Raw genomic sequence first — 54,638 nt, 5'->3', positions numbered from 1 at the left:
GCTTCGACCCCTTTGGCGATCCGGTCAAGCGTGGCGAGCCGCTGCAACCACGCCCGGCACACTTCTGGGTCGAGCGCTGCTCCTTGGGCAAGCGCCGCCTTCTCTTCCCGGGCAAAGAGCCGCTCTTCCCGGGCGATCGGGTCAATCCGCCGCGGGTCGCCGCTTTCCGCCGCGCGCGCGAGCGCCCGCACCGCGGAAGAGAGCGCCCAGAGGATGAGGGGTTCAGCGACCCCTTCGTCGTGCAGCGCCGCGATGAGGCGCGCGGCGCGGTGGCCGTTACGGGCAAGCACCGCGCGGCGGAGTTCAAAGGGGTCGAAGCGGGCCACTTCAGTGACGGCTGCGCGCGCATCGGCTTCGGGCAGGGGGCCAGGGGGAAAGAGGAGGGCAAGGAGCGCGAGCTGTTGTTTGGCCGCAAGGAGGTTCCCTTCGCTCATTTCCGCGAAGTAGGCCAGCAGTTCCGGCGAGGCCTCTTGCTGCTGTTGCCGCAGCCGCTCCGCCCACCATTGCGGGAGCTGTGCCCGCGTGGGGGCATGGGTTTCCACGAGGATCGCCCCTTGCTCGAGTTGCGCGTACCACGGGGCGCGTTTCGCGCTCCAGTCGAGTGGTGGCAAGATGATGAGGGTGGTGGTTTCGACGGGGGGGCGGGCGCAGAGGGCAGCGAACCACTCCGCTGCCTCTTTGCCGCTCGGGGGGTCGAGGAAGCGGAGTTCCAGGAGACGCGCCGCGCTAAAGAGGGAGAGGGTTTCGGTGGTGACGAGGAGCGACGCGAGCGGGCGGCCCTTTTCGATCACCTCCCGATCGCAGGCGGCGAAACCCGCTTGCCGCGCTGCGGTGCGGATCGCGTCGGCCGCCTCTTCGATGAGGAGCGGCTCGTCCCCCGTCACCGCCCAGAGGGGAGGGAAGGGGGAGCGGCGGAGCTCCGCGGCGAGGCGATGGGCTGGGCACTTCATGGGGCGGCAAGGCGGCGGTCGACCATGAGGAGCGCACGGCGCAGCAGCTCACGGCGCATCTCCTCGAGGAGCACCTGCTCCTCTTGCGCCCGCGCTGTGATCTTGGCGTCGTCGTAGCTGTAGTCCCGTTCGGTGGTGAGCCGAGTCGGCGGGATCCGTTCGTTACCGTCGCGATCGACGAGCCGGATCGTGAGGGCACTTTTGAGCGCGTATTCGCGCACCGTCCCCTGGGCAGAGAGCGCGATGATCTCGCGGCGCTCCTCGAGCGGCCCAAGATGGAGCGTCGCGTCGGCCGCCTTGGGGTCGGCAGTGACCGTCGCGCCGCTACCTGCGACCATTTCGCGCAGGAGGGGCTCGAGTTGCGCCGCCCGATCCCAGCGAACCGCGAGCGTTCGCCCCGACAGTCCCACATAGTGGCGGGGACGGAAACCGCACGCGGCAAGCGGCAAAAGCGCTGCTGCGGCAACGAGGAGGCGGCGACGGGTGGGGTCAGACGACGACATTGACGAGTCTTCCAGGAACGACGATCACCCGTCGCGGGGTGTTACCCGCAAGCGCCGTGGCGACGAGCGGGTGGGTGAGGGTCTGCGCGCGGATCGCCGCCTCATTCGCGTCGGCTGGAACCGTCACTTTGCCGCGGGTCTTACCGTTGATCTGCAGCACCAGCTCGATTTCGGCAACCGTCAGCGCGGTGCGGTCGACCTCCGGCCACGGGGCATCGATGACGGTGGTGCCAAAACCGCACTCTTGCCACAGCACCTCGGTGATGTGCGGCGCGATCGGGGCAAGAAGGCGAAGGAGAATCGAGAAGCCTTCGTAGGCAAGGGTCGCGCGTGCTTGGGGATCACCCTCCGGGAGGCGTTCTAGGAGGTTGAGCATCTTCATCGTCGCCGCGGCAACCGTATTGAATTGGAGCTTCGCGAGGTCGCGGTTGGCTTGGTCGAGGATGAGGTGGAGTTCGCGCCGGGTTGCAGCAAGCGGCGCGGGAAGGGTAGAAGCCTCACCCCGAGCGTCTCCTGGCGCGGAGGCAAGGAGTGGGGCAAACTCTTTGCGGTAGCGAACACCAAAGGCCCAGACACGGCGAAGGAAGCGGTGGGCCCCTTCAACGCCAGCGTCGGACCACTCGAGCTGCGCTTCAGGAGGAGCGGCGAAGATGATAAAAAAGCGCGCCGTATCGGCCCCGTACTGGTCGATGAGCGCTTGCGGGTCGACGCCGTTGTTTTTCGACTTCGACATCTTTTCGACGCCGCCGATCGCAACGGGCTTGCCATCGACGCGGTGAACAGCGGAGACCGGCCGCCCTTTGGCGTCGCGCTCGAGGATCACGTCAGCGGGGTTGATCCAGACCTTTTTCCCCGTTGCTGTATCTTCGCGGTAGAAGGTCTCGGCGACGACCATTCCCTGGGTCAGCAGGTTGGTAAAGGGCTCGGAGAAGGGGATGAGTCCGAGGTCGCGCATCGCCCGGGTAAAGAAGCGCGAGTAGAGGAGGTGGAGGATTGCGTGTTCGATGCCGCCGATGTACTGGTCGACGGGCATCCAGTAGCGGACCCGGTCGTCGACCATCGCCTGGTCGTTGTCGGGGCAGCAGTAGCGCAGGAAATACCAGCTCGACTCGACGAAGGTGTCCATCGTGTCGGTTTCGCGGCGCGCGGGGCGACCGCACTGCGGGCAGGGGACATTCACCCAGTCGGCGCGGTCGGCAAGGGGCGAACCGCGGCCAGTGATCGCGACATCTTCCGGGAGAATCACGGGCAACTGCTCATCGGGGACGAGGACTTCGCCGCAGTGGTCGCAATGGATCACGGGAATCGGGCAACCCCAGTAGCGCTGCCGCGAGATCCCCCAATCGCGGAGCCGATACTGGGTGCGCTGAGCCCCGAGTCCCTTCTCAGCAAGGGCCGCAGTGATCGCCGTGAAGGCCTCTTCCGAGGTGAGCCCGGTAAAGGGGCCGGAGTGGATAAGGATCCCTTTCTCGGCGAAGAGCTCCTGCCAGGGGGTGCTCCCATCGATCGCGCCGTCGAATCCCTTCGGCTGGATCACTTGCCGGATCGGAAGGCCGTACTTTTGCGCAAAGGCGTAGTCGCGCTCATCGTGCGCCGGTACCGCCATCACTGCCCCTTCGCCGTAGGCCATCAGTACGTAGTTCGCGACCCAGACCGGAAGTTTTTCGCCGGTGAGCGGATGACGGACGAAGTAGGGAGTGGGGACACCCCTTTTTTCCATGGTCGCGAGGTCGGCTTCGGCGACCGAGCCGCGGCGACATTCGGCGATGAACGCCGCGACCCGCTCGTCACAAGCGGCTGCTTGACTCGCGAGCGGATGCTCGGCGGCGACCGCGACGTAGGTCGCGCCCATCAAGGTGTCGGGGCGGGTGGTGAAGACGGTGAGCGCTCCTGCTTCACCAATCGACGACTCGTCGTAGGGGAAGCGCACCTCAGCGCCGATACTCTTGCCGATCCAGTTGGCCTGCATGCGCTTCACCTGCTCCGGCCAGCCGGGGAGCGACTCGAGCCCTGCGAGGAGCTCCTCCGCGTAGGCGGTGATGCGCATGTAGTACATCGGGATTTCCCGTTTCTCGACGAGTGCGCCACTCCTCCAGCCACGGCCGTCGATCACCTGTTCGTTCGCGAGCACCGTGTGGTCGACGGGATCCCAGTTGACCCAGCCCTTTTTGCGGTAGATCAACCCCTTTTGGTAGAGGCGTTTGAAGAGCCACTGTTCCCAGCGGTAGTATTCGGGACGACAGGTGGTGAGTTCGCGGTGCCAGTCGATCGCAAACCCCAGGCGCTTCAACTGCCCCTTCATGTAGGCGATGTTGCTGTAGGTCCATTGCGCAGGCGGGACGCCGTTTTGAATCGCGGCGTTTTCGGCGGGCATCCCAAAGGCGTCCCAACCCATCGGCTGCAGGACGTTGTACCCTTGCATCCGTTTTGCCCGGGCAAGGAGGTCGCCAATGGTGTAGTTGCGCACATGCCCCATGTGGAGCTTCCCGGAGGGGTAAGGGAACATCGAGAGACAGTAAAACTTGGGGCGTGTCGGGTCTTCGGTCACTTCAAAGGGGCGGGTTTCCTGCCACTCTGCCTGGACCTGTTGTTCGACAGCAAAGGGGTCGTACTTCTCTTTCATCGCGGATCCTAGTGATGCGTTGCAACGCGAAGTATAGCGCGAAGGGGAGCGGCAAAAAAAAGCCCGCGGGGAAACCGCGGGCGGAACTCCATGGGTTAGATGGAGAGGGAGGGAGACAAAACCACGCAAAGAAAGGAGAAAATTGTCAGATCAGTGACTAATTGAAAATTATACTTCAAAAGGTCGGAGTGTGCAAGGTGGAGTTGGTACAATCGGGTGCGACGATCGAGGAAGAAAAATGGTGACCGAACTACTCGAACAACTCGACCCGGAACAGCGCGCAGCGGTGACTCTACCCTCTTGCCACGCGTTGGTGCTCGCTGGGGCGGGGTCGGGAAAGACGCGGGTACTCACGCACCGGATCGCTTGGTTGATCGCGCACGAAGGGGTTGCTCCGGGGTCGATTCTCGCGGTGACCTTCACCAACAAGGCGGCCAAGGAGATGCGCGGGCGGCTCGCGCAATTGGTCGACGCCGACGCGGTCGATGTGCAGCGGGGGGTGTGGCTCGGGACCTTTCATGGCATTGCCCATCGGATGCTACGCCGCCATGCAGCGGACGCCGGGTTATCCCCGTCGTTTCAGATTCTCGACGCCTCGGACCAGCTTGCCTTGGCGAAGCGCGTGCTGAAGCAGTGGGCGATTCCCGAGTCGCAAGTGGCCCCGCGCGAACTCGTCTCTTTCATCAACGCCCACAAGGAGCGGGGGGAGCGGCTGAGCGCGATCACCCCCCAAGGGGCACGCGGCGAGCTCCTCGTCAACCTGTGGCAAGCGTACGAAACGCTCTGCGCCCGGGAGGGGGTGGTCGATTTTGCCGAGCTCATCTTGCGGTCGCTTGAGCTCCTGGAGCGCAACGAGCCGCTGCGCTCCGCCTATCGCGCCCGTTTTGCCCACGTGCTGGTCGACGAGTTCCAGGATACCAACCCCTTGCAATACCGCTGGTTGCAGACGCTCGCGTGCGACGTCTCGACGGGTGAGGCGGGGGCGTGGCTCTTCTGCGTCGGTGACGACGACCAATCGATCTACGGCTTTCGCGGGGCGATGAGCGCGCTCCTGGAGCGTTTTCACCGCGACTACCGCGCCGAGCTGGTGCGCTTGGAGCGCAACTACCGCTCCGTCGGCAATATCCTCGCGGCAGCGAACGCGATCATCGCGAACAACCGGGCGCGCTTGGGAAAAACGTTGCGCACCGATCGCGGTGAGGGGGAGCTGATCCGGACTTTTGAGGGGAGCGACGAGGGACACGAGGCTCAGTTTGTCGTCGATGAGATCGCAGCGCTGATGCGCGACGGCTGGAGCGCCGACGAGATCGCAATCCTCTACCGCACCAACGCGATGTCGCGCCTCTTTGAACACCACCTGCTTGCGGCAGGAATTCCTTACCGCGTCTATGGCGGGTTGCGCTTTTTCGACCGTGCTGAGATCAAGCATACGCTGGCCTACCTGCGCTTGTTGGTGCTGCCGGAAGATACCAATGCGCTGCTGCGGGTGGTGAATGTGCCGGCGCGCGGGATCGGCAGCAAAACGGTCGAGCAGCTTCTGGCTGCGGCGAACAGTTGCGGCAGTTGGGAAGAGGGGGCGAAGCGGCTCACTGGCCGGGGGGGTGCGGCGGTGCAGCGTTTTGCTGAACTGATCCAGACGTTACGCGACGAGACGGCCACGCTCGCGCTACCCGACGCGATCGCCCGGGTGATCGACCGCAGCGGCCTGCGCGCCTTCTATGAGGCGGAAGAGAATCGGACGGTCCGCGAGGAGCGGTTGGAGAACCTCGCGGCGCTCGTCGATGCGGGCCACGAATTTGTCACCGAGATGGCACGGGAAGGGGTGGGGCTCACCGGTCACGAGATGATCGCGCTCTTTCTCCAACACGCGGCGCTCGAGTCGGGGGAGATGCAGGCGGACGAACGGGCGCGCGCGGTTCAGCTGATGACGGTGCACGCGGCAAAAGGGCTCGAATTTGACGCGGTCTTTCTCGTCGGGCTTGAGGAGGGGGTCTTCCCCCACGAAAACGCGCTCGCCGATGTCGCGCACCACCACAGTGCGCTCGAGGAGGAGCGGCGGCTGATGTACGTCGCGGTGACCCGCGCCAAAAAGCGACTGACCCTCACTTGGGCAGCAAGCCGCCTCTGGCACGGGGCGACTCGCTACCGGCCGGTTTCACGCTTCGTTGCCGAGATTCCCGAATCGCTCCTCCTTCCCCTCTCCGGGCGAAGAGGAGCGCAGGCGGTGAGTTCCCTAAGACAGGCACCGGTCGAACCGTTTGCCGTGCGCTCGGCAGCGGGGCATGGGACTCCCTCTTCCTGGTGGCCGGGACAGAGTGTGCGCCACCCCAAATTTGGCGAGGGGGTGATCGTTGCGCTCGAAGGGAGCGGCGCTCAGCAACAGGCCACCGTGCGCTTTGGCCCTCAGGTGGGGGTCAAGCGGCTCCTCTTGAGCGTGGCGCGGCTCGAACGGGTGTGAGTCGGGTTGGCAAGCCAGTCACGCGGAACCGATCGTCCGTGAGCGAGTCGGGAGCGTGAGTTGCGCAAAACCTTTCCCGTCATAGGTGTCGAGCCGCTTTTCCGCGTCGAGTAGTACAGCAAGTGCCTCCTGAGTGAAGCGTTGCTTTTCGCGGAGAATCGCTCCGTTTTCTTGATTGCGCGTCTGGCACGCCCGGGCCAACCGGCAAATTTCGTCCCACGCCTCTGCATGGGGCGGCAACTGTTGCCATGCGGCAAGAATCTGGCGTAGCGTCGCCTCTTCTGCGGCGGGGACGGTGCTTGCCACCACGCGCAGCTTTTGCCGCTCAAATCCCTGGAGTTGATCGGCAAGACGGTTCTTTTCGCCGATCACCGCTTCCAAAAGCGCCGCGTCGTTGCCAGAAAGTGCTTCCTTTTCCCGGTCGAGTACCGCCTGGAATTGGGCGAGCGTTGCCGCCTCCTCTTGCAGGATGCGGGCAAGCAGCGTCGACTGGGTCGCTGTGGGCGAGGGGAGCGGCCCGTCACTCATGGTGATTGCGGCTGCAAGAGGTGGTCGACCTCGGCAAGGAGCCGGTCGGCGATGCGCTCGGGATGGACGCGAAATTGGCCACTCTGGATTGCGCTCCGGAGCTCTTCCACCCGCTGCCAGTCGATTTCGGGCACCTCATTCATCTTCGCCTCCGCGCGCGCTAAGAGCGCTGCTTGGCTTGAAAGTTCGACCGAATCGGAAGAAGATGGTGGTGCGGCGGGCACTGAGGCCGTTTTCCCAACCGGAGTTCCTTCTCCTTTGCGGCCAACTGGGAGGTTTTGTTGTACCGAGCTGCCAACGGTTGGTAGCCCAGTGGGATTGAGTTTCATCGCTTTGCTCTCACTTCATTGGAATAAGGGCGTTAACGGTTCGGGGATGAATTTCTTGAGGGGATCACGACACTTCCCGCCCCGTTGGCCACCCCTTCGACCACCTGCCGGTTGGGGAGGCGCACCCGCACCCCTTCGCCCACAGCAGCGCTGTTCATCGCATATCCTTCCGTCTCAATGCGAAACCCTTCCCCTTCCTGAATCACGGTGACCGGCTGACCGTTGCGGATCACCGTCGGGGCCGCAAGCCAGCCTGCTCGGAGCGGCTGTCCCGCTGCGACGCTCACCCGCAGAATCTTGCCGATCGCCTCGTCGGGGGTGCGGATGAGATCGTCGGGTAACGTCGTCAGCTCCCCCTCCGTCACCTGGAGGTCATCTGCCGCGAGGGGGTCGCGGTGGCGGAGCGGCCGTGCGCTCACCACGAAACGCCCAAAGCGGCGCACGACCACCGGAACGTTGATCTGCCACGGGTTCGGGGCAAGGCAGCGAAGAGGGATCGAGATCCGCCCCCAGAGGCGCTGGCCCGCGGGGAGCTCTGGCTGAGCGACGGCGCAAGGGGGGAGCTGGTTGATCTCGGCAGGGAGCGCAATTTCGACCGTCACGCGATCCTGCCAACCGCGGGTTTCACCCCTCACCGTCTCTTCGATGAGTTGGGTGAGGTCGCCCACCGAAAGGGTTGCCGGCTGGGGCGCAGCGGTAACCCAACCGGGCAAGAGGAGCGCGGACAAAAGCAGCGCCACGGCAACCTTTGCCGCGGCAAGATTGGCCAATTGCCGGGGAAAAGTCCCTTTTTTCCGCCAATCGTGCGAAGAAAAACCCGCTATTCTCTCTGGCATGCAACCTGCTTACTGTTTGGGTGGGTGAAGCACCAAGGAGCAGAACGATGAGTGACAAAATGGAAAACGTGTTGGCCTTTCAGCGCCAGGCGCTGCGTGTCCATAACCAACGGCAGCAGCTGATCGCGTCCAACATCGCCAACGCCGATACGCCTCATTATAAAGCGAAAGATCTCGATTTTCGCGCCGCGCTCAACGCCGTGCGCGAGGGGAAAGGGGAGAGAACCTCCCTCAAACGGACCCATCCCGCCCATCGCGAAGGGGGAGGAGGCGTCAGCTCACTCGACCCCTTCACCGGTTACCGGACGGAGCTGCAAAGCAGTGTCGACGGCAACACCGTCGATATGGATCAGGAGCGCGCCGCGTTTGCCGAAACGACCCTCTACTACGAGTCGAGCCTCAACTTCATCAACCGACTGCTGCGCGGGATGCGGACCGCGATCACAGGCCAATAAGGGAGAATAGGCGATGACGCTTCTCAACCTCTTTCAGGTCGCCGGATCGGCACTGAGCGCCCAATCGGTTCGGCTTAATACCACCGCGTCAAACCTCGCCAACGTCGAGAGCGTGGTCGACGAGAACGGCCAACCCTACCGCAGCAAACAGGTAGTCTTCCAAGTAAAACCTGTTGCGGGCGAGAGCGCCAAAGGGGTGCGAGTCAAGGAGATTGTGGAGAGCGCCGTCCCTTTCCGCATGGTCTACGACCCCCACAACCCTGCCGCTGACGCGAACGGCTACGTGCGGATGCCCAACGTCAATGTGGTGGAGGAGATGGTGAACATGATCTCGGCGTCGCGCTCCTATCAGAACAACGTCGAGGTGATGAATACGGCACGAGATTTGCTAAAGAAAACACTGAGCCTGGGTCAGTGACGGCCTAGGGGAACGATCCAACAGTGCGGGTAGGTCTGTTTTGACGAAAGGAGAAGCATCATGGCAGTGATCAACACCAACATTATGAGCCTGAATACGCAGCGCAACCTCTATAAATCGGGGCTTGAACTGCAGACGGCGATGGAGCGGCTGAGCTCAGGGTTGCGGATCAACAGCGCGAAAGACGACGCCGCCGGTTTGGCGATCTCCGAACGGATGACCGCCGGCATTCGCGGCATGACTGTGGCGGTACGCAACGCCAACGACGCGATCTCAATGGCGCAGGTCACCGAAGGGGCGCTTGGCCAGATCGGCGACATTCTCCAGCGGATGCGCGACCTGGCGATCCAGTCTGCGAACGCGACCAACTCGGCTGCTGACCGCGACGCGCTGCAGAAGGAGTTTCGTCAGCTCCAGTTGGAGATCGAGCGGATCGGGCGGGATACGGAATTCAATGGCGTCAAGGTCCTTTCGGCAGCAACCGGTAATGCCGCGTTCATCTTCCAGGTCGGAGCGAACTTCTCTGGGACGACAACCGCTGCCAGCGCGGACTTTAGTAATGGGGTGTATATCTCGGGTGGCGCGAGCGCCATCACGGCGAACGACAAGATCGGGTTTGACGCGTTCAGCATTTTCTCTGGCGGAGTCGGTTCGGCGGTTGCTGGAAGCGCTGGAGCCACCAGCTCGGCGTTCTCGATCAACGGGGTGGCCGAAGCATTGTCGGCGGTGAGCGCGATCGACGCAGCGCTCAAAACAGTGAACGATTTTCGGGCGACGCTGGGCGCGGTGCAGTCGCGCTTCCAGGCGACGATCAATAACCTGCAGAGCGCGATCGAAAATCTCTCGGCGTCGCGCAGCCGCATCCGGGACGCCGATTTCGCCCAGGAGACCGCGGCGCTCTCCCGCGCGCAGATCCTGCAACAGGCGGGTACAGCGATGCTTGCGCAGGCGAATGCGCAACCGCAGCAAGTGCTGCGCCTCCTGCAAGGGTAATGATCAAGGAGCAAGAGAATGGCTGCGATCCCTTCCGCTGCGGCCCAGACTTCCACCCAGGCCGACGCCATCTTGGCGCGCCTCGGGCAAAGGAAAATGGCCACTTCGTCGGGTACCGACGAGATGCAGAACCGCTTCTTGACGCTGCTCACGACCCAACTCAAAAACCAGGATCCGCTCAAGCCGATGGACAACGCCGAGGTGACGTCGCAGTTGGCGCAGATGAGCACGGTGCAGGGGATCGAGAACCTCAACAAACTTTTTCAGCAGTTTCTCGACACCAACAGCGTGTCAGAACTCTCGGCGCTGGTCGGGCGCGGCGTGCTTGTCGAAGGAGAGAAGCTCACCCTCACCCAGGCTGGCGGAATCGGCGGGGTCGAATTGAGCCAACCGGCAGACCAGGTGGTGGTGACGATTTTCGACGCCAACGGGCTACCGGTGCGCAAGCTCGATCTCGGGGCGCACGAGGCGGGGAGCTTCAACTTCCTCTGGGACGGCCGTGCCGACGACGGGCAGCAGGCAGCAACCGGTTCCTACCGCATGGTGGTCGAAGCGAAAGCGGGGAGTGACCGCATTGAGGCCAAGGCACTGCAACTTGCGCAGGTGACCGCAGTGGTGCGCGGCAGCTCGGGGGCAGACCTTCAGTTGGGGGATCTCGGGATCTTCCGCCTCGATGAGATCAAACAGGTACTGAGTTAGGGAGCAGAGCGATGGCATTCCAACAAGGGTTGAGTGGCCTCTCCAGTTCCGCCAAAGCGCTCGACGTGATCAGCCACAACGTCGCCAACGCCAACACGACGGGCTTCAAAGCGAACCAGACAATCTTTGCCGACGTCTACTCGACCACGCTGGGGGCGAACCCCTACATGCAGGTGGGAAGTGGCGTCAGTGTCCCGGCGGTGCGGCAAAACTTCACCCAAGGGAGCATTACCACCACCGGGAACGCACTCGACATGGCGATCAACGGCGACGGCTTTTTCATCACCAAGCGGCCGGTGGCGAACGACCTGCAGATGTTCTACACCCGCGCCGGCGAGTTTCAGCTCGACAAAGACGGCTACGTGATCTCGGCAAACGGCTACCAGCTCCTCGGTTACCCCGGGGCGGCGGGTGCTGGCGACCCCCAACCGATTAAGGTGCCTTTTGACGCCGGAAAACCGGCAGAGACGAGCCAGGTTGAGATGACCTTCAACCTCGACGCCGGGCAGCCGGTGATCACCGCGACCTTCAACGCAACCGATCCCACCACCTACAACTTCAGCACCTCGGTGCAAGTGTATGATTCGCTCGGGATCGCCCACAATCTGACCTACTATTTCCAGAAAACCGCAGCTGGAACCTGGAAAGTGTATGGATCGTTCGATGGCGATCCGGCGAAGGTGACGCCATCACCCGTCACGACGCTGACCTTTGACGGGGCCGGGGCGCTGACGTCGTCCCCCACTTTTACGGCCAATATCACTTCACCTCTGGCGAACGGGGCCGATTTTGGTGGCGGCGGCGACGGGGTGCTCGACGTCACCTTCAATGCGACGCAATATTCGCTTGCCTCCTCGGTGACGACGCTCTCGCAGGACGGTCGCCCAGCGGGCGAGTTGGCGAGTGTCTCGGTGACCAAAGAGGGTCGACTGCAGGCGCGCTACACCAACGGCGACGTGAAAGATATCGCGACGGTGGCGATTGCCACCTTCCGCAACCCCAACGCGCTGATTTCGATGGGGGACAACATGTGGGCCGCGTCGCTCGAATCGGGGCAAGCCGCAGCGGGGATTCCGGGGTCGGGGACACGCGGTTTCATCAGCGGCGGCTCGGTCGAGTCGTCGAACGTCGACCTCACCGCGGAGCTCGTCAATATGATCATCCAGCAGCGTGCCTACCAGGCGAACGCGCAGTCGATCCGTACGCAAGACCAGATCCTCCAGACGGTGATCAACCTGCGCTAAACCCAGTAAGGAGTGAGCAGTGGACCGGATGATCTACCTCGCGATGACCGGGGCGAAATATACCCTCGAGCAGCAGGCGGCGGTGGCGAACAACCTCGCCAACGCCGACACCCCCGGCTTCAAAGAGGCGATGCACCGGTTGCGGGCGGTGAACGTCCACAGCCAGGCGCTCCCCAGCCGCGCCTTTGTCGTCGACGCGACCCTCTCTGCCCGCTTCAGCGACGGCGCACTCGAATTGACGGGTCGGCCGCTCGACGTCGCGATCGCCGGGCGCGGCTGGTTTGCGGTGCAGACACCCGACGGCGGTGAGGCCTACACCCGCAACGGCGCCTTTCAGGTCGACTCCGGGGGGGTGTTGCGGCTGCCGAGCGGTCAGGCGGTTCTCGGCGAAGGGGGCGCGCCGATCGCCCTGCCGCCCGACCGCGAATATCTCATCGGCAACGACGGCACCGTCAATGCCGTCGACCCCGCGACGAGACAGGTCGAAGCAGTTGGGCGGCTGCGGCTCGTCGATCCGCCGCTTGCCCAATTGCAGCGGGGCGACGACGGCCTCTTTCGCCTTCCGCCGGGGACGCCGCAGCCTGCTGAGGCAGCGGGCGTGCAGGTGCGGGGAGGGTATCTCGAAAAGTCGAACGTCGATGTCGTCGACCAGATGGTGCGGATGATTGCGCTCGCGCGCCAATTTGAGATGAACACCAAAGCGATCAAGGTCGCGGAAGAGGACGACCAGCGGGCAACGGCGCTCCTTACACCCCGCTAAGGAAATTGGTGGGTAAAAGGGGCGCTTCTTCGCCCGCGGGCGCATCAGTTGCTCGGCTATCCTCTTCACAGGAACCACAAGGAGAGTGACATGATTCGCTCGCTCTGGATTGCCCGAACGGGGCTCGATGCGCAGCAGACCCAGCTCGACGTGATCTCGCATAACCTGGCGAACGTCAACACCACCGGCTACAAACGGCAGCGGGCGGTCTTTGAGGACCTCCTCTACCAGACACTGCGGCAGCCCGGGGCGCAGAATACGCAACAGAACCAGATCGGTAGCGGCCTACAGATCGGGACCGGCGTGCGGCCCGTTGCGACTGAACGGATCTTTCTTCAGGGGACACTCCAGAAGACCGACAACCCCCTCGACGTCGGGATCCAAGGGCGCGGTTTTTTGCAGATCCAGATGCCCGACGGGACGGTCGCCTACACGCGCGACGGATCGCTGCAGCTCGACAACCAGGGGAACGTCGTCACCGCGTCGGGTTACCCCCTTGCCGATGCGATCAACATCCCTGCTGATGCCCTTTCGATCACGATCGGCAAAGACGGGACGGTGAGCGTGCTGCAACCGGGGGCAGTTGCCCCGGTGCAGGTGGGGCAGATTCAACTGGTCACCTTCGTCAATGAAGGGGGGCTGCAGGCGCTTGGGGAGAACCTCTTTGCTGAAACGGCAGCGAGTGGCCCACCGCAGGTCAACGTCCCAGGGACGAACGGGGCGGGAAACCTCGTGCAGGGGTACGTCGAGAACTCCAACGTCAATGTGGCCGAGGAGCTCGTGAGCATGATCGTCACCCAGCGGGCCTACGAGTTGAACACCAAAGCGATCCAGACGTCGGATCAGATGCTCGCGCGGCTGACGCAACTCTAACGACGCAGGAGGTCAGTCATGGATGCGGCAAAAAGAGGTGCGCATGCAGGGATGAACACCTTACGGGGGATGGTACGGTGCGTGGCGGTTCTTGGCGCGGTGGCGGTCACCGGGTGCGCCGCGCTCGACACGACCCCTCCGGCGATCGTCCATCAACCGATGACCGCCCGCCCCGTGCCGATCGACACCCAACCAGCGGCAACCGGCGCGATCTTTCGCCCCCAAGCGTCACGCCCGCTCTTTGAGGACCGCAAACCGCGCTACGTCGGCGATATTTTGACGATCAACCTGGTGGAGAAGACCTCGGCGAAGAAGAATTCGGATGCCAATGCCAAGCGGAAGACGAACAGTTCCGAAAAGGTCGACGCGCTGGGTCGGCTCCCGCTCAATGGCCTCGCCGGCTTAGGACTCACCGCCAGTTCCGATATGAGCCTCGAAGGGAAGGGGTCAGCCTCAGCAGACAATACCTTCAACGGAACGATCACGGTGACGGTGATCGACACCTTCCCCAACGGCAATCTCCTCGTCTCAGGGGAGAAGCAGCTTGCGATCAACCAGGGGCGGGAGTACATCCGCTTTTCGGGGGTGGTGAACCCCGACACCATTTCGGGGCAGAACACCGTGGAGTCGACGCAGGTGGCCGACGCGCGCATCGAATATGTCGGCAGCGGCTACATCGACGAGGCGCAGCGGATGGGGTGGTTGCAGCGCTTCTTCCTCAACTTCCTCCCCTTCTAAGTGGTGGCCTATGAGCAGGTGGACCAATTGGCTGGTGGCGGTCGTGCTCGCGACGCTGGTGGTGCCGAGCGAAGCGGCGCGGCTCAAGGAGCTGGCGACGATTGCCGGGGTGCGGGAGAACCAACTGGTCGGCTACGGGCTGGTGATCGGCCTCGACGGCTCGGGCGACCAGACGACGCAGACGCCGTTTACGGTGCAGAGCACCCTCAACATGCTGCGTAACCTCGGCGTGACGTTGCCTCCTGGGACCCGGCTGCAGCTCAAAAATGTCGCCGCGGTGATGGTGACCGCCGAACTCCCCCCGTTTGCCCAGCCCGGGCAGCGGATCGACGTTACCGTCTCGTCGATCGGCAACGCGAAGAGTCTGCGCGGCGGGACGTTGGTGATGACACCGCTCAAAGGGGCCGACGGCCAGACCTACGCGATTGCGCAGGGGAATATCCTGGTCGGTGGGGCAGGGGCGCAAGCAGGGGGGGCAGCGCAGACGATCAACCACCTCTCCGCCGGGCGCATTCCCGCCGGAGCGACGGTCGAGCGCGCTGTGCCGGTCGATTTTGCCTCGAGTGGTCCGCTCCAGCTTGAGCTGAAGAACACCGATTTTGCCACCGCGACGCGGGTGGTCAGCGCGATCAACCAGAAATTTGGCTTCGGTACCGCGGAAGCACGCGATGGCCGGACGATCCTGGTGCATGCGCCCGAGGAGCCCACCGCGCGGGTGGCCTTTTTGGGGCAGCTCCAAGAGCTCGCGGTGACTCCAGCCACTGAGGCGGCGAAGGTGGTGGTGAACAGCCGGACCGGGTCGGTGGTGATCAACCAGGAGGTCCGCTTGAAGCCAGTGGCGATCGCCCACGGGAACCTGAAGGTGACGGTGGGCGAGGAGCTTGCAGTCAGCCAACCCACCGCGCCCCTTGCCGGCGGTGCAACCGTCGCGGCACGGCAAGGCAAAGTGGCGATTGAACAGCCACCGGCAATTCTCCACCGTTTCAAAGGGGGGGCAAACCTTGCCGAGGTGGTGCAGGCGTTGAATACCTTGGGGGCGACTCCCACCGATCTCATCAGCATTCTCCAGGCGATGAAAGCGGCCGGGGCGCTTGAGGCCGACCTGGAGGTGATCTAAGATGGCCGTCCCTTCGCTCCCCGCGTTTGACCCCCGCTCAGTGGACGCATTGCGCCGCGCTGCGCGCGGCAGCGACTCCGCAGGTGCCATTCGCGGCGCTGCGCAGCAGTTTGAAGCGTTGATGCTGCAGCAGATGATCAAGGCGATGCGCGCAACCGTTCCGGAAAACACCCTCTTCGATTCGAGCGCGCGCAAGATGTGGCAAGAGCTCTCAGACCAGCAGTTGGCGAACGACCTCGCAAAGAGCGGCGGGGTGGGGCTTGCGCGGATGCTCACCCGGCAATGGTTGCCGCAAAGCGGCGACGCGGCGAACGGTGTCCCGAATAGGGTGGAGCCGCAAACAGCAAAAGGTGTGGAGCAGCCAGCGGCAAACAACACGGAGCAGCAGCTCGCAAACGGGGCGGAAGCGGTGGCGGCGCCCGTGAGCGAACGCTCCTTCGTCGCCGAGCGGACGTGGTGGCGCGATCTGTTGGGTTTGGACCCCGAGCTGCGTCCGGTGGCTGAGTCGGAGACTTCGACGCCGCTTGTTCGGAACGACGAACAGCAAGAGCCCTTGCCGCCGTCGCTCTTTGCCGACCTCTCGGCGCGCGCCCAAACGCTCATCGATCAAGAAGCGATGCGCACCTCTGCTCCCGCCAACGCATCCCCCATCACCTTTCAACCCCCTTCCGAAGGGGCTGCGGTTCCTGAGCGGATCGCCTCATTTGTCCGGCAACTGTTGCCGGCTGCTGAAGAGGCGGCGGCAGCTTTGGGGGTGCCGGCGCAATTCCTTCTTGCCCAAGCGGCATTGGAGACAGGGTGGGGCGCTTCGATCCTCAAGCACCCCGACGGGCGTTCGACCAACAACCTCTTCAACATCAAAGCGGGCGCAGGGTGGGCAGGAGAGAGGGTTCGGGTCCGCACCACCGAATACCTCAACGGACGACCACAGCAGCAGTGGGCGGAATTTCGCTCTTACCCGAGTGCGCAGGAGGCGTTTGCCGACTATGTCCGGTTGGTTCAGGAGAGTGGCCGTTACCAGTCGGTCAAGGGGGTATCTACTCCGGAGGCGTTCGCGCGCGCGTTGGCGGCGGGCGGCTACGCGACCGACCCCCACTACGCGCAGAAGCTCGTGCGGGTGATCAAAAGTGTCCCCTTTCAAAGCGCTATTGCCGAAGTTTCAGGCATGAAATTTGCTTGATTCTGGCTGAAGCGTAGCGAGAAGGAGCGGAACGATGGGGATGTTGCAGATCGGTTTGACCGGCCTGATGGCGGCACGCTATCAGCTCGACACCGCAAGCCACAACATCGCCAACGCCAATACCGAAGGGTACAGCCGGCAGCGGGTCAATCAGAGTACCCAATTTCCGCAGTTTGCCGGGTTTGGCTACATCGGGCGCGGTACGCTTTTGGTGGGGGTTGAACGGCTCTACGACCAGTTTCTTCAGGGTAACCTCCTCGCGGCGACGACCCGCCACGCGCAGGCGCAGCACCAGCAGGAGCTGATCGCGCCGCTCGATAATCTCGTCGCCGACCCCGACGCGGGGCTCTCGCCCGCGTTGCAGAGCTTTTTCGACGCGGCGCAAGAGGTGGCGGATAACCCCGAGAGTATCGCCGCCCGCCAGTCGCTCCTCTCCCATGCCGAAGTGCTCACCGCCCGATTCCGCCTCTTCGACACCCGGATGGACGAGATCCGCCACGACGTCGAACAGCGTCTCAACGGCGTGGTTCAGCAGGTTACCCTGTTGGCGGGGCAAATCGCCGAGATGAACCAGCAGATTCTTCGCGCCTCCGCACGGGGCTCTGAGGCACCGCCCAATGACCTCTTGGATCAGCGCGACCAGCTTGCAAAAAAGCTCGCCGAGCTCGTCGGGATCAAGACGGTTGTCGATGACCAAGGGATGATGTCGGTCTTCATCGGCAGCGGCCAGACGCTCGTTCAAGGGGTCGCGAGTGCGACGCTCGCGACCGCCCCTGACCCGGCCGACAGCAACCACCTGCGGGTCACCTACCAGTTTGGTGGCAGCGGCGCTCCCCAGGTGTTGCCCGAGGGGTTGATCAGTGGCGGTGAATTGGGGGCGCTCTTGGCGTTTCGCCGCGACGGGCTCGACCGCATGCAGGATCAATTGGGCTTTCTCGCGACGACCCTTGCGCTTGCGGTCAATGACCAGCACCGCCAGGGGTATGGGCTCGACGGGGTCAACAACCGTGACCTCTTCGCGGGTGTTCCTGCGTCGCAAAGCTTTACCGGCGATCAAGGGAGTACGCTCACAGTGGGGTGGGCGAGCCCGCTCAATCTCGCCGCGATGCAGCCCGATTCGTTTGAGGTGCGCTATGACGGCGCCAACTACACGATCACCCGGATTCGGGATGGTCAGTCCCTCTACAGCGGCGCAGCGCTTCCGGCGACCTTCCAAGGGTTGACGTTATCCGGGAGTTTAGCGGCGGGTGAGCGGGTTGTCGTGCGCCCGTTCCAGGCGCAAGGGGGGAATTTGGCAGTGGCGATCACCGACCCGCGCGCGGTCGCGGCTGCGGCCAATGATCCGACGACCCCCACCGGTACCGGTCCGGGGGACAACGCCAATATGTTGCTCCTTGCCGCACTTCAGACCCGCAAAATCCTCTTTGCCGACGTGAGCGGCAACCCCACTGCGACTTTTCAGACGGCGTGGGCGAGTGGTGTGGCGGCGTTGGGGACCGTCGCGCGCGCGATCCAGACCGAGGCGAGCGCAAGCAAAGCGCTCGTCGATCAGGTGCAGGGGATGCGCGACAGCTACGCGGGGGTGAACCTCGACGAAGAGGCGGCAAACCTCATCCAGTTTCAACAGGCCTACCAAGCGGCGAGTAAGACGATGCAGATCGCGCAAAAACTCTTCGACGAAGTGTTGGCGATCGCGCGGTAAGGAAGGAGGCAGGCGATGTTACGGATTGCTACGAGCCAGGTCTATGACCGCAACATCTTCGCGATGCAGCGGGCGCAAACGGAGCTCCATCAGACGCAGCAGCAGGTCGCCTCTGGGCGTAAGATGGTGGTGCCGTCGGACGACCCGGTGCGGGCGGCAAGAAGCCTGGAACTGCAGCAGTCGCAAGGGGTGAACCGCCAGTTTCTCGAAAACATCGGCTACGCGAAGGATCTCTTGAGCCTGACCGACAGCCGCTTGACGCAGATGAGCGACACCCTCAACTACCTGCGCGACAAATTCGTCCAAGCGGGAGATGGGACGCTCGCCGCGTCGGACCGGGCGGCGCTTGCGAGCGACCTGCGCAGCCAGCTCGCCCACCTGGTTGGTCTCGCCAACAGCCAGGATGGGCAGGGGAACTACCTCTTCGGCGGCTTCAAAAATGATCGACCGCCGATCGCCTTCGGCGACCACGACAGCGACCCGACGACTCCTAACCGCTACTACTATCAAGGGGATGCCCAGGTCAAACAGATGCAGGTGGGGGCGGCGCGGCTGATCGACGCCAACGTCCCTGGCTCGGCCGCAGGGGCGCCAGGCGGTCTTTTCGACGCCGACCAGAGCACTTTCGTTGCAGGGCCGCCAACCCAATACCCCCTTGCCCGCTTTTTCAACGACCTGCAAGATGCAATCGACGCGCTCGACCCGGCAACGGCAGGGGGGGCAACCGGCCATGCACCCAGCCAGGGGATTGCAGCGGTCGATCGCTTCCTGGCGCGGGTACAGCAGTACACCGCAAAGGTGGGGGCGCAGCTCGCCGAGCTCGACGCGCTCACCGACATGGGCAAAGCGCTCGACGTCGATTACGCTCAGGCGCGGTCGCGCATCGAGGATCTCGACTACACCGAAGCGCTCTCGCGCCTGGCCCAGCAGCAGATGGTCCTTTCAGCGGCGCAGCAGTCGTTCGTGAAGGTGTCGAACTTGAGCCTCTTCCAATATCTGTGAGGGCGAACGATGGGTAACCAACCGTTGGGTTCGCGTCTCTACTCCTGTGTGGTTTGGGTGGCTGCGCTCCTCGCGCTCGCGGGGTGTGCCGCAGAGCGGCCTGTTGCCGAATATGGCGCGTGGGGGGCAGGTGCTGCGGGCGGGGCGCTGCTGCTCTCCTCGAGCTCCCTCGGGCTCACATCGACCTCCGCAGCTGGTGCAGCGGGGGGTACAGCGGCAGGAGGGGGAGCGACGGGGGCGACCGGGACTCAAGCGACGGCGGGAGGAGCGACGATCTCCCACCTCGGTCTTTTGCGCCAGCTGGGTGGCGCGGCACTCGTTGCCTATGCCCTGTATGACCCCCTTGCCCCCAACTGGGAGATCGCCGTTCAGCCCGAGTCGGAGCGGGTGGTGCGGATCGTGCTCACAATGCGGCCGCTGGCAACCGGGGGCAACGGCGAGTCGTGGCGCATTTTTCAACGCGCCGCGCAGAGGGTGACCGAACAGAGCGAGGCGAAGGGGTACCGACTGCTTGCCTATGAGGAGGGGGTCCACTCCACCAGACCCTTTGCCGAACGGTACGCGGTGGGGGTGGTGGAGCTCAACCGCTAGGGGAGAGGGTTGCAACCAGAGGGGGAAGAGGGGCGGTGAAGCGCTCCAAGGGGTGGGAGACGCTTTCCTGCCACTCCTGGAGGTGTTGCAACGCCCGTCGTACCGTCGCAAACGCCAACTCCTCCCAAGGGATTGCCGAGAGAGGGAAGAGGCGGATCTCGAGTGTCTCGAAGCCTGGGTGCCAGTGGCGGTCGAGCAGCTGGGCGCGGTAAAAGAGATGGACCTGGTGGATGTGGGGAACGTCGATGAGGGCATGGAGCGCGTCGATGGCTACGCGTGCGCCGGCCTCTTCCCACGTCTCCCGCACAGCCGCCTGCTGCGTACTCTCGTTGCACTCGAGAAAGCCTGCTGGCAGGGTCCAAAAACCGACGCGGGGGGCGATCGCGCGGCGGCAAAGGAGAACCTGATCGCCCCATAACGGAAGCGTGCCCGCGACGACGCGCGGGTTTTCGTAGTGGATCGTCTGACAGTTGGGGCAGACGAAGCGCGGTAGATGGTCCATTGGCGGGACCTTGCGTTCGACGGGATGGCCGCAGACTGAACAGAACTTCATGGGGGCGCAACCAGGGGCACATTGCCGCCAGTGTAGCAAAAAAACCACAAAGGTAAATTGCGCCCCTTTCCCTGCGCTTTTTCTCTTTTGGCTCCGCTTCTCTTCTTGCTATACTTCGTGAGCAGAGGAGGTGCCCGATGCCCGCGCCCGATTTCGCCGACGAGATTCGTGAATTGAACACGAGCTTTCTGCTCCTGGCCCGGCAGATGGCACAGGAGAATCTCGCTGCGGCAGCGGTGAAACTCGGGGTGGCGGAGGAGGATCTGCGGTGGCTGCTTGCCGCCTCTCCTGCCAAATTGGCGCGGTTGGCGCAAGGGGTGATGGTGGTGCCCCAATTTCGCTTCAGCGGTGCGCTCCTCAGGGAGCTTGCTGGGGAGTCGGCGCGGGATGAGGTGGCGGCACAGCTCCACGCGCTCATTTTGGCGCAGAAGAGGGAAAGAAAAACGCGAATCGTGGGAGAGCGTGATGGCGAAGAAGCATGAGTCGATCGAGATGGACGCCCAAGAGGTGGCGCTTGCGGCCGAACTGATCCGCCTTGGGGCGCGGATGCAACTCTTGGAAGCGGAGGTCGTCTTGAGCCGCGACCGGCTGCTGAAGCTCTACAAAGAGGTGCGCGGCGTCTCCCCTCCCAAAGGGATGTTGCCCTTCTCGACCGATTGGTTCATGAGTTGGCAGCCGAACGTCCATTCGACGCTCTTTGCCAATTTCTGGCGGCAAGTGGCAGAGGTAGACCGGCGCCGGCGGCTGATCACCGCGTATCAGCTCTACCTCGACGCAGCGGACGTGGTGCAGGTCGAGCCGGTCTTGAGCATTACCCGTGCGTGGACACTCCTGCGCTTTATTGACGCCGAGCTCCTGCAGCTCACCCCCTGTTCGGTCTGCGGCGGCCACTTCGTCACCCACGCCTATGAGCCGGCAAAGACCTTTGTCTGTGGCCTCTGCCACATCCCCTCGCGTGCAGTGGCGAGTCAAGAGAATCGCAAACATCGGTTGTCGTCCTCGCAACAGTCGATTCCGGTGAAAAAGAACCGGAGGCGGACGCCTACTGCAGAAAAGATCTGATCGTTCCAAAATCGGCTAGCGCGCGATGTTTCTCCTGATCGGTTACGTGATCATTCTGGCCGCGGCGCTCGGCACTTACGCGGTGCATGGGAGCCTCGCGGCCCTTTTCGTTCCGACGGAGTACATCGCAATCGTCGGGCTCCTCATCGGTGGGTTTGTCGCGTCGAACAACCCCAGCTCCCTCAAGGCGGCGTTGGGTGGTCTTTCGGCCGTCTTCAAGAACTCCCCCTACACCCGGGCGTTTTATATCGAACTCCTCGCGCTCCTTTTCGAGATTCTGACGAAGGTGCGGAAAGAGGGGTTGATGTCGATTGAGCAGGATGTCGAAAACCCGGAAGGGTCAGCAATTTTTGGTAAGTACCCCTTGGTGCTGCACGACCACCACCTCGTCGAGTTCATCACCGACTACCTCCGCATGATGGTGAGTGGCAGCCTCAACGCCGTCGAGGTTGAAGGGTTGATGGATCAGGAGATCGAAACCCACCACATCGAAGCGCACCTCCCCGCGCACCTCATTTCGAAAGCGGCCGACTCGGTGCCGGCGTTTGGGATTGTCGTCGCGGTGATGGGGGTGGTGAACGTCATGGGCTCGGTCGGCGAGCCGCCGGCGGTGTTGGGGAAGATGATCGGCGGCGCGCTCGTCGGGACCTTCCTCGGGATTCTCGTCTCCTACGGTTTTGTCGCCCCGATCGCAAGCCAACTTGAGCTCAAGGTCGAAGATGGCAGCAAGCCTTTTCAGGTCGCGAAAGCGGTGCTTTTAGCAAGCATGAACGGCTATCCTCCGCAGATGGCCGTCGAATTTGGCCGCAAACTCCTCTGGTCGACCCTTCGGCCGACGTTTGCCGAGCTCGAGGAAGAGCTCAAAAACCGCAAATAGTGCGGTGGCGCGATGAGCGACGATACCCAACAGCCGATCATCATCAAGCGCGTCAAGAAGGTGAGCGGCGGCGCGCACGGCGGGGCGTGGAAGATCGCCTACGCCGACTTCGTTACTGCGATGATGGCCTTCTTCCTGCTGATGTGGCTGCTGGGGTCGACCGCCAAGGGGGACCTTCAAGGGATCGCACAATTTTTTCAGAACCCGTTGAAAATGGCCCGCGACGGAGGGAGCGGATCGGGGGACGCCGAACGGATCATCCCCGGGGGTGGGGAAGACCTCAGCCGACGGGTGGGACAGGTCAAGAAGGGCGACACCCCCTCGAAAAGCACCTTTCAGCGGGACGGCGGCGAGGGGTCGATGCCTGTAAAAGGGCGGTCGGAGAGTAAAAATAAAGCCGATGCCGAAGAACGGTTGAGCGGTGCCGACGCGAACAGCGCTGAGGCGGCGCAGAAGGAGCAGGAGCGGCAGCGCGAGATCGCGCAGATGGAGCGGGTGCGGTCGCTCCTGGAGGCGATGATCGAAGCCGATAGCACCTTGAGGGCGTTGCGTGACCAAATCCGCATGCAGATCACCGACGACGGGCTCGCGATCGAAATCGTCGACGAGAAGAACCGGCCGATGTTCGCCTCTGGAAGCGCCCAGGTGCAGCCCTACATGCGCGACCTCCTGAGGCTCATCGGTCGAACGCTCCGGGGGATCGAGAACCGGATCATGATCGCTGGCCATACCGACGCGACGCCCTTCGCGAACAACGGCCGCGGCATTTCCAACTGGGAGCTCTCGGCCGACCGGGCGAACGCCGCGCGCCGTGAGCTGGTCGCTGGCGGGCTCGACCCGGAGAAGGTCTTCCGCGTCGTCGGAATGGCCGATACCGTCCCGTTCGTGCCCGATGACCCCTACGCGCCGCAGAACCGCCGCATCAGCATCATCGTTTTGAAGCGCGAGGCCGAAGAGGATCTGCGCCAACAGGCGCAACAGATCAGCGCGACGGTGCGCCAAGGAGTCGCCCGTGAATGACGCGGAGCTGTCCGCCCTCTACGAACGGGAGAAGGCGGAGACACTCGCCGCGATCGAAGCGCTCCTTGTTGACGCCGACGCGAACGGTTGGAGTTCAGGGAAGCGGCAAGAGGCGGTGCGGCTCGCCCACTCCCTCAAGGGGGCGGCGGCGTCGATGGGGGAGCGGGCGGTGGCGACGCTCGCGCGGCTCCTCGAAGAGCGGCTCGCGAAGTGGCCAGAGTCCCCCGCACCGGCCACCGCATCCTCTTCTGCACCATCCCGTGATGCCCACCCCAACCGCGCGCAGGAGGGTAGCCGCGTGAACGAGCGGCGCTGGAGAGTCGCCTTCACACCGACTCCCATTCTCCGCTCGAACCCCGTTTTGCAAGAGGAGCTTGACCGCTCGTTACAGGCGGCGGGAGCCCTCTTCCCCCCCGATTGGCGAGAGTCCCCTTCGGGGCTCTGGGAAGGGGAGCTGACGACCGGCGACGCCGACGAACGGGTAATCCGAAATGCTTTGGAGCTCTTTGCGCTCCCGGGGACGGTGACGGTCGCTCTGAGCAGTGAGCCGCAGGAGGGGGAAGCAGTTGCGCGCGAAGAACAGCTTTGCGCTCCCCAACGGCCTCCGAGTGTGCGTGAAGAAGGTGGTCTCCTTGAAGGGGGGGCGGCGCTGCTTGCTTTGTGGTCCTCTTGGTGGCAAACCCAGAAAGAGGGGCTGGGGGTCGTCGCACTCAGCAGTTCGCACCCGTCAGCGGTGTGGGCCGCACAACTCCCGTTGCGCGAACTCGCGCACCACTGGCAGCAGGCGTGGCAGGCGGCGCTTCCCCAGTGGCAGGTGCGCTTTGCGGCCGACACGGTGCGCCTCCACCCCGACCTTGCGGCGCAACTCGACCGGTGGCAGAAAGATGCTCGAACCGCGCTCGCCTCGGGTGTCGCGGGGGATGCTCACCCGCACGCGGTGGCGATTGCGCTTCGCCGTGAAGGGGCGCTCCTCTGGCTCACGGTCAGCGGTGACCCGGAGGCGGTCGCCGCGATCCGGTCCGTCTGGGATCCGGAGGTACGCGCCCACTACGGTCGCGTCGTTTCTGAAGCGCCCAGCGAGTGGGTGGCGACGTTGCCGTTTGCGCCCGGTCTCCTGTGGGCTTTTGCTCTGACGATCGACCATCAGCGGGTGGTGGTGGCGGCCGAAACAGTCGCTGCCTTTTTCCCTGAGGTGCCCCAGTCGGCTGTGCGCCAGATCGGGGCGTTCTGGACTGTTACCGTCGGTGGCAACCTTTACCGCTGGCAGCCGTTGTTGCCCGAGGCGTCGCGTGCGCCGTGGGACTATCCCCTTCTTGTCGCGTTTCAGAGCTCGCGGGGGGTGCTCCTTACCGGCGTCGATTACGCCGAGCGCGCCCAAGCGGTCTTTGTTACCCCTCTGCCGAATGCGCCAGGCAGTGCCCCGTGGGTTGGAGTGGTCACTGAGCGGGAGCGGCTCGCAACCGTCATCGACCCCGAGCGGTGGTGGCCCGAGTAGCTGACTCGCCCACGACTCAAGTTTTTCCGTTTTCTGCCGATAACCCTCAATAGGCAAGTTGCATTGAGGGATCGGTCGTGGTCTGGGATCGAGTGGCAGAACGGCTCTATTGGGCGGCGCTCAACGCCGACGCCGTTGCTGCCCGTTACCCTGACGATCTGGCGGTGCAGGCGCTGCGCGAACAGCTCGCCGCTCTCGTCGCGCTCGTTACCGCCGAAGAGGGTGACTCGATCGAGTCGACCGCTGGGGGTGAAGCCGAACCCTCGGTGGAACCCCGGGGCGACGGGGGAGAAAAGAGCGGCAAACGAAGTGCCCCCCATGCCCCCCGCCGCCCTGTTCGGGTGGTCGCGCGGGGGGTGTTGAACGGAAGTGAAGATTGGGAGACGCTGATCCGGTAGATTACACGTCGCACCGCAGAAGCTCTGGGTGCTCCTCACCCGTTGCGACCAACCGGTGGAGCCCGGCGATCACCTGCATCGACGCCTCTTCCATGCGCGTGAGCGCCGTGATCACTTCGTCCCAGTTCCCCGCGGCGTAGGCCGTAAGCGCCGCTTTCGCCGCGTCGTGAACGGCGCGATGCGGCGTTTCGAGATCGCGGTAGCCGGGGAAGTGGCTGAAACAGTCGTGCCCCTTCCCTTCGTAGTACCACTTCCCCAACCGGCAGTTCTGGTGGGTGGAGAGCTCGCTCGCCTCTTTTTTGCTGTTGCCCAGGATCACCTGGTAGACGTCGAACTTGAAGACGATGTGGTCGAGTTTTGCGATTTCGCAGAAGGCCAGAAACGCCGAGAGGGCAGACGCGCGGTGGATCGTCTCGATCTCGTTCCCCAGCGCTTCCGCCTCTTGCGCGGTGGAGCGGCTCTCGTCGCTGTGGCTCTTCGCCCGCTCGGCGAGCGCGACGATTGCGGCGCGGCTCGAGCTGCTGTCGCTGCGGATCTGCTCGACGAGGCGGGCGATGTCGGAGGTAGCGACCGCGGTGCGTTCCGCCAGTTTCCGCACCTCGTCGGCGACCACAGCGAAGCCGCGCCCCTGTTCGCCGGCGCGCGCCGCTTCGATCGCGGCGTTGAGCGCCAAGAGGTTGGTCTGATCGGCGATCTCGCGGATGAGGTTGACGATCCCGCTGATCTGCTGGGCGCGCTCGTCGAGTGCCCCAATCTTCGCCATCGCCTCTTGCGACGCTTCGGCAAGTTTCTGCAGGTTCGTGGCAATCGAGCGCACCACCTCCTCGGTCTTCGTCGCCGCCTCTTCGGCTTTTTCTGTCTGGTGCTCATTGCGCTCAGCGGTGTCAGCCAACCGGACGAAGCTCTCGCGCACGGCTCCGAGTGAGGCGCCAAAGGTGATGAACTCTTTGAGGACGCGGCGGATCTGTTCGACCTCTTTGCGGCACGCTTCGGCCTCTGCGCGCGCCGCCTCTGCGGCTCGGCGCTCGTTGGCCAACGCCTGCTGCGCCTGGGCCAGTTCAGCAGTGAGCGCCTCGATGCGTGCCGCCTGTTCTTGAAGTTTTGCTTTGTTGCCAAACATTGGGTTCTCCTTTCCCGTGTGCGGTAACGTGATTATCGGCGTTTCGGGAAAAAACTTGAGGAAAAAAAGGGGGGAGATTCCACACCAAATCCCCTCAAGTTTTTTCGCGATCCGTCGTAATATATCACTATCGCCGCAGCGGGCGGAGAAGGAGCAGACGATGACCGACCTCTTGAAACGGATCGACGAGCGCACCAAGCTCGCCGGAACCAACAAACTGGAGATTCTGCTGTTTACGTTGGGTGTGAGCCGAGCCACCGGCCGACGGGAGACCTTTGGCATCAACGTCTTCAAGGTGCGGGAGGTGATGAAGACGCCGCCGATCACCGCGGCACCCGAGATGCCGAAAGCGGTGAAGGGGATGGTGAGTCTCCGAGGGGTGCTGGTGCCGGTCGTCGACCTCGGCGAATATGTCGGGGTCGAACCCGGGTCGGAGCGCAACATCATGATCGTCACCGAATACAATCAGCACGTTCAAGGGTTTCTGGTCGAATCGGTCGACACGATCCTGCGCCTCGACTGGTCGCAGATGCGGGTTCCCCCCGAGATGTTGACGGCGAAGATGGGGGGGCTCGTGACCGCAGTGACGGAGCTTCCCGACGGGCGGCTCGTGATGCTGCTCGACGTCGAGAAGGTGCTCTCTGATACCACCGGCGGAGTCGAGGCTGAAGCCGACCTCTTTGCCGGAATCGAACCGCTGCCCGATGGGGAGCGCTTTACCATCTACTACGCCGACGACTCGGCGATTGCGCGCGAACAGGTCGAACGGACGCTCAAAAAGCTCGGCGTGCGCTATGTCGAAGCAGTCAACGGCCGGCAGTGCTGGGAGAATCTTGAACGGGCCGCGGAGCGGGCGCGAGCGCTGAAACGGCCGGTAAAGGATTTTGTCTCGGCGGTCCTGACTGACATCGAGATGCCGGAGATGGATGGGTTTATCCTCACCAAAAAGATCAAGACCGACCGCCGCTTTGCTGGGATCCCGGTGTTGATGCACTCGTCGCTCTCGGGGATGCAGAACCAGCACTTGGGTAAGTCGGTGGGGGTGGACGAGTATGTCCCGAAGTTTCAGCCTCAGGAGCTCGCGTCGATTCTGCGCCGCGTCCTCTATGAGGCCCACAGCAACAAGGAGTGAGCGATGGGACTTCCCGCAAAAACCGTGATCGAACCGGAACTGGTCGACGACAAACCGCAACACTCGCCGTTTGAAGAGATCGAGGCGCGTGCAGGGCTTGCCGGGTCGAACCGCTTTGAGATCCTCCTCTTTTCGCTGGGGACGAGCGAAATTTTTGGCGTCAACGTCTTCAAGGTGCGGGAGGTGATGAGCACCCCATTCATCACCCGCGCACCCAACGTCCCGCCGGGGGTTGAAGGGCTCGTGAGCTTGCGCGGTAATGTCATTCCAGTGGTGTCGCTCGCGAAGGTGATGGGGCTCGCCCCGATGGATGACCGGCTCGCGCCGACGATGATGGTTGCGGAGTACAGCAAAAAGACGCTCGCGTTTCTCGTCGAATCGGTCGACCGGATCATCCGTGTCGAGTGGGCTTTGGTCCGCGAACCGGAGAATGTCTCGCAGCAGGTCCACGGGATGATCACCGCGATTACCGAGCTCCCCGACGGCCGGATCGTCTCGATCATCGACGTCGAGTCGATCCTCGCGCGCGTCTTTGGCGAAGAGGCGGTCGGGACGATCCTGCCGATCCCCGACGGACACCGTTACCACGTCTTCTTTGTCGACGATTCGGGTGTGGCACGCAAGAAGATCGCCGAGGTGCTCGACAAACTCGGGGTGAAGCACATGCACGCGAACAACGGCGCGGAGGCATGGGCGCGACTCGAGAGTATGGCCAATTTCGCCGAGCAGACGGGGGGGCAGTTGCGCGACCAGGTCGATGTGATTCTGGTCGACGCTGAGATGCCCGAGATGGACGGCTACGTGCTCACCAAATATATCAAGGCCGACCCGCGGTTTGAGGGAATTCCGGTGATCATGCACTCGTCGCTCTCTTCCCAGGCGAACCGCGCGATGGGGGAACGGGTGGGGGTCGACGGCTATGTGGCAAAATTCGATGCCCATGCGTTGGCCGAGACCCTTCGGCCCCTATTGATGCGGTAGATGAAAGGAGCGACAGCGAATGGACAAGAGCAAGATCCGGTTTCTGGTGGTCGATGATTTCTCGACGATGCGCCGCATCGTGCGTAACCTCCTCAAAGAGTTGGGCTACACCAACGTCGAAGAGGCGGAAGACGGGCAGGTGGCGCTCAACAAATTGGAGAGTCAACCGTTCGATTTCGTGATTACCGACTGGAACATGCCGAACATGGATGGGCTTACGCTGCTGCGCAAGATCCGCAGTTCCGATAAGCTCAAGCACCTGCCGGTGTTGATGATCACCGCGGAGGCGAAGAAGGAGAACATCATCGCTGCAGCGCAGGCGGGCGCTTCTGGTTACATCGTCAAACCCTTCACGGCGGCGGTGCTGGCAGAGAAGCTCGACCGTATCTTCGCCAAGTTGGGCAAGGAGTGAGCGGGGGGACGAGAGGATGAGCAAAAAACACGAAAGCGGTGACAACGACGAACTGCAGGCGCTCTTCGACAGCATCGTCGGCTCAAGCGGGCAGAGTTCGGAACCCGCGCCCGAAAGCGGCGACAGCGACGAGCTCCAGGCGCTCTTCGATACGGTTGCCGAACAGTTCGCCGAGGCGGAAGCGAACGCCCCCGAGCTGAGTGAGGAAGCCGCCGAGCCCCCCATGAGTGACGCGGATCGCAGCGAGCTCTACCGCCGCATCGGCAAAGTGGCGCGGCAGCTCCACGACGCGCTCAAAGAGTTGGGGTGCGAGTCTGTTGTTGCCGAAGCGGCGCAGGCGGTGCCGGACGCGAAGGAACGGCTGCGCTATATCGCGCAGAAGACCGAAGAGGCCGCGGTGAAGGTGCTGAATGCTGCGGAGATCGCCTCGCCGCTCCAGAAGGAGATCGAGAGCAAAGCGCACGCGTTGCGCGCCCAGTGGGACAAGCTCTTTGCCAATGAACTCTCGCCGCAAGCGTTCAAGGCGCTTGCGCGCGAAACCCACGCATTTTTGGCGCTTGCCGAGGAGAACGCCCACCTCACCACCGAGCAGCTGATGAATATCGTGATGGCGCAGGATTTCCAGGATCTTACCGGCCAGGTGATCAAGAAGGTGATCGAGATCGTCGGGCGGATCGAGACTGAACTCTTGCAGATCCTCATCGAAGCGATGCCCGAGGAGGTGAAGCGGCAGAAAGGGAAGGGTGAGGGCGAGAGTTTGATGAATGGCCCGGCGGTGCAAAAGGGCGAAGGGGTGCTCTCGTCGCAAGAAGAGGTCGATGATCTGTTGAGTAGCCTCGGATTCTGACCGCCGGGGAAAAGAGAGGAGCGGAACCATGAGTGACTTTGCCGGCATGCAGGACCTCCTTCAGGATTTTTTGGTCGAAGCGGAGGATCTCCTTTCGGGTGTCGATAACCGCCTGGTGGAACTCGAGAAGAACCCGCACGACAAAAACCTCCTCAACGAGATCTTTCGCGGATTCCACACGATCAAAGGGGGGGCGGGGTTTCTTGGGGCCAATGAACTCGTCACCCTCTGCCACCTCACCGAAAACCTCTTCGACAAATTGCGCAACGACGAACTGGCGCTTACCCCCGCCCTCATGGATCTGATTCTCGAGGCGACGGCAGGGGTACGGGAGATGTTCTCCTACCTCGAGCGCAGCGTGCAACCTCCTCCCGCCGATGAGTCGCTTCTGGAGCGCCTCCGTCTGGCGATTGCCGGCAAACTCGATGGGGATACTGCGCGGAGCGCTACCCCAAAAGGCACCTCATCCGCGGCCGGCGCCGACGAATCGGGCGGCGAAGAGCCCGATTGGGAGCTCCTTCACCAAGTGGTGACCGGAAAAGAGGAGAGCGGTGCGCAGCGCGCGGAGGAGGCGAAACCTGCCGCTCAACCCGCCGCTGCGGCCTCCACGCTCCCCGCCACTCCCGCGCGACGTGCTTCTGTCCCCGCGCCTACCCGCCGCCAGGCTGAGACCCGCGACCAGGGGATTCGGATCGATACCGCGCGGCTCGACCAGGTACTCAACCTCGCGGGCGAAATTGGTCTGACGAAGAACCGGCTCACGGCGTTGCGCAGCGATATTCTTGCCGGCAAGACCGACCCGGATACGCTGCATGCGCTCGACGTCTCGGTCAACCAGCTCGATCTTCTCGTCTCCGACCTGCAGAACGCGGTGATGAAGACCCGGATGCAGCCGATCGGCCGGCTCTTCCAGAAGTACCCCCGAATCGCTCGTGACCTCGCCCGACAGCTCGGGAAGCAGATTGAACTCGTGATTACCGGTGAGGAGACCGAGATCGACAAGACGATGATCGACGATCTTTCTGACCCGCTCATTCATCTCATTCGCAACGCCGTCGACCACGGGATCGAATCGCCAGAGGAGCGGGTGGCCGCCGGCAAGAAGCCGGAGGGGACGATTCACCTCTCCGCAAAGCAGGAAGGCGACCACATCCTCATCATCATCGCCGACGACGGCAAGGGGATGAGCCCCGAGAAGATCCGCGCCAAAGCGGTCGAGAAAGGGTTGATCTCGGCGGATGAGGCGAATGGCCTCGACGACCGGCAGAGCCTCAACCTCATCTTTTTACCCGGCTTTTCGACTGCCGAGAAGGTCTCCGACGTCTCCGGCCGGGGGGTCGGGATGGATGTGGTGCGCACCAACATCACGAAACTGAACGGCACGATCGACGTTCAGTCGGAACCGGGGCGGGGGACGACCTTCGTCATCAGCCTGCCGCTCACGCTCGCGATTCTGCCGGTGCTCCTCGTGCGCCTCGGGGAACAGCCCTTTGCGGTGCCTCTGTCGATGGTGCGGGAGATTCTCCCGATCCATCTTGAGGAAGTGCGCGAGGTCGGCGGGCGGTCGACGCTTGTCGTGCGCGGGGAAGTGTTGCCGATTCTCCCCCTTGCGCTCCTCCTCAACTGGCCGATGACCCGTACCCCCACCTACGGGGTGCTGATGCAGATGGCGGAGTTCTCCTTCATTTTAGGGATCGACAGCTTCGCCGGCCGGGAGGACGCGGTGATCAAGTCGCTCGAAGACTTCCGGCCGAAGGGGGTTGCCGGGGTGACGATCCTCTCCAACGGCCAGATCGTGTTGATCCTCGACATGAAGGAGCTCTTCGAGACGAGCTCCGGCCGGCAGGGGGTGAGTAAGCGGGAGCTCGAGCGCTACGCGCAACCGGCCGAAGCGATGCAGCCCGCTTAGCTGCTGACCAGCGAGAGGAGGCGGGTGTGGGCCGTAATGAAGGCCTCTAACCCCGCCTGCTGCAACGCGTCGCCGATTGCTTCGAGGTCGATCCCGAGGGTGGTGAGGCGCGCGAGGTGCTGTTGCGCCTCGTCCGCCCCTTGCGTGAGGGTCGCGTCAGTAATCTTCCCGTGGTCGAGGAGCGCCTCCAGCGTCGGAAGGGGGAGGGTGTTGATCGTCTCCGCACCCACGAGCGGCTCGACGTAGAGGAGGTCAGAGTAAGCGGGGTTTTTGGTGCTCGTGCTCGCCCACAAAAGGCGCTGCGGCCGTTCGGCAAAACCGCGGTGCGTCGTGATGAGGTTCTGATACGCGGCACCGATTGTCTTCGCCATCGCCACTGCGGTTTGCCCCTGCCACTCGGGATGGTCGGGAGCGCGTTCGGTCAGCAGGGGATCGACCGCCGAGTCGACGCGCGAGAGAAAAACGCTCGCGACACTCGGTCCGGGTGCGATAGCATTCTTCGCAGCTCGACCGAGCGCGCGCACATAGGCGTTCGCCACCTGTTGCCACTGCTGAGGAGAGAAGATCAACGTGACGTTGACCCCGATCCCCTCGGCGACGAGCGTCTCCATCGCTTCGATCCCGGCAGCGGTGGCAGGGATTTTGATGAGTACATTGGGTTCGGGGATGCGTGCCTTGAGCCGCCGGGCAGCGGCAAGCGTCCCCTCCCGGTCGTGCGCGAGCAGCGGGCTCACCTCGATGCTGACGTAACCGGCGCGGCCGCTGCTCTCTTCCCAGGTGGGGCGAAACTGTTGGCACGCCGTGAGGACGTCGGCAGCAGTCAGCAGCTCCAACGCCTCTTCTGGTTCGATGGCACTCGCTTTGAGCGCCGCGAGCTCCTCCTGGTAGGCGGAGCTTTGGGTGATCGCCTTTTCGAAGATCGCCGGGTTGGTCGTTACGCCGCTCACCCCCCGATCGCGCCACCGTTCGAGGGTGCCATCTTGCAGCCACTCCCGGGTCAGCTGGTCGAGCCAGATCTGTTGCCCCAAAAGGGAGAGGTGATGCAGTAGGGGGTGAGCAGCCATCAGCGCCTCCAGCAAAAAAGCCCCGTTTCCGGGGCGTGGTAAGGTCAGGAAAATTGGGCGTTACGCGGCGAAGTTCTTTTCGGCAAACGACCAGTTCACCAGATGGTCGAGGAATGCCGTGACAAAGTCGGGGCGACGGTTGCGATAGTCGATGTAGTAGGCGTGCTCCCAGACGTCGATCGTCAAAAGGGGCTTGTCGCCGGTGGTGAGTGGCGTACCTGCTGCACCCATATTGACGATGTCGACACTGCCATCAGGCTTCTTCACGAGCCACGTCCAGCCCGAGCCGAAGTTGCCGACGGCGGAGGCGTGAAACGCCTTTTTGAACGCGTCGAAGTCCCCCCACTTGGCGATGATCGCCTCTTTGAGCGCTCCGCTTGGTTCTCCGCCGCCGTTCGGGGTGAGGCAGTTCCAGAAGAAGGTGTGGTTCCAGGTCTGTGCCGCGTTGTTGTAGATGCCGCCGGCAGGAGCCTTCTTGACGATCTCCTCGAGCGGCATCGACTCGAACTCAGTCCCTTTGATCAGGTTGTTGAGGTTGTTGACGTAAGCCTGGTGGTGTTTCCCGTGGTGGTATTCGAGCGTCTCGGCGCTCATGTAGGGTTCAAGCGCATTTTTGGCAAACGGGAGTTCGGGAAGTTGGTGCATCATCGGATGGGTCCTCCTGTCATGGGTGGGTCTAAAGCTTGACCATTTTACTCAGTTTTGGCGATCGTGGCAACGTGGGCATCCGCGGTGCCATCGGCAAAACGGATGCGAATTTCCTCTTGCGGCGCGAGGTCGGCTACGCGAGTGACCACCTTGCCACTCGGATCGAAGACAAGAGTGTACCCCCTGTCGAGCACCGCAAGCGGCGAGAGGGCCTTGAGTTGTGCATCAAGCGCGGCAAGCTGTTCGCGCGGGGTAGAGAGGTTGGGCGGATGGCGCGTGAGCCGCTCGTCCCAGTGGATGAGCTGCCGGCCAAAAGGGGCGAGAAGCGCGAGGGGATGGGGCATGCGGCGTTCGAGTTGCGTGAGCGCCTCCCGTTGGGCGGCGAGTTGCGCGCGGGGGTGGCGGAGCTGTTGCGCGACCGCTTCCAGCTCTCGAGCACGGGTGCGCAGCGTCGTGCTCAACGCCTCGCTCATGCGGCTACGGGCGTGGTCCAGGCGATGAAGGGCGTCGCGAAGAAGCGAGCGGGGCGAAAGGTGCAAGAGGTTCCGCTCCCGCTCATCCATCTGTTGCACCGCCTCTTGCCAGTGTTGCGCAAAAGCGCGGTGCAGCCGCGTTTGGAGTTGCTCAAGCGTCCCGATCGCTTCGCTCCACCCTTGCGACACCGCCGTCGCCGCCCCGGTCGGGGTCGGGGCGCGCAGGTCAGCGACGAAATCGGCGATCGTCGTGTCGGTTTCGTGCCCGACACCGCTCACCACCGGAATCGGACAGGCGGCAATCGCCCGCGCCACCCCCTCGTCGTTGAATGCCGCAAGGTCCTCAGCGGCGCCCCCACCGCGCACCAGGAGCACCAGCTCGAGCTTCAACGCCTGGTGGGCTTGCCCCACCCAACGCAACGCCGCAGCGATCGCTTGCGGGGCCTCTTTCCCTTGAACGAGGGTCGGGAAGAGGACCGCTTCGATCATCGGGGCGCGGTTGGCAAGTGTGCGGAGCACATCTTGCAGGGCGTCGGCCTGGGGGCTGGTGACGATCGCGATCCGCCTCGGGTAGCGGGGGAGCGGGCGCTTCCGTTCTGGGGCAAACAACCCCTCTGCTTCCAGTTTCGCTTTGACTTCGAGAAAGCGTTGGTACCACGCACCGGCACCGGCGGCGCGCAGCGTCTGGACGTCGAGCTGATAGGTGCCGCGCGGGGCGTAGGTGGTGAGCGTTCCGAGCACCTCGATCGCATCTCCGTTCTTGGGGAGCGTCACGCGTTGCGCGCGACTGCGCCACAAGGTGCAGGAGATCGCGGCCGCATCATCCTTGAGCGTGAAGTAGATGTGGCCAGAGGGGGCACGGGAGAGGTTGCTCACTTCACCGGTCACCCAGATCGGGTTGGGGAATTGGGTGGTGAGCGTCTCCAGGATCGCTTGGCTGAGGTCACTGACGGTCCAGACGGAAGGTGGCATGTTGGAGTCGGGTGAGATGTTCCGGGGGGATATTTTGTCATAATGGCGGCTGTTGTGGTGGGCAAGGAATCTCCATGGGCTCTTTCTCCCTCCTCTCCTGGCCGATGTGGCCGTTGATCGTGGCCTCCGTTGTGGGGTTGGCGATTGTCCTTGAGCGCGCGGTGGCGCTGCGGCGCAGCCGAATCAATCCGCCGGGGTTGCTCCCGTCGGTGCTGGAGCGGCTGCGCCAGGGGGAATCGCCGATCGTGCTCGCGGAGCAGCTCGCGAACCACTCGCCGCTCGGTCGCGTGCTCGCTGCTGGATTGCGCAACTACACGGCAAGCCGCGAGGTGATGAAAGAGGCGATCGAGGATGAGGGGCGGGTGGTCGCGCACGAACTCGAACGCTACCTCACGACGCTGGGGACGATTGCGGTGATCGCCCCCCTCTTGGGGCTCTTTGGCACGATCGTCGGGATGATCGAGATCTTCGCTTCGCAGGGGGCGGTTGCGAACCCGCAACAGTTGGCGCAGGGCATTTCGGTCGCGCTCTACACGACGGGCTTTGGCCTCATCATCGCGATTCCAGCGACGATCTTCTGGCGCCACTACCGCGCCTACGTCGATGACCTGATTCTCGAAATGGAACAGGCGGCGGTGCGGTTGATCGAAGTGGCCCACGGCGAACGGGTCGAAGGGTAGGAGCGAACGATGCGTTTCTCCCGCGCTGCGCACCACGACGAGCCGCAACTGAGCCTCGTGCCGCTCATCGACGTCGTGCTGGTGATCCTCATCTTCTTGAGCGTGACCACCACCTTCTCCTCGGTGGGGCAACTCAAAATCGATCTGCCGGAGGGCGAAGCGCAGCGTATTGAGGCGCCGCAGACGCTCCATATCGCGATCACGGCGAACGGCCAGCTCTTTATCGACGGCGTCGCGGTTTCGGGCAACGACGTGGAGGCGATCGAAAAAGCGCTGGCGCGCCACGTTCCGGCGCAGAGTGATCCCCTGGTGGTGATCGAAGCCGACGCGGCAACGCCCCACCAGCGGGTGATCGACGCCCTGCGCGCGGCGCAGCGCGTCGGGCTGGGTCGCGTCAGTTTCGCGGTGGAACGGCGCGAGTGAAACGGGGTGCCCCCAGTTGGTGGCAACGGCGCGGAGGAGTCGCGGCGTTCCTCTATCCCCTGTCGCTCCTCTATCGCCTCCTCTTTCTCCTCCACCGTCTATGGCAAAGGGGGCGACGATGTGCCCTCCCGGTGCCGGTGATCGTTGTCGGAAATATCACCGTAGGCGGGAGCGGCAAAACGCCGGTAGTCGAAGCGCTCGTGACCGCGCTCACGTCGCGCGGGGTTGCGGTAGGCATCGCGAGCCGCGGTTACCGCAGCCGCGCAGAGAAGGGGGCGCCGGAGCTGGTCACTGCGCGCGACTGCGAACGCTTTGGCGACGAGCCGGTGCTCCTCGCGACCCGTACCGGGGTCCCGGTGGTCGTCGGTCGCGACCGGTGTGAAGCGGTCGCGAAGATGCTTGCCGCACATCCCCACCTCGATGTTGTCGTTTGCGACGACGGCCTGCAACACCACCGCTTGCCGCGCGCGTGGGAGATCGCGGTCGTCGACCCGGCAACGCTCGGGAACCGCTGGCTCCTGCCCGCTGGACCGCTCAGAGAGCCGCTTGCGCGGCTGCGGCGTGTCGCAGCGATCCTTGTGCGGGGGGCAGTCAATGATGCGGAGGCGCAGCGGACGATCGCTGCGCTCGTCGGCGACGGACCGCTTCCGCCGGTCTGGGCCCTTCCCGTCGAACCGCTCGGGTTGTCGCCCCTTGCGGCGTGGCGCGAGGGGGGGGAGAGCAGTGCGGCTGGGAAGGAGCTCCTGCCGCTCTCGGCGCTCGCTGGCAAACGGGTCGCCGCGATTGCCGGCATCGCCCATCCTGACCGCTTTTTTGCCCTGCTCACCGCGTGCGGTGCCGACGTCACCCCGTACCCCTTTCCCGACCATCACCCTTTCGCCGCTGAGGATCTTCCGCCTCCACAACCCGACGGCTACCGGATTTTTACCGCGAAAGATGCGATAAAATGCGCCCGATGGGCCGAGCCGAACGACCTCGTGCTTGAGGTTCGCGCGAAGCTCCCCGCCGCGCTCGTTGGCCAAATCGAGGACCTTTTGCATGGATCCACACCTCCTGGAAATCCTGGTCTGTCCGCTCTGTAAGGGCAAATTGCATCTGCAGAGCGAGCCGCCGCGCCTCGTCTGCCTATTCGATCGCCTCGCCTACCCGATCCGCGACGGCATCCCGGTGATGTTGCCCGACGAGGCGGTGCCGCTTTCGACCGAGGAGATCGATCGGATCAAGCGCGAACGGGAGGGGGGAATCCCGACGATCGGGGGAGAAGCTCTTGACGTGGGGGCACCGTGACGCCGTTTCGCATCGTCATTCCGGCGCGGTTGCGCTCGTCGCGCCTTCCCGAGAAAGCGCTCGCCGATCTCGGCGGGAAGCCCCTGGTTGTCCGGGTCTGGGAGCAGGCGATCCGCTCGGGCGCTGAGGAGGTGTGGGTCGCGACCGACGACGAGCGCATTGCCGCGGTGGTTCGCACCGCAGGGGGAAACGCGTTACTGACCTCCCCAGACCACCCGTCGGGAACCGACCGGTTGGCGGAGGTGGTGGCGGAGCTCCAGTGGGGAAGTGACGCCATCGTCGTCAACTGGCAAGGGGATGAGCCGCTGCTGCCGGGAGCGCTTGTTCGGGCGGTCGCACAGAAATTGGCCGATCACCCCGATGCGGCGATCGCCACCGCCGCGGTTCCCGTCCGGTCGGTCGCGGAGTGGTGCGACCCCAACGCGGTGAAGGTGGTGTGTGACGCCCAGGGGTACGCCTGCTACTTTTCGCGCGCGGCGATTCCTTGGGCACGCGACTATTTTGCGGCGCTCGACACCAATCAGGGAAGTCGGGAGGTGGGTGAGGCCGTCCCACCGGTTGCGGTCTGGCGCCATCTCGGGCTCTACGCCTACCGAGCCGGGTTTTTGCGCCGCTTTGTCTCGTGGGCGGAGTCGCCGCTCGAGCAGGCGGAAAAGTTGGAACAGCTCCGGGCGCTCTGGTACGGCGAACGGATTGTCGTGCACCTCAGTGACGAAGCCCCTCCGCCCGGTGTCGATACCGCGGAGGATTTGGCGCGGGTGCGCCACCTTTTTGTGGGTTGAAGTCGTTTTTGGGTTGATTTGAGATGGAGGGAAAATAGCATGCGTTTGATTTTGCTCGGACCACCTGGCGCCGGAAAAGGGACCCAGGCTCAGGCGATCGTCCGCCATTTCGGTATTCCGCAGATCTCTACCGGCGACATGTTGCGCGCCGCTGTGAAGGCGGGAACCCCTTTGGGACTCGAGGCGAAGCGGGTGATGGAGCGCGGGGAGTTGGTCTCGGACGAGATCATCCTGGGCCTGGTGCGGGAGCGGCTCAAAGAGAGCGACTGCGCAAAGGGCTACCTTTTTGACGGCTTTCCACGCACCATCGCCCAGGCTGAAGCGCTCAAACGCGACGGTGTGGCGCTCGATTATGTGTTGATCTTCGAGGTACCCGATGAGGAGATCGTCGAACGGATGAGCGGCCGTCTCGTTCACCCCGCGTCAGGCCGGACCTACCATGTGAAATACAATCCGCCGAAGCAGCCGGGGGTGGACGACATCACCGGGGAACCCCTCATTCAGCGTGACGACGACAAAGAGGAGACGGTTCGGGCGCGGTTGCGGGTCTACCATGAGCAGACAAAGCCCTTGATCGACTACTACACCGCGTGGGCGGCGTCAAACGATCCGGCCGCACCCAAAGTGCGTCGTGTCGAAGGCGTTGGGCCGGTAGAGGAGGTGACGGCGCGGGTGCTCGCGGCGTTAGCGAGTTAAAAAAGCGCCCGTCAAGGGGCGCTTCGCGCCACAGCAAAAAAGGAAGACGCCCCGCCGACGGGGCGTCTTGTCGTTCACGGTGCCTCTTTGACCTACCCGCACGCGCCGACGGCACCACACGCAGTGCAGAAGTCGCAGCCGTCCTTACGGATCATCGTTTGGTTGCCGCATTCGGGGCACCGTTTCCCCTGCATAAGCAGCGGCTCGTCGTCGCGGTGGGGGTGCTGCATCAGCCCCATCTCCTGCACCGGGTAGCCCCGTTCGTCGAGAATCCCCAACATCGCGTAGCGATGGATGATGAGCTGAGCGACATAGGAGACGGTGCTCGGGAAGTTGCTCTGCCGATGCTCGCCGGGAACAAACGCCATGAAGTCGCCGAGGGGTTCCGGGTAGTTGAGGAGCTTACGGAGCTTCATGCCGATCCACGCCGGGTCGATCACCCGCATGTCGAGCGAAAGAATGCGCGTGAGCCCGTCGAGCGCCCGCGGGTAGTTGCCGGCAAGCCAGACGGCGTAGGGGCGGGTGACGGTGCCGTGTCCGTCGGGCGAGGGGAGGGTGATCTCTTTGAGCCCGAGGACGAAGTCGTCGCCGGTGGTGGGGTTTTGCACGTCCACCGTCCAGGAGAGCGTCCCGTCAGCACCAGTTCGGGGTTCAAAGCGCGAGAAGAGCGCGTCGACCACCGGGGTGTGGCTACCGAAAAGCCCCTCGCCCGCGTCGATCTCCGCGAATGCGCCGAGCCGCTCGCAGCGGTAGCGGATCACTTCCGCAAACGCGGCAACGACGCTCGGGAAGCGGCGCCGTTCGCCATGGGGGGGGAAGGCCATTTCGAAGCTCTTGTCGCTGGCGACCGTCGCGAGCGTATCGAGCTTCATCTTGAGCCAGGCCCGGTCGTTCGCGCGCATGTCCATGGAGAGGGTCTTCGCCACCGCCCCGAGGCCGCGCGGTTGGTTCGCGCCATTCACCCACACCTCGAACGGAAATGCCCCCTGTTCTTGCTCAATGTGGCCGACAAAGAGGGCAAACTCCCCTTCCGGGGTGTTGAGCATGTAACACCACGCCGGGTTGCCGTCGGGAAGCTCTGGGCGTCCCGGCCAGCGCAAGCTGGCGAGCACCGGTGCGGGGAGTTTGGCGAGCGAGAGGCGGCGGTTGGCGTCGGCAAAGGCGATCGCTTCTGCGTGGGCGGCGGTGTCGCTACTGCTCTTTTCGCTCTTTTCGACGGAGAGGACCGCGCCAAGAACCGAGTTCGGACGGTAGGTCGCAAGCCCCTTGAGCCCCGACTTCCACGCGACGAGATAGAGGTCTTGGAAATCTTCGTACGGGTAGTCTTCGGGGACATTGACGGTCTTGGAGATCGAGGTGTCGATGTACGGGGCGACCGCAGCGACCATCGCTGCGTGGTCTTTGGCGGAGATTTCGAGCGCCGAGCGGAAGTATTCGGGGAGATGGGTGACGTCCCCACCAAGGTGCTTGTAGAGCCGCCATGCGTGGTCTTCGACGGCGTACTCCTTGAAGGTGCCGTCGGCCTGGCGTTTGCGCCGAGTATAGGTGTAGGAGAAGGGGGGTTCGATGCCATTGCTCGCGTTATCGGCAAAGGCGAGCGAGATCGTCCCGGTGGGCGCGATCGACAGGAGATGGGAGTTGCGAATCCCGTGCTTGCGGATCTGCTCTTTGATCGCCTCAGGCAGGCGCGACGCGAAGTTCCCGCCGGTGAGGTAGAGGTCGGCGTTGAAGAGCGGAAATGCGCCGCGCTCCTTCGCGAGTTGGACACTCGCCAGATAAGCGGCGTCGCGCATCCGTCGGGCGATCTCTGCGGCCATCGCGCGCGCCTCACTGCTGTCGTATTTGAGGCGCAACATGATCAACGCGTCCCCGAGCCCGGTAAAACCGAGGCCCACCCGGCGTTTGCTCATCGCTTCGCGGTGCTGTTCGGGAAGCGGCCAGTGGGTGACGTCGAGGACGTTATCGAGCATGCGGATCGCGACGCCGACCACCTCCTCAAACGCAGCGTAGTCGAACCGCGCCTGTTCGGTGAAGGGGTCGCGGACAAAGAGGGTCAGGTTGATCGACCCGAGGTCACAGCAGCCGTATGGGGGGAGCGGCTGCTCGGCGCACGGGTTGGTCGCTTCGATCCGTTCGCAGTAGTAGAGGTTGTTGTCGGCGTTCATCCGGTCGATGAAGAGCACCCCCGGTTCGGCGTGATCATAAGTGGAGCGCATGATCTGGTCCCAGAGGTCGCGGGCGCGCACCCTGCGGTAGACCCACAGACCGTCGTCGCGCTGATAAGCCCCGCGCGCGAGGTATTCATCGCCCGGTTCCGCTTTATGGACGAGCTCCACCTCCCGATCTTCGACCACTGCGTGCATAAAGGCGTCAGTGACCCCCACCGAAATGTTGAAGTTGGTGAGGTCCCCGTGATCTTTGGCGTGGATGAACTCTTCGATGTCAGGGTGGTCGCACCGAAGCACCCCCATCTGGGCACCGCGGCGGGAACCGGCCGATTCGACCGTTTCGCAGGAGCGGTCAAAGACGCGCATGTAGGAGACTGGGCCGGAGGCATTCGATTGGGTCCCCTTGACGCGCGCGCCGCGCGGGCGGATGCGGGAGAAGTCGTAACCGACCCCACCGCCGCGGCGCATCGTCTCCGCGGCCTGGGCAAGCGCCGTGTAGATCCCGGGGTAGCCATCTTCGACCTCGGTGACCGAATCGCCGACCGGTTGCACGAAGCAGTTGATGAGGGTGGCTTGCAGTTTCGTGCCCGCAGCGCTGTTGATCCTTCCCGCCGGAATGAAGCCGTTCTCCTGGGCCCAGAGGAAACGCGCCTCCCAATGCTTGCGCTCCTTCTCTTTTTCTACGGCGGCAAGCGCCCGCGCGACCCGGCGGCGTACCTCCTCAACGCTCTTTTCCCCCTCCTTGGCATACTTTTCGAGGAGCACTTCGAGCGAAATCTCTTGCGGCGGTAGCGCGGTAACGGTAGATTGTGCATTTGTAGTCGTGGTCATGGGGATGCTCCAGAGACGATCAACGTTCGATGTGTGGACACTTCGAGTTTAGCGTCGACACCCCGACGCGTCAACCCTAAAACGCTAGGGATAGTGACCAATGCTTATTATAAGCGCTATATATGGAATAGGGCGATGGCAAAAAAGCATGTGCGGATAATGAGTTGGAACGTTCAGTGGGGGCGGGGGGCAGACTGCCGGGTCGATTGGGCGCGAACGATCGCGGTGATTCGCGCCGTTGCCCCCGACGTCGTCGTGCTGCAGGAGGTGGCGCAACACTACCCCGAGCTTCCCGACAACGACGACGCCGATCAGGTGGCGATCCTCCACGCGGCGTTTCCTGAGTGGGCGACGGCGTATGCGCCGGGTATCGACGAAGAGCGGCACGACGGCCGGCGCAAGCGCTTTGGGAACTGGTTGGGCAGCCGTTGGCCGATCACCTGTTGGCGCTCGGTCGCGTTACCGACGCCGCCGGCGACCCACCCGAAATGGTTTCCCCGCACGGCGCTCGTCGCAACGCTCTCCGTTGCGGGGCGGTCGCTCACCGTTGTGGGAACCCACCTCGAATACTACTGCGCCCGGCAGCGCCTTGCGCAGGTGGGGGCGTTGAACGGCTTTCTTGCGGTTTCTCCCCCTCGCGCAGCCCGTGACTCCCTTGTCACGCCCCCGGCAGTGCTCGTCGGGGACTTGAATTTTCCGCCGCAATCCCCAGAATATCGGGCGTTGGCCGAAGGGGGCGCGTGGCGTGACGTCTGGCCGCTGCGCTACCCTAATCAGCCCCACGCGCCAACGGTGGGGCTCCACGGCGCGCCGTGGCCTGATCACCCCTATTGTTGCGACTATGCGTGGGTGACGACCGATCTGATGCCGGAAGTGGTCGCTTTCGAGGTCCTCGCCGAGACCGCCGCGAGCGACCACCAGCCGATTGTCCTGACCCTCAACTGGAGTGACGGTGGGTAAGATGAGTAAAGCGTTCGTCCAAGAGCGCGACGATGACGACGACGAGTTGCCAGAGGTCCGCGCGGCCAGCGGCTTCAAGAACTACATGACGCCAGAGGGCTACCGCGCGTTGCGCGAAGAGTTTGAGCATCTGGTGAAGGTCGAACGGCCGCGCCTCGTCGAGGTGGTGGCGTGGGCGGCCGGAAACGGCGACCGCTCTGAGAACGGCGACTACATCTACGGCAAGCGGCGGTTGCGCGAGATCGACCGGCGGATCCGCTACCTCACGAAGCGGCTCGAGAGCGCCGAGGTGGTCGACCCCGCGCTCCGTGATTCGACCGACCGGGTCTATTTCGGTGCGACCGTCACGGTGCTTGACCTGGCGACCGACGAGGAGGAGACCTGGCAAATCGTCGGGGTCGATGAGGCACAGCCTAGTAGAGGAAAAATCAGCTGGCTCTCACCGCTTGCGCAAGCGCTGTTGAAACGCGCCGTCGGGGACGAGGTGCGGGTTCCCGTTCCGGGTGGGGCACGGATGTTGGAGATTGTCGAGGTGCAATACGTCAGGAGCGTACAGCAATGAGTGCAAGCAAAACTCTTCCTTTTCAGGCCGAAGTCCGCGAGCTACTCCATCTCGTGATCCATTCGCTCTACTCCAACCCGGAGATCTTCCTGCGGGAGTTGATCTCCAACGCCTCGGACGCCTGCGACAAGCTGCGGTTCGAGGCGGCAACGAAGCCCGAGCTCTTCGAAGGGGATGGGGAGCTCAAAATCTGGGTCGATTACGACAAAGCGGCCCATACGATCACGGTGCGGGACAACGGGATCGGCATGGATGAGGCGGAGGTGGTCGAAAACCTCGGGACGATCGCCCGTTCGGGCACCAAGGAGTTCTTTCGCAATCTCTCGGGTGACGCGCAGCGGGATTCGCTGTTGATCGGGCAGTTTGGGGTCGGTTTCTATTCGGCGTTCATCGTCGCCGACACCGTCACCGTCCGCACGCGCAAAGCGGGGTTGCCGGCCGACGCCGGGGTCGAGTGGCGCTGTTCCTTGACGGGTGACGAGGCGAACGCCTTTACCGTCACGCCGATCACGCGGCCGGAACGGGGGACCGAAGTGGTCCTGCACCTCAAAGAGGAGGCGCGCGACTTTCTCTCCCGCTGGCGGTTGAGCGAACTGATTCACAAATATTCGGAGCACATCCTCTGGCCAATTCTGATGCCGAAGGAGGAGTGGGACAAAGAGGGGGGCGAATACCGCCGCACCGACGAGTGGGAGAAAATCAACCAGGGGACTGCCCTCTGGGCGCGGGCGAAAAACGAGATCAGCGACGAGGAGTATCGTAACTTCTATCGCCACGTCGCCCACGACTTCGACGAACCGCTCGCGTGGCTCCACGCAAAAATCGAAGGCAAGCACGACTATACGCTGCTTCTCTACCTCCCGAAGCACCCGCCGTTTGACCTGTGGGATGCGAAGCCGCGCCACGGGGTGAAGCTCTACGTCAAGCGGGTCTTCATCATGGAGGATGCCGAGAGGCTGTTACCCCACTACCTGCGCTTTGTCCGTGGCGTCGTCGACGCCGCCGATCTGCCGCTCAATGTTTCACGCGAGATGCTGCAGGAGGCCAAGGTGCTCGACGCGATTCGCAGCGGCATCACCAAACGGGTGTTGGGGCTTCTGGAGCAACTCGCGAAGAATGAACCGGAGAAGTACGCCACCTTCTGGCAGGCGTTTGGCCGAGTGCTCAAGGAGGGGGTTGGCGAGGATCCGGCGAACCGCGAGCGGATCGCGGCGCTCCTGCGCTTCGTCTCGACCGCAAGCGAGGGGGACGCGCCCACCGTGTCGCTCGACGACTATTTGGCGCGGATGAAAGAGGGGCAGACGCGGATCTACTACCTCACCGCCGATTCGCTCGCTGCCGCGCGCCACAGTCCCCACCTCGAGCTCTTCAAGAAGAAGGGGATCGAGGTGTTGTTGCTCACCGACCGGATCGACGAATGGTGGACGGCGCACCTCACCGAGTACCAAGGAAAACCGTTGGTGAGTGTCACGCGCGGCACTGAGGAGATCGCCGCGTTCGACGACGCCGAGAAGGCGGCCGTGGAAGAGGCGAGCAAGACGCACGACGCAACCCTCAAGCGCCTTGCCGAGGTGCTGAAAGAGAGAGTGAAAGCGGTGCGGCCTTCGGCGCGCCTCACCGAGTCGCCCGCTTGCCTGGTGGTGGAAGAGGGGGGAATGACGCTCCACTTGAAGCGGATTCTCGAAGCGGCGGGGCAGAAGGCCCCAGCAGTGCAGCCGGTGCTCGAAGTGAACGTCGACCATCCCCTCTTTGCGCGGATCGCCGCAACAGAAGACGAGACGTCTTTCGCCGAGTGGGCGACGCTCCTCTTTGAAGAGGCCCTTCTTGCCGAAGGGGGGACACTTGATGACCCTGCCGGGTTCGTCAAGCGGGTCAATCGGCTGCTGGCTGGTTGACCGCGGTAGAATCGGTCACCCGCCGCGGAGTTTGCGCATCCGCTCCGCGGGGGTGATGATGTCGGTGAGGCGAATCCCGAACTTTTCGTTCACCACGACTACCTCCCCTTGGGCAATCAGGGTGCCATTCACCAGCACGTCCATCGGCTCGCCCGCAAGGCCGTCGAGTTCGATCACCGATCCGTGGGCGAGCTGCAGCAGATTGCGGATCGGCATTTTGGTCCGGCCGAGCTCCACGGTGATCTGGACCGGGATGTCCATGATCATCTGAAAGTCAGAGAGGTTCTCCACCTTTTGGTTGGGGCCGCCAAAATCGGGGAAGAGGTCTTTTGCGGGTTTTGCCCCGTAGGGGTCTGATGTAGCGGGCGCCTGATGCTCCTGTTCGGCCAGCGCCGCCGCCCACTCATCGGCGAGCGCCGATTCATCGACGCCCGCGTCGCCCCCTTGCTCTGCCGCGGCCTGCTCTTGCATCGCAGCTTCCCAGTCGTCGGGGGTCACCTCGTCCTTTTCGGGTGTGTTGGGGGTATCGGGTTCAGCGACCATCGTGGTTACTCCTCGGGTTGCTCTTCTGCTTCTCTGCTCGGCTGAGCGGCGCCATTGCCGTTGACCGGTTCGTCGGGCGGCTCCTCTTCAGCGACGAAGTGGTCGATTTTCACCGCGTAGTGTTTGTTGCGCGTACCGTAATGGCCGCGGATCACCGGGATGCCGTCACTGTAGACGGTGACGAGTTCGGGGATCTCGATCGGGATCACGTCCCCCACCCGGAGGTCAACGAGATCGCCCAAGGTGAGTTGACCGCGGCCAATCACGGCGTTGAGGGTCACCTCTGCTTCGACGAGCCGTCGGGCGAGATTCCGCGTCCAGCGGGAGTCTTGCGTCATCTGGTCGCTTTGCATCGTCGAGTAGAGGAGGTCGCGCACCGGCTCGAGCATCGAGTAGGGCCAGCAGATGTGGATGTTCGCCTGTCCCACCCCCAGGTCGAGGACGAATTGGGAGGCGACGACGATCTCCGAGGGGGTGGCAATGCTGGCAAACTGCGGGTTCATCTCGGAGCGCACGTAGCCGAGTTCGATTTTGTAGACCGGTGCCCAGGCGCGTTGGTAGTCCTCGAAAACGACGTTCAATAGCCCCAGGATGATCCGCTGTTCCGTGGGACTGAAGCCGCGCCCTTCGATGCGGGTGTGGAACCGCCCGTCGCCGCCAAAGAGGATGTCGACGACGAGGAAGATCAGGTTGGGCTCCATGACGATGAGGCCGTTCCCGCGGAAGGGTTTCGCCTGCACCAGGTTGAGGTTGGTCGGAATGACGAGATTGCGGATGAACTCCCCATATTTCTGCACATGGAGCGCACCGACCGACACTTCGATGTTGCGGCGGACGAAATTGAAGAGCCCCACCCGCAGATAGCGGGCAAAGCGCTCGTTGATCAGCTCCATCGTGGGCATGCGCCCACGGACGATCCGCTCCTGGGTGGCGAGGTTGTAGGGGCGGATCCCCCCCTCTTCCTCTTGCGCGGGGGTCTCCGGCTCGTCCTCCTCGCCGGTCACTCCGCGCAGGAGCGCGTCGACCTCTTCTTGCGAGAGAAACTCAGAGGAGTTTTCCACGAATGCCCCCTACGTCTATCCACTGCTACTGGATGATGAACGAGCGGAAGAGCACCGCCTGTACCGGTCCCGACGGTCCCAGCTGCTGCATGTCGCGCGAGCGCGGCGGGTAACCGAGGACCTCATTGATCGTGTCGCGAATGTCCATCGCCAACTCCTCCCGTTTTTTCGGCGTGGCGAGCTCTGAAGGCAATTTGCTCGAGAGGAGCAGGTTGATGCGGTGGAGAATCTCGGGCATGAACTGCTTGATCGTGGGGTCGAACTTTTGATCGGCGATTCTGAGCACGATAGCGACTTGCAGGTAGCGCTCGCCTTCACCCGGTGCCAGATTGACGACGATCGGATCGAGCGAGACGAAGACGGGCGGTTTTCCGGGATCGACCACCACCGGTGGCGGCGCAGGCGCATGCGCTTCGGTTTTGGCGGGCGCTGCGTGGTCGGCCGATTTCGCCTCGTCGCCGTGGTTGTCACCCCCCTTCTTCTTCAGGAGGAGAAAGCCCATTACCCCCATTCCTGCCAGGAGGAGCACAATCAACACGATCAGCAGGATGATGAGCAGTTTCCCTTTTCCCGCTTTCGCCGGAGCGGCCTCTTGGCCTGTCTCCTCTTTTGCTGCCTCTTTCGCCATCTGATGCACTCCTTGTTTGTTCCCGATGATAGGTCAATTATCGCGCACCCGTGGCGAAAAAAAGAGCCCCGAATCGGGGGCAATTATGCCCATGCCTCGAGTGTACCGCTCTCAGCGCGGCGGGATGGGGTGGCAAGCGCTGGGGCGGTTGCGATGGGGGCGGCTCCTTGCGCGATGGAGGCGCCTCTACCTTGATCCCAGTCCTGCCGCGATTGCTGGGGGGATTGCCACGCTTCCGATCCCCCGCCTTGATTCGCGACGCTCGATTGCCCGAGCTGGATCCCCGACTGCTGCAAGAGCTCGCGCAAGCGGGGAAGCGCTTGGTCGAGCGCGTCACGGGCTGCTTGGGAGGCGGTGACGAAGTGGGCGGTGAGCTGATCCTGATGGAGTTGCAGCGTCACTTCGAGTTTCCCCAAGTTCGGCGGGTTGAGCTGCAGCTCGACCTTATGGACCGCCTGCCCGGCGTGCCAGACGATCCGTTCGGCGGTCTCGGTTGCCCACTGCGCCACTTGGGTCACCGGGGTGGCGATCGTCTCTGGGGTGGAACGGTAAAGGAGAGGGGCGTTGGGGGGGAGGGCACTTTCGGGTGGGTTCCCTGTGGGCGGAAGTTGAGTGGAGTTTGCGCGTGACGCTTTCGGGTCGGTAATGCCGAGCGTCTCCTTGAGCTGAGCAAGTAATGCCTCCCAGTCGCTCTCAGAGGTGAGGCGACTGACCGGCTTGGCTGCGGACACCGCCTCGGCAAGGGTTGCCGCACTCGAATTCGCTTTTGCTGCGAAGGGAGAGGTGGGGAAAAGCGCTTGGGCGCGCTCGTCGCTCGCCTGCCATTCGCGCAGCAGCTGTCGCCATGGGGGGGGGAGCGCTTCGGGTGAAGATACTGCACCGGTATCTTTCTGGACGAGTTGCGCCACGAGCGCCGCCAGCGGGGCAGGGAGGCCATTGGGGAATGGCGAGGGTTGCGCAGGGGGTTGGGCGTCGTTTTGCAGCGACGTCAGGAGCGCCGCCGCCTCCCGCCAACCTTGGCTCGAGGGGAGCTGAAGGGTGGTGGCGCTACTCTGCCCGGCGAGGAGGGCCTGGAGTTTAGAGGCGAGCGCGGGGTTTTGTTGGAACATTTGCGCGAGAGCGGTGGTGAGCGCCCCGGGTTCCATTGTGTTGTCCGCGGCAAGAAGGTGCGCGAGCTCCTCCTTGTTGATGAGGGGCAGTCGATCGGCCAGGGGTTGTGCAGCCGATGAGGTGAGGAGGTCGGCAAGATTGGCCGTCGCGGTATTGTTGCCGGCAGCGGTTACTGCGGCAGCGCTCGCCTCTCCCTGTGGGGGTGCCGCGGGGGCGGGCTGTTTGGCGATCCACTGCAGGAGCCACTGAGCGAGCATCTGGGCGAGCGCTTGCGCGTCAGGCGGCTCATTTTCTTGCCCTGGCTGGGAAGTTGCAGTGGGAGAAGCAGACGCGGAGTCATGACCCCCTTGCGAACGGTGCAGGAGTTGGGCAAAGATCGACCGGACGCTCCCGGGGGAGGCTACTGCGACATCAGTGGCTCCGGCGAGGCTGCCCGCGTTGGCCCGCGCGCTCGAAGGCTCAAGGGATGCAGGGAGAGGGAGTGTGACGGTCATGAGAAGGCTCCTCCATCGTCAGGGTTTCGGTGCACACGTCGATTTGCCCATTCATCGAGCAATTTTTGTGCCATTTTCTCCTCTCGCTGTTTGGTTGCCGCCGCTTGCCGCTCGAGGAGCAGGTCGAACGCTTTGCGGCGTCCCATCGTTGCGTGCCATTCGGCACGGGCGGCATCTTGCCGCTCTTGCGCTTCGCGGACGAGCTCGCTTTGGACAGTAATCGCCTCATCCAAGCGAGCGAGAAAGTCACGGAGGTTCGCTAGAACCGCGAAGGGCTCGCCGCGTTCTAAGGCGCTACGGTAGCGTTCGCGATACTCCTCGCGAAATGTCCTCAGCATCTCCTCTTTGGCCTTCGCTGCTTCAACCGCCTGAGTCGCGGCCCCGAACTGCTGGGCTGCCTCTTTTTCTGCTTCAGCGATCAGTTCGCGAACGGTGACGAGTGTTTCGCGCCGGGTCATTGCAGCACCTCAGCGAGTCGTTCCAGGGCTTCGCTCAACGAGGCGCGTTCGCGCATCCCTTGCTGGAGGTAGCGAGCCATCGCCGGCTGACGGGCGATCGCCTCGTCGAGTTCCGGGTCGTTTCCTTTTTGGTAGGCACCCACTGCAAGGAGATCGCGCGCGTTGCGGTACCGCGCCCAGAGTCGTTTGAAGCGGGTGGCGAGTTTCAGGTGTTCGGGGGTGACCACTTGCGGCATCGTGCGCGAGATCGATTGATCGATCGCGATCGCCGGGTAGTGCCCTTCGTCGGCGAGTTCGCGGGCAAGCACAATATGGCCGTCGAGAATCCCGCGCGCAGCGTCGGCAACCGGGTCTTGCAGGTCGTCCCCTTCGGTGAGCACCGTGTAAAACGCAGTGATCGAACCCTCTCCTTCGCGCCCTTGACCCGCCCGCTCGACCAGCGCGGGAAGACGGGCGAAGACCGACGCCGGATACCCTTTGGTCACCGGAGGTTCGCCGATCGAAAGGGCGATCTCCCGTTGCGCCATTGCAAAGCGGGTCAGCGAATCCATGATCAGCAGCACCTTGAGCCCCTCGTCGCGGAAGGACTCGGCGATCGTGGTGGCGTAGATCGCTCCTTGGAGGCGAAGGAGCGGGTTGGCGTCTGCTGGCGCGGCGACGACGACGGCGCGCGCGAGCCCCTCGGGGCCGAGGATGTCGTCGATGAATTCGCGCACTTCCCGGCCCCGCTCGCCGATCAGCGCGACGACGACGACGTCGGCGTCGGTGTAGCGCGCCATCATCCCCAACAGGACCGATTTGCCCACCCCTGTGCCGGCAAAAAGGCCGATACGCTGGCCACACCCGACGGTAAGCAGCCCGTCGATCGCGCGGATCCCGACGTCGATCGGCTGGGTGATCGGGGTGCGCTCAAGCGGGTTGATCGGCCGCGCCGCCAGGGAGCGCGGGGCGATATGGGTGAGCGGCCCGTGATGGTCGAGCGGCCGGCCGTTGCCGTCGACGACCCGTCCGATGAGCCCTCGTCCCACCGGGAGGTGTTTGGCCCGGTCGGTCTGCCGGCGGTTGGGGTGGAGCGAGCGGTCGAGGCGTAACGAGAGCGGCGGGGGGTCAGCGGGAAAGACCGCCGCGCCTGGCATCGCGCCGTAGAGCGGTTCGGTGGGCATCAGGTAGAGGGTCGAATCGTGAAACCCCACCACCTCGGCCTCGGCGTGGGCGTTGTCGGCAAGGGCGATGCGGCAGGTGGCGCCAACCGGTAGCCGGATCCCCTCGGCCTCGAGGACAAGGCCACTCGCGCGGGTGAGTCGCCCCGCGGAGAGGATCGGCGAGGTGGCGCGCACCTCGTCGGTGAGGAGCGCAAGAAGTTGCGCGAGCGGCTCGGCAGGGTCAACGGGGTTCGTCATCGCCAATTGCCCACGTGGCTGCGGCGGGGTTGATTCGCGAGACGATGCGTCGCCAACGGTTGGGGAGTGTGGCGTCGACCAAGAAGGACTCCCCTTCCATCCAGACTGACCCGCGCGTGAGTTCTGGATCTGCTTGCCACCGGATTCCTTCCGGTTCGCCAATGGCGTCGCGCACAAGGGTGAGGTCGTCGGGGTGGAGTTTCACTGTCACTGGGCGGCGGGTTTCACTCGCAAGCGTCTTTTGCGCCAGGGCGACCACCGTCTCGGGATGGGTTTTGAGTTCTTCTTGAAGGACAGAACGAGCAATCTCGATCGCGAGCGTTGCAATCGGCTCGGCGAGTTTCTGCGGCATCTGCTGCCACGCCGTGGCGATCTCACTGACGAGGCGGTTGAGCGCATCACACTGTTCGGCCCAGCGCGGGCCCCATTCGGCCTTCGCTTGCTCAACTCCTTCGCGCTGCCCTGCCGCAAAACCGTCGGCATGGCCTTGGGCTTCGCCCGCTTGACGCCCTTCGCGCTCCCCTTGGGTGTACCCTTCGGCGTGCCCCGCGGTGAAGCCAGCCTGGTATCCTTCGGCTTTTCCTTCGGCGTAGCCGGTGCGATACCCTTCGTCGTACCCCTCTTGCCGCGCCGTCTCGATGATCTGTGCCACGTCGCGCGCTGAGGGGAGGCGGGGTTCGGCAGAATCGTCGGCGTCGACCGAGGGCGCGAGGGGAGAGGGGGTGCGGCGGGGCCGTCCGCTCTCGTCGAAGGAGGGGAGGGGAAGCGGCGGGTAGAGGCCGCTTGCTTGGTGGCGTTCGATCGGCATGATCGGTTAGAGGAACCCTTCCTCGCCCCCTTTGCTCGGGAGCATGATCTGCCCCTCTTCGGCAAGGCGGCGAACCACCTTGAGGATCTCCTTCTGTGCCGCTTCCACTTCGGAGACGCGGACCGGGCCACGGCTCTCGAGGTCTTCGCGCAACATCTCGGCGGCACGCTGCGACATGTTTTTGAAGATCTTTTCCCGCAGCTCGGGCGATGCCCCTTTGAGGGCAAGCACCAGTTGGTCGTTCGCCACTTCCCGGAGGAGCGTCTGGATGCTGCGGTCGTCCATCTCAAGGAGGTTATCGAAGACGAACATCTCGTCCATGATCCGCTGCGCGAGGTCGGGGTCATATTCGCGCACCGCGTCGAGCACTTCGGTTTCGATCTGCGCGCCGACAAAGTTGAGAATTTCGGCCACGTGGCGCACCCCGCCAGCGGCCTTCCCTTTGGCGCTCGACGAGGCGTTGGCAAGCAGCTCGGAGAGCGCTTCGTTGAGCTCCTTGAGCGCCTGCGGTTGCACCCCCTCGAGAGTCGCGATGCGCAGGATCACGTCGTTGCGCAGCCGCTCCGGGAAGCGTTTGAGGATCTCGCCAGCAAAATCGTAGTCGAGGTGGACGAGGATCGTGGCAATGATTTGGGGGTGCTCGTTCTTGATGAGATCGGCCGCGGTACCGGGGTCGAGCCATTTGAGGCTCTCGATCGCGCCGGTGTCCGACCCTTGGAGGATTTTGCCGATGATGTGGCTCGCCTTGTCGTCGCCGAGCGCTTGGGTGAGCATCTGACGGATCTGCTCGGGGTCGGGTTCGATCGGCGCCCCCTTTTTGAAGTGCTCGATCGCCTCATCGAGAAGCGCCTCGACCTCCTCCCGCGGTTTGGGGGGAAGCGTGGCCATCGCCATCCCCAGCGTCTGCACCTCCCTCGGCCCAAGATGCTTGAGCACTGCCGCCGCCTCAGCGGGGCCAAGCGTCACGAGGAGCGTCGCTGCCTTTTCGATCGCCGGGTTATCCTTGCTGCTCATTTATTCTTCCCTCCGGCTTCGATCCACTCTTTGATGAGGTTGGCCATCAGTTTCGGATTGGTCTGCGTCAGCTCACGGAGCGTTGCCAGTTTCTCTTCGAAGGGGTCGGCTGGCGTCAGATGGGAGAGGTGGAGCAGAGCGTCCGGCGACGCTTCGCCGCCAAGAGGTTCCGCTCCGGCAGCACCACCCCCTTCACCAGGCCACTCTGCTCCTGCGGGGGAGGTTGCTCGTTCGCTCGCCGCTTCGCCTTCACCGCCGCCGCTGCTACCCGCTTTTTCTTCCTTCGGCGGCGTGACGGCGCGCAAGAGGGGTCGGATCACGCCGAAGTAGATCAGCGTGAGCGCGATGACGATGGTGAGGAAGCGCAAGAGTTCGCGCAAAATTTCGACCATATCGGGGTCTTCAAGGAGTTTCTGCCACCAGCTCCGCTGCGGCGTATCGGGAACGTCAGAGAAGAGGACACCGCGCACCGTAATGGTATCACCGCGGTTGGGGTCGAACCCCAACGCGCTCTTCACCAAGAGCTCAAGCTGTTGCAGTTCGGCGTCTGAGGGGATGACTACCTCCCCCTCTTTGGTCTTCTCCCGCTTCTGGTTGACCACCACCGCGACCGCAAGTTTTTTGATCGCCCCCTGCGCTTTCTGGACGTGTTCAATGGTGCGGTCGAGTTCATAATTGATCGTCGCCGACCGCTCGCGCTGCAGGGTGTTTGCGCTCCCTGTGGGCGGCACCTCTGGGTTGGTAATCGGCGCGGTGGCCGGTACGGGCGGCTGGTTGGTGAGTGCTCCGGGAACCCCTTGGGGAAGCGCTTCGCCACCGAACTTTTCGTGAATCTCCTGGCTGCGGATCGCCTGGTTGGGGGTGGGGTTCGGGCGATAGCTCTCGGCGGTCCGTTCGATGCGGTCGAAATCGATCTCGAGCGACACCTCGGCGCGGAAGTTGGGTTTGCCGACGACGGGGGCAAGGAGCGACTCGACCCGCTCACGGTAGCGGCTCTCCAACTCATGACGGTAGGCGAGCTGTTTCGCGCTCAACGTCTGGGCAAAGGGGTCGGGCTGCAGGGTGAGGAGTTTGCCGTTCTGGTCGACGATCGAGACGTCAGCCGGGTCCATGTTGGGGACGCTCGAGGCGACTAGGTGGCGGATGCCGGCGATTTGCGTCTCGTCGAGGAGCCGCCCGGGGCGGAGGTGGAGGACCACCGACGCGGTCGGTTTCTGTTGGTCGCGCAAAAAGCTCGTCCGCTTCGGGATCGCCAGATGGACGCGCGCTTGCGCCACCGCCGCAAGGGTCGTGATCGAGCGCGCGAGCTCCCCTTCGAGCGCCCGCTGGTAGTTGATCTGCTCGGCAAATTGGGTGATCCCCAATTTTTGATTGTCGAGGAGCTCAAAGCCGACCGTACCCCCTTTGGGGAGCCCCTGCGCGGCAAAGCGCAACCGCAGCTCATGCACTTGGTTCGCCGGGACCAGAATCGTGCTCCCCCCTTGCGCCAGTTCAAAGGGGATCTTTTGCTGTTTGAGCTGCTCGACAATCGCCCCGCCGTCTTGGGGATCCAGATTGGAAAAGAGGACGCCCTGGTTCGCCGGTTTCGACCAGAGCCAGACGCCAATGAGCATCGCGATCGCCAACGCGAGCGCAGCACCCGCCGCGAGCTTCTGCTGCGGACTCCAGCCGGCGATCCGGTCAGTGAACGCTTGCCACGGTGCCCTTTGGGCTGCCCGGTCGGTGGTGGTCGCGTCCCGTTCGCTGTTGCCCGAGGGGTTCAACCCCATCTCGACGGTTGCTTCGGCCATGATCTCTGTCCCCTTCTCAGCTCATAACCATTATCGCCCAATCGGTCGACGGGAAAAGGCGAAAAAGCGGCAAAAGTCGCCGGCAA

The 54,638-nt window shown here is 63.6% G+C and carries 55 protein-coding genes and 1 pseudogene (1 of these 56 running past the window's edge); 34 read left to right on the top strand and 22 right to left on the bottom strand.

Features of this window, described 5'->3' with window-relative positions; all coding sequences use genetic code 11:
• The 3 genes in view from holA to leuS are tightly spaced (each overlapping or abutting the next) and all read right to left on the bottom strand, a layout consistent with a single transcriptional unit that may run on beyond the window.
• Positions 1-950, bottom strand: the 5' portion of a protein-coding gene (gene holA / locus ACYQ6T_RS02025) for a DNA polymerase III subunit delta (RefSeq protein ID WP_459826957.1). Its footprint begins 100 nt before the window's first position; the window shows 950 of its 1,050 coding nt (coding positions 1-950); its start codon is at positions 948-950; its stop codon lies off the left edge, out of view.
• Positions 947-1,453: an LPS-assembly lipoprotein LptE gene (locus tag ACYQ6T_RS02020; RefSeq protein ID WP_459826955.1), complete on the bottom strand. Its 507-nt coding sequence runs from the start codon at positions 1,451-1,453 to the stop codon at positions 947-949. The genes holA and ACYQ6T_RS02020 overlap by 4 nt, the downstream gene beginning before the upstream one ends.
• Positions 1,440-4,076 (bottom strand): leucine--tRNA ligase, encoded by a 2,637-nt coding sequence (leuS, locus tag ACYQ6T_RS02015; RefSeq protein WP_459826953.1) that lies wholly within the window; start codon positions 4,074-4,076, stop codon positions 1,440-1,442. The genes ACYQ6T_RS02020 and leuS overlap by 14 nt, the downstream gene beginning before the upstream one ends.
• Positions 4,077-4,314: 238 nt before the next feature.
• Here leuS and ACYQ6T_RS02010 point away from each other — a divergent pair, with 238 nt between their 5' ends.
• Positions 4,315-6,534, top strand: coding sequence for a UvrD-helicase domain-containing protein (locus ACYQ6T_RS02010; RefSeq protein ID WP_459826951.1), 2,220 nt, complete (start codon positions 4,315-4,317; stop codon positions 6,532-6,534).
• A gap of 18 nt (positions 6,535-6,552) precedes the next feature.
• Here ACYQ6T_RS02010 and ACYQ6T_RS02005 read toward each other — a convergent pair whose 3' ends face one another.
• The 3 genes from ACYQ6T_RS02005 to flgA are packed head-to-tail and all read right to left on the bottom strand — an operon-like array spanning position 6,553 to position 8,227.
• Positions 6,553-7,062: a flagella synthesis protein FlgN gene (locus ACYQ6T_RS02005; protein WP_459826949.1), complete on the bottom strand. Its 510-nt coding sequence runs from the start codon at positions 7,060-7,062 to the stop codon at positions 6,553-6,555.
• Positions 7,059-7,391 (bottom strand): flagellar biosynthesis anti-sigma factor FlgM, encoded by a 333-nt coding sequence (gene flgM, locus ACYQ6T_RS02000; protein ID WP_459826947.1) that lies wholly within the window; start codon positions 7,389-7,391, stop codon positions 7,059-7,061. Before flgM ends, ACYQ6T_RS02005 begins: the two co-directional genes overlap by 4 nt.
• Before the next feature lie 32 nt (positions 7,392-7,423).
• Positions 7,424-8,227 carry a flagellar basal body P-ring formation chaperone FlgA gene (gene flgA / locus ACYQ6T_RS01995; protein WP_459826945.1) on the bottom strand — a complete coding sequence of 268 codons (804 nt, stop codon included), beginning with the start codon at positions 8,225-8,227 and terminating at the stop codon, positions 7,424-7,426.
• A 47-nt stretch (positions 8,228-8,274) separates the two neighbouring features.
• Between flgA and flgB the strand changes: the two genes are divergently transcribed.
• From flgB to ACYQ6T_RS01930, 13 genes are all read left to right on the top strand, one after another.
• Positions 8,275-8,682: a flagellar basal body rod protein FlgB gene (flgB, locus tag ACYQ6T_RS01990; RefSeq protein ID WP_459826943.1), complete on the top strand. Its 408-nt coding sequence runs from the start codon at positions 8,275-8,277 to the stop codon at positions 8,680-8,682.
• Between the two features lie 13 nt (positions 8,683-8,695).
• Complete coding sequence (flgC, locus tag ACYQ6T_RS01985) at positions 8,696-9,100, top strand: flagellar basal body rod protein FlgC (protein ID WP_459826941.1); 405 nt, start codon at positions 8,696-8,698, stop codon at positions 9,098-9,100.
• Between the two features lie 57 nt (positions 9,101-9,157).
• Positions 9,158-10,093: a flagellin N-terminal helical domain-containing protein gene (locus ACYQ6T_RS01980; protein ID WP_459827032.1), complete on the top strand. Its 936-nt coding sequence runs from the start codon at positions 9,158-9,160 to the stop codon at positions 10,091-10,093.
• Positions 10,094-10,111: 18 nt separating this feature from the next.
• Positions 10,112-10,792, top strand: coding sequence for a flagellar hook assembly protein FlgD (locus ACYQ6T_RS01975; protein WP_459826939.1), 681 nt, complete (start codon positions 10,112-10,114; stop codon positions 10,790-10,792).
• 11 nt (positions 10,793-10,803) lie between these two features.
• Positions 10,804-12,036 carry a flagellar hook protein FlgE gene (gene flgE, locus ACYQ6T_RS01970; protein ID WP_459826937.1) on the top strand — a complete coding sequence of 411 codons (1,233 nt, stop codon included), beginning with the start codon at positions 10,804-10,806 and terminating at the stop codon, positions 12,034-12,036.
• Between the two features lie 19 nt (positions 12,037-12,055).
• Positions 12,056-12,796, top strand: a complete 741-nt coding sequence (flgF, locus tag ACYQ6T_RS01965) for a flagellar basal-body rod protein FlgF (protein ID WP_459826935.1) — start codon at positions 12,056-12,058, stop codon at positions 12,794-12,796.
• Between the two features lie 90 nt (positions 12,797-12,886).
• Positions 12,887-13,669 carry a flagellar basal-body rod protein FlgG gene (gene flgG / locus ACYQ6T_RS01960; RefSeq protein ID WP_459826933.1) on the top strand — a complete coding sequence of 261 codons (783 nt, stop codon included), beginning with the start codon at positions 12,887-12,889 and terminating at the stop codon, positions 13,667-13,669.
• Between the two features lie 51 nt (positions 13,670-13,720).
• Positions 13,721-14,407, top strand: a complete 687-nt coding sequence (locus ACYQ6T_RS01955; protein ID WP_459826931.1) for a flagellar basal body L-ring protein FlgH — start codon at positions 13,721-13,723, stop codon at positions 14,405-14,407.
• A gap of 10 nt (positions 14,408-14,417) precedes the next feature.
• Complete coding sequence (locus tag ACYQ6T_RS01950) at positions 14,418-15,524, top strand: flagellar basal body P-ring protein FlgI (RefSeq protein ID WP_459826929.1); 1,107 nt, start codon at positions 14,418-14,420, stop codon at positions 15,522-15,524.
• 1 nt (position 15,525) lies between these two features.
• Complete coding sequence (gene flgJ / locus ACYQ6T_RS01945; RefSeq protein WP_459826927.1) at positions 15,526-16,704, top strand: flagellar assembly peptidoglycan hydrolase FlgJ; 1,179 nt, start codon at positions 15,526-15,528, stop codon at positions 16,702-16,704.
• Between the two features lie 34 nt (positions 16,705-16,738).
• The gene (gene flgK / locus ACYQ6T_RS01940; protein ID WP_459826925.1) at positions 16,739-18,406 is read left to right on the top strand and encodes a flagellar hook-associated protein FlgK; all 1,668 of its coding nucleotides are present in this window, start codon (positions 16,739-16,741) and stop codon (positions 18,404-18,406) included.
• Between the two features lie 15 nt (positions 18,407-18,421).
• Complete coding sequence (flgL, locus tag ACYQ6T_RS01935) at positions 18,422-19,408, top strand: flagellar hook-associated protein FlgL (protein ID WP_459826923.1); 987 nt, start codon at positions 18,422-18,424, stop codon at positions 19,406-19,408.
• Between the two features lie 9 nt (positions 19,409-19,417).
• Positions 19,418-19,999 carry a hypothetical protein gene (locus ACYQ6T_RS01930; protein ID WP_459826921.1) on the top strand — a complete coding sequence of 194 codons (582 nt, stop codon included), beginning with the start codon at positions 19,418-19,420 and terminating at the stop codon, positions 19,997-19,999.
• Here ACYQ6T_RS01930 and ACYQ6T_RS01925 read toward each other — a convergent pair.
• Positions 19,989-20,552 (bottom strand): NUDIX hydrolase, encoded by a 564-nt coding sequence (locus tag ACYQ6T_RS01925; protein WP_459826919.1) that lies wholly within the window; start codon positions 20,550-20,552, stop codon positions 19,989-19,991. The two genes, ACYQ6T_RS01930 and ACYQ6T_RS01925, sit on opposite strands and share 11 nt — an antisense overlap.
• Positions 20,553-20,689: 137 nt before the next feature.
• Between ACYQ6T_RS01925 and ACYQ6T_RS01920 the strand changes: the two genes are divergently transcribed.
• From ACYQ6T_RS01920 to ACYQ6T_RS01895, 6 genes are all read left to right on the top strand, one after another.
• Positions 20,690-21,034, top strand: coding sequence for a flagellar transcriptional regulator FlhD (locus tag ACYQ6T_RS01920; RefSeq protein ID WP_459826917.1), 345 nt, complete (start codon positions 20,690-20,692; stop codon positions 21,032-21,034).
• The gene (gene flhC, locus ACYQ6T_RS01915) at positions 21,018-21,614 is read left to right on the top strand and encodes a flagellar transcriptional regulator FlhC (protein WP_459826915.1); all 597 of its coding nucleotides are present in this window, start codon (positions 21,018-21,020) and stop codon (positions 21,612-21,614) included. Before ACYQ6T_RS01920 ends, flhC begins: the two co-directional genes overlap by 17 nt.
• A gap of 25 nt (positions 21,615-21,639) precedes the next feature.
• Positions 21,640-22,491, top strand: coding sequence for a flagellar motor stator protein MotA (gene motA / locus ACYQ6T_RS01910; protein WP_459826913.1), 852 nt, complete (start codon positions 21,640-21,642; stop codon positions 22,489-22,491).
• 12 nt (positions 22,492-22,503) lie between these two features.
• A complete protein-coding gene (locus tag ACYQ6T_RS01905; protein ID WP_459826911.1) occupies positions 22,504-23,511 on the top strand; it encodes a flagellar motor protein MotB in 1,008 nt (335 codons plus the stop codon).
• A complete protein-coding gene (locus ACYQ6T_RS01900; protein WP_459826910.1) occupies positions 23,504-25,006 on the top strand; it encodes an Hpt domain-containing protein in 1,503 nt (500 codons plus the stop codon). The genes ACYQ6T_RS01905 and ACYQ6T_RS01900 overlap by 8 nt, the downstream gene beginning before the upstream one ends.
• A 77-nt stretch (positions 25,007-25,083) precedes the next feature.
• The gene (locus tag ACYQ6T_RS01895) at positions 25,084-25,404 is read left to right on the top strand and encodes a hypothetical protein (protein ID WP_459826908.1); all 321 of its coding nucleotides are present in this window, start codon (positions 25,084-25,086) and stop codon (positions 25,402-25,404) included.
• 1 nt (position 25,405) lies between these two features.
• Here ACYQ6T_RS01895 and ACYQ6T_RS01890 read toward each other — a convergent pair whose 3' ends face one another.
• Together ACYQ6T_RS01890 and ACYQ6T_RS01885 are read right to left on the bottom strand one after the other, a co-directional pair.
• A complete protein-coding gene (locus tag ACYQ6T_RS01890; protein WP_459827030.1) occupies positions 25,406-25,750 on the bottom strand; it encodes a CZB domain-containing protein in 345 nt (114 codons plus the stop codon).
• A gap of 117 nt (positions 25,751-25,867) precedes the next feature.
• Positions 25,868-26,524 (bottom strand): annotated as a pseudogene (locus ACYQ6T_RS01885) (methyl-accepting chemotaxis protein); the annotation flags it as partial.
• 160 nt (positions 26,525-26,684) lie between these two features.
• Between ACYQ6T_RS01885 and ACYQ6T_RS01880 the strand changes: the two are divergent.
• The 5 genes from ACYQ6T_RS01880 to ACYQ6T_RS01860 are packed head-to-tail and all read left to right on the top strand — an operon-like array spanning position 26,685 to position 31,805.
• Positions 26,685-27,656 carry a chemotaxis protein gene (locus ACYQ6T_RS01880; protein WP_459826906.1) on the top strand — a complete coding sequence of 324 codons (972 nt, stop codon included), beginning with the start codon at positions 26,685-26,687 and terminating at the stop codon, positions 27,654-27,656.
• A 3-nt stretch (positions 27,657-27,659) separates the two neighbouring features.
• The gene (locus tag ACYQ6T_RS01875) at positions 27,660-28,637 is read left to right on the top strand and encodes a chemotaxis protein (protein ID WP_459826904.1); all 978 of its coding nucleotides are present in this window, start codon (positions 27,660-27,662) and stop codon (positions 28,635-28,637) included.
• Positions 28,638-28,656: 19 nt separating this feature from the next.
• Positions 28,657-29,049: a chemotaxis response regulator CheY gene (gene cheY / locus ACYQ6T_RS01870; RefSeq protein WP_459826902.1), complete on the top strand. Its 393-nt coding sequence runs from the start codon at positions 28,657-28,659 to the stop codon at positions 29,047-29,049.
• A 16-nt stretch (positions 29,050-29,065) separates the two neighbouring features.
• Positions 29,066-29,896, top strand: coding sequence for a protein phosphatase CheZ (cheZ, locus tag ACYQ6T_RS01865; protein WP_459826900.1), 831 nt, complete (start codon positions 29,066-29,068; stop codon positions 29,894-29,896).
• Between the two features lie 28 nt (positions 29,897-29,924).
• Positions 29,925-31,805, top strand: a complete 1,881-nt coding sequence (locus tag ACYQ6T_RS01860; RefSeq protein WP_459826898.1) for a chemotaxis protein CheA — start codon at positions 29,925-29,927, stop codon at positions 31,803-31,805.
• Here the strand turns inward: ACYQ6T_RS01860 and tal are convergent.
• From tal to xseA, 3 genes are read right to left on the bottom strand one after another with little or no spacing between them, the layout of a single operon-like run.
• Positions 31,802-32,869, bottom strand: a complete 1,068-nt coding sequence (gene tal / locus ACYQ6T_RS01855) for a transaldolase (RefSeq protein WP_459826896.1) — start codon at positions 32,867-32,869, stop codon at positions 31,802-31,804. The two genes, ACYQ6T_RS01860 and tal, sit on opposite strands and share 4 nt — an antisense overlap.
• A 60-nt stretch (positions 32,870-32,929) precedes the next feature.
• Positions 32,930-33,517 (bottom strand): superoxide dismutase, encoded by a 588-nt coding sequence (locus ACYQ6T_RS01850; protein ID WP_459826894.1) that lies wholly within the window; start codon positions 33,515-33,517, stop codon positions 32,930-32,932.
• A 44-nt stretch (positions 33,518-33,561) separates the two neighbouring features.
• Complete coding sequence (gene xseA, locus ACYQ6T_RS01845; RefSeq protein WP_459826892.1) at positions 33,562-34,962, bottom strand: exodeoxyribonuclease VII large subunit; 1,401 nt, start codon at positions 34,960-34,962, stop codon at positions 33,562-33,564.
• A gap of 74 nt (positions 34,963-35,036) precedes the next feature.
• Here xseA and ACYQ6T_RS01840 point away from each other — a divergent pair, with 74 nt between their 5' ends.
• The 6 genes from ACYQ6T_RS01840 to adk are packed head-to-tail and all read left to right on the top strand — an operon-like array spanning position 35,037 to position 38,830.
• Complete coding sequence (locus ACYQ6T_RS01840) at positions 35,037-35,642, top strand: MotA/TolQ/ExbB proton channel family protein (RefSeq protein ID WP_459826890.1); 606 nt, start codon at positions 35,037-35,039, stop codon at positions 35,640-35,642.
• Positions 35,643-35,651: 9 nt separating this feature from the next.
• Positions 35,652-36,065 carry an ExbD/TolR family protein gene (locus ACYQ6T_RS01835; protein ID WP_459826888.1) on the top strand — a complete coding sequence of 138 codons (414 nt, stop codon included), beginning with the start codon at positions 35,652-35,654 and terminating at the stop codon, positions 36,063-36,065.
• Positions 36,062-37,147, top strand: coding sequence for a tetraacyldisaccharide 4'-kinase (gene lpxK, locus ACYQ6T_RS01830; RefSeq protein ID WP_459826886.1), 1,086 nt, complete (start codon positions 36,062-36,064; stop codon positions 37,145-37,147). Before ACYQ6T_RS01835 ends, lpxK begins: the two co-directional genes overlap by 4 nt.
• Positions 37,104-37,352 (top strand): Trm112 family protein, encoded by a 249-nt coding sequence (locus ACYQ6T_RS01825; RefSeq protein WP_459826884.1) that lies wholly within the window; start codon positions 37,104-37,106, stop codon positions 37,350-37,352. Before lpxK ends, ACYQ6T_RS01825 begins: the two co-directional genes overlap by 44 nt.
• Positions 37,349-38,134 carry a 3-deoxy-manno-octulosonate cytidylyltransferase gene (gene kdsB / locus ACYQ6T_RS01820; RefSeq protein WP_459826882.1) on the top strand — a complete coding sequence of 262 codons (786 nt, stop codon included), beginning with the start codon at positions 37,349-37,351 and terminating at the stop codon, positions 38,132-38,134. The genes ACYQ6T_RS01825 and kdsB overlap by 4 nt, the downstream gene beginning before the upstream one ends.
• A gap of 39 nt (positions 38,135-38,173) precedes the next feature.
• On the top strand, positions 38,174-38,830 hold the full coding sequence (adk, locus tag ACYQ6T_RS01815; RefSeq protein ID WP_459826880.1) for an adenylate kinase: 657 nt from the start codon (positions 38,174-38,176) through the stop codon (positions 38,828-38,830).
• A 92-nt stretch (positions 38,831-38,922) separates the two neighbouring features.
• Here adk and ACYQ6T_RS01810 read toward each other — a convergent pair whose 3' ends face one another.
• Positions 38,923-41,829, bottom strand: coding sequence for an adenosylcobalamin-dependent ribonucleoside-diphosphate reductase (locus ACYQ6T_RS01810; RefSeq protein WP_459826878.1), 2,907 nt, complete (start codon positions 41,827-41,829; stop codon positions 38,923-38,925).
• 159 nt (positions 41,830-41,988) lie between these two features.
• On the opposite strand from ACYQ6T_RS01810, the gene ACYQ6T_RS01805 reads away from it, so the two are divergent.
• The 3 genes from ACYQ6T_RS01805 to htpG are packed head-to-tail and all read left to right on the top strand — an operon-like array spanning position 41,989 to position 45,246.
• A complete protein-coding gene (locus tag ACYQ6T_RS01805) occupies positions 41,989-42,789 on the top strand; it encodes an endonuclease/exonuclease/phosphatase family protein (protein WP_459826876.1) in 801 nt (266 codons plus the stop codon).
• A gap of 1 nt (position 42,790) precedes the next feature.
• Entirely contained in the window at positions 42,791-43,351 is a 561-nt protein-coding gene (gene greB, locus ACYQ6T_RS01800; RefSeq protein ID WP_459826874.1) for a transcription elongation factor GreB, read from the top strand.
• Positions 43,348-45,246 carry a molecular chaperone HtpG gene (gene htpG / locus ACYQ6T_RS01795; protein WP_459826872.1) on the top strand — a complete coding sequence of 633 codons (1,899 nt, stop codon included), beginning with the start codon at positions 43,348-43,350 and terminating at the stop codon, positions 45,244-45,246. The genes greB and htpG overlap by 4 nt, the downstream gene beginning before the upstream one ends.
• Before the next feature lie 15 nt (positions 45,247-45,261).
• On the opposite strand, the gene fliN is transcribed toward htpG, so the two are convergent.
• The 9 genes from fliN to fliF all read right to left on the bottom strand — a co-directional run bounded on the left by fliN (position 45,262) and on the right by fliF (position 54,552).
• On the bottom strand, positions 45,262-45,789 hold the full coding sequence (gene fliN / locus ACYQ6T_RS01790) for a flagellar motor switch protein FliN (RefSeq protein ID WP_459826870.1): 528 nt from the start codon (positions 45,787-45,789) through the stop codon (positions 45,262-45,264).
• A 5-nt stretch (positions 45,790-45,794) separates the two neighbouring features.
• Positions 45,795-46,850 carry a flagellar motor switch protein FliM gene (gene fliM / locus ACYQ6T_RS01785; protein WP_459826868.1) on the bottom strand — a complete coding sequence of 352 codons (1,056 nt, stop codon included), beginning with the start codon at positions 46,848-46,850 and terminating at the stop codon, positions 45,795-45,797.
• 25 nt (positions 46,851-46,875) lie between these two features.
• Positions 46,876-47,478, bottom strand: coding sequence for a flagellar basal body-associated FliL family protein (locus tag ACYQ6T_RS01780; RefSeq protein WP_459826866.1), 603 nt, complete (start codon positions 47,476-47,478; stop codon positions 46,876-46,878).
• 83 nt (positions 47,479-47,561) lie between these two features.
• A complete protein-coding gene (locus ACYQ6T_RS01775; RefSeq protein ID WP_459826864.1) occupies positions 47,562-49,082 on the bottom strand; it encodes a flagellar hook-length control protein FliK in 1,521 nt (506 codons plus the stop codon).
• Complete coding sequence (gene fliJ / locus ACYQ6T_RS01770; protein WP_459826862.1) at positions 49,079-49,540, bottom strand: flagellar export protein FliJ; 462 nt, start codon at positions 49,538-49,540, stop codon at positions 49,079-49,081. The genes ACYQ6T_RS01775 and fliJ overlap by 4 nt, the downstream gene beginning before the upstream one ends.
• On the bottom strand, positions 49,537-50,940 hold the full coding sequence (fliI, locus tag ACYQ6T_RS01765) for a flagellar protein export ATPase FliI (protein ID WP_459826860.1): 1,404 nt from the start codon (positions 50,938-50,940) through the stop codon (positions 49,537-49,539). The genes fliJ and fliI overlap by 4 nt, the downstream gene beginning before the upstream one ends.
• Positions 50,924-51,748: a FliH/SctL family protein gene (locus ACYQ6T_RS01760; protein ID WP_459826858.1), complete on the bottom strand. Its 825-nt coding sequence runs from the start codon at positions 51,746-51,748 to the stop codon at positions 50,924-50,926. The genes fliI and ACYQ6T_RS01760 overlap by 17 nt, the downstream gene beginning before the upstream one ends.
• A 6-nt stretch (positions 51,749-51,754) precedes the next feature.
• Positions 51,755-52,762: a flagellar motor switch protein FliG gene (fliG, locus tag ACYQ6T_RS01755; RefSeq protein ID WP_459826856.1), complete on the bottom strand. Its 1,008-nt coding sequence runs from the start codon at positions 52,760-52,762 to the stop codon at positions 51,755-51,757.
• The gene (gene fliF / locus ACYQ6T_RS01750; RefSeq protein ID WP_459826854.1) at positions 52,759-54,552 is read right to left on the bottom strand and encodes a flagellar basal-body MS-ring/collar protein FliF; all 1,794 of its coding nucleotides are present in this window, start codon (positions 54,550-54,552) and stop codon (positions 52,759-52,761) included. Before fliF ends, fliG begins: the two co-directional genes overlap by 4 nt.
• Positions 54,553-54,638: the final 86 nt, after the last annotated feature.

It is taken from the genome of Hydrogenophilus islandicus (genome assembly GCF_054657095.1).
Note: the sequence above shows the minus strand (reverse complement) of the source record. Positions and strands in the feature narration are given on the sequence as shown.

What these genes read in the sequence shown, in the direction of transcription:
- ACYQ6T_RS01925 (WP_459826919.1), bottom strand. Translation starts at nt 20,552, where the DNA reads ATGAAGTTCTGTTCAGTCTGCGGCCATCCCGTCGAACGCAAGGTCCCG.
- adk (WP_459826880.1), top strand. Translation starts at nt 38,174, where the DNA reads ATGCGTTTGATTTTGCTCGGACCACCTGGCGCCGGAAAAGGGACCCAG.
- ACYQ6T_RS01920 (WP_459826917.1), top strand. Translation starts at nt 20,690, where the DNA reads ATGCCCGCGCCCGATTTCGCCGACGAGATTCGTGAATTGAACACGAGC.
- ACYQ6T_RS01930 (WP_459826921.1), top strand. Translation starts at nt 19,418, where the DNA reads ATGGGTAACCAACCGTTGGGTTCGCGTCTCTACTCCTGTGTGGTTTGG.
- flgA (WP_459826945.1), bottom strand. Translation starts at nt 8,227, where the DNA reads ATGCCAGAGAGAATAGCGGGTTTTTCTTCGCACGATTGGCGGAAAAAA.
- ACYQ6T_RS01775 (WP_459826864.1), bottom strand. Translation starts at nt 49,082, where the DNA reads ATGACCGTCACACTCCCTCTCCCTGCATCCCTTGAGCCTTCGAGCGCG.
- flgJ (WP_459826927.1), top strand. Translation starts at nt 15,526, where the DNA reads ATGGCCGTCCCTTCGCTCCCCGCGTTTGACCCCCGCTCAGTGGACGCA.
- cheY (WP_459826902.1), top strand. Translation starts at nt 28,657, where the DNA reads ATGGACAAGAGCAAGATCCGGTTTCTGGTGGTCGATGATTTCTCGACG.
- motA (WP_459826913.1), top strand. Translation starts at nt 21,640, where the DNA reads ATGTTTCTCCTGATCGGTTACGTGATCATTCTGGCCGCGGCGCTCGGC.
- fliJ (WP_459826862.1), bottom strand. Translation starts at nt 49,540, where the DNA reads ATGACCCGGCGCGAAACACTCGTCACCGTTCGCGAACTGATCGCTGAA.
- greB (WP_459826874.1), top strand. Translation starts at nt 42,791, where the DNA reads ATGAGTAAAGCGTTCGTCCAAGAGCGCGACGATGACGACGACGAGTTG.
- xseA (WP_459826892.1), bottom strand. Translation starts at nt 34,962, where the DNA reads ATGCCACCTTCCGTCTGGACCGTCAGTGACCTCAGCCAAGCGATCCTG.
- fliI (WP_459826860.1), bottom strand. Translation starts at nt 50,940, where the DNA reads ATGACGAACCCCGTTGACCCTGCCGAGCCGCTCGCGCAACTTCTTGCG.
- flgM (WP_459826947.1), bottom strand. Translation starts at nt 7,391, where the DNA reads ATGAAACTCAATCCCACTGGGCTACCAACCGTTGGCAGCTCGGTACAA.
- flgK (WP_459826925.1), top strand. Translation starts at nt 16,739, where the DNA reads ATGGGGATGTTGCAGATCGGTTTGACCGGCCTGATGGCGGCACGCTAT.
- ACYQ6T_RS01975 (WP_459826939.1), top strand. Translation starts at nt 10,112, where the DNA reads ATGGCTGCGATCCCTTCCGCTGCGGCCCAGACTTCCACCCAGGCCGAC.
- ACYQ6T_RS01840 (WP_459826890.1), top strand. Translation starts at nt 35,037, where the DNA reads ATGGGCTCTTTCTCCCTCCTCTCCTGGCCGATGTGGCCGTTGATCGTG.
- ACYQ6T_RS01825 (WP_459826884.1), top strand. Translation starts at nt 37,104, where the DNA reads ATGGATCCACACCTCCTGGAAATCCTGGTCTGTCCGCTCTGTAAGGGC.
- leuS (WP_459826953.1), bottom strand. Translation starts at nt 4,076, where the DNA reads ATGAAAGAGAAGTACGACCCCTTTGCTGTCGAACAACAGGTCCAGGCA.
- fliG (WP_459826856.1), bottom strand. Translation starts at nt 52,762, where the DNA reads ATGAGCAGCAAGGATAACCCGGCGATCGAAAAGGCAGCGACGCTCCTC.
- ACYQ6T_RS01760 (WP_459826858.1), bottom strand. Translation starts at nt 51,748, where the DNA reads ATGCCGATCGAACGCCACCAAGCAAGCGGCCTCTACCCGCCGCTTCCC.
- fliN (WP_459826870.1), bottom strand. Translation starts at nt 45,789, where the DNA reads ATGGTCGCTGAACCCGATACCCCCAACACACCCGAAAAGGACGAGGTG.
- flgC (WP_459826941.1), top strand. Translation starts at nt 8,696, where the DNA reads ATGACGCTTCTCAACCTCTTTCAGGTCGCCGGATCGGCACTGAGCGCC.
- ACYQ6T_RS01810 (WP_459826878.1), bottom strand. Translation starts at nt 41,829, where the DNA reads ATGACCACGACTACAAATGCACAATCTACCGTTACCGCGCTACCGCCG.
- ACYQ6T_RS02020 (WP_459826955.1), bottom strand. Translation starts at nt 1,453, where the DNA reads ATGTCGTCGTCTGACCCCACCCGTCGCCGCCTCCTCGTTGCCGCAGCA.
- fliF (WP_459826854.1), bottom strand. Translation starts at nt 54,552, where the DNA reads ATGGCCGAAGCAACCGTCGAGATGGGGTTGAACCCCTCGGGCAACAGC.
- flgG (WP_459826933.1), top strand. Translation starts at nt 12,887, where the DNA reads ATGATTCGCTCGCTCTGGATTGCCCGAACGGGGCTCGATGCGCAGCAG.
- ACYQ6T_RS01955 (WP_459826931.1), top strand. Translation starts at nt 13,721, where the DNA reads ATGAACACCTTACGGGGGATGGTACGGTGCGTGGCGGTTCTTGGCGCG.
- htpG (WP_459826872.1), top strand. Translation starts at nt 43,348, where the DNA reads ATGAGTGCAAGCAAAACTCTTCCTTTTCAGGCCGAAGTCCGCGAGCTA.
- tal (WP_459826896.1), bottom strand. Translation starts at nt 32,869, where the DNA reads ATGGCTGCTCACCCCCTACTGCATCACCTCTCCCTTTTGGGGCAACAG.
- flgL (WP_459826923.1), top strand. Translation starts at nt 18,422, where the DNA reads ATGTTACGGATTGCTACGAGCCAGGTCTATGACCGCAACATCTTCGCG.
- ACYQ6T_RS01835 (WP_459826888.1), top strand. Translation starts at nt 35,652, where the DNA reads ATGCGTTTCTCCCGCGCTGCGCACCACGACGAGCCGCAACTGAGCCTC.
- ACYQ6T_RS01850 (WP_459826894.1), bottom strand. Translation starts at nt 33,517, where the DNA reads ATGATGCACCAACTTCCCGAACTCCCGTTTGCCAAAAATGCGCTTGAA.
- ACYQ6T_RS01880 (WP_459826906.1), top strand. Translation starts at nt 26,685, where the DNA reads ATGACCGACCTCTTGAAACGGATCGACGAGCGCACCAAGCTCGCCGGA.
- ACYQ6T_RS01805 (WP_459826876.1), top strand. Translation starts at nt 41,989, where the DNA reads ATGAGTTGGAACGTTCAGTGGGGGCGGGGGGCAGACTGCCGGGTCGAT.
- ACYQ6T_RS01950 (WP_459826929.1), top strand. Translation starts at nt 14,418, where the DNA reads ATGAGCAGGTGGACCAATTGGCTGGTGGCGGTCGTGCTCGCGACGCTG.
- ACYQ6T_RS01860 (WP_459826898.1), top strand. Translation starts at nt 29,925, where the DNA reads ATGAGTGACTTTGCCGGCATGCAGGACCTCCTTCAGGATTTTTTGGTC.
- ACYQ6T_RS02010 (WP_459826951.1), top strand. Translation starts at nt 4,315, where the DNA reads ATGGTGACCGAACTACTCGAACAACTCGACCCGGAACAGCGCGCAGCG.
- ACYQ6T_RS01875 (WP_459826904.1), top strand. Translation starts at nt 27,660, where the DNA reads ATGGGACTTCCCGCAAAAACCGTGATCGAACCGGAACTGGTCGACGAC.
- flgB (WP_459826943.1), top strand. Translation starts at nt 8,275, where the DNA reads ATGAGTGACAAAATGGAAAACGTGTTGGCCTTTCAGCGCCAGGCGCTG.
- flgE (WP_459826937.1), top strand. Translation starts at nt 10,804, where the DNA reads ATGGCATTCCAACAAGGGTTGAGTGGCCTCTCCAGTTCCGCCAAAGCG.
- ACYQ6T_RS02005 (WP_459826949.1), bottom strand. Translation starts at nt 7,062, where the DNA reads ATGAGTGACGGGCCGCTCCCCTCGCCCACAGCGACCCAGTCGACGCTG.
- ACYQ6T_RS01905 (WP_459826911.1), top strand. Translation starts at nt 22,504, where the DNA reads ATGAGCGACGATACCCAACAGCCGATCATCATCAAGCGCGTCAAGAAG.
- flhC (WP_459826915.1), top strand. Translation starts at nt 21,018, where the DNA reads ATGGCGAAGAAGCATGAGTCGATCGAGATGGACGCCCAAGAGGTGGCG.
- ACYQ6T_RS01780 (WP_459826866.1), bottom strand. Translation starts at nt 47,478, where the DNA reads ATGGCGAAAGAGGCAGCAAAAGAGGAGACAGGCCAAGAGGCCGCTCCG.
- cheZ (WP_459826900.1), top strand. Translation starts at nt 29,066, where the DNA reads ATGAGCAAAAAACACGAAAGCGGTGACAACGACGAACTGCAGGCGCTC.